Here is a 56,161-nt window from a genome sequence, read left to right as displayed (position 1 = left end):
GTCGCGATGCGCAGCTCGGTGCGCAGCCGCTCCACGAGCTGGAGGGGCACCACGGCGGCGCCCGTGACGACCAGGCGGAGCGCCGACAGGTCGTGGGCGTCGCGTGCCGGGTGGTCCAGGAGCGACTGGTGCAGAGTCGGGGGGCCGGGGAGGACGGAGATGCGTTCGGCGGCGATGTTCGCGAGCACCGTGTCCACGTTGAACACCGGCTGCGGCACCATCGTGGCGCCGCGCATCAGACAGGCGATGATCCCGGCCTTGTAGCCGAAGGTGTGGAAGAACGGGTTCACGATCAAATAGCGGTCGCCCTCACGCAGCCCCGCCAGCTCGCTCCAGATGCCGTAGCAGCGCAGGGTCTGGGCGTGGGTGATCACCGCGCCCTTGGGGCGGCCCGTCGTGCCCGAGGTGAAGACGATGTCCGACGGGGACGACGGGGCCACGGCGTCGGCCCTGGCCCGTACCGTCCGGGCCGGCACCCCGTCCCCGGCCGCGAGGAAGTCCTTCCAGGTGCGGTAGTCCTCCGGTGCGCTGTCCGCCAGCACCACCACCTGTTCCAGGTGCGGGAGCGGGACATCCGCGCGGCGCAGGGAGGCCACATACGAGGTGCCGAGGAACGTACCCGTGATGAACAGCAGCTTCGCGCGGGTGCGCTCCAGGATGTACGCGGCCTCGGTGCCCTTGAAGCGGGTGTTGAGTGGCACCAGCACCGCCCCTGCCGATACGGCGCCGAGCGCGCTGACGATCCAGTCGAGTGTGTTCGGCGCCCATATCGCCACCCGGTCGCCCGGTTCCACACCCGCCGCGATACACCCCGCCGCGGCCCGCTCGACCCGTTCGCCCAGCTCGGCGTACGAGACGCGGGTGCGGCCCTCGGCGACGGCCTCCCGCTCCCCGTACCGTTCGGCGGCCCCGTGTACCAGCCTCGGGACGGACATCCACTCCAGGTCGCCGCGCATCGCCGCTCCTCCCGCGTTCCCACCACGTTCCCGGTAGCTGACTGTCCGTCAGATTAGCTGTACCCTCGCCCGCATGGCGACCCTCAAGGACGCGACAGCGATAGCCGGAATAGGTCAGACCCCCTTCGCGAAGCACCTGCCCGAATCCGAGAAGACCCTCGCCTGCCGGGCCATCCTCGCGGCGCTGGACGACGCGGGCATCCCACCCGGCGAGGTCGACGCCTTCGCCTCGTACACGATGGAGGAGACCGACGAGGTCGAGATCGCCAAGGCGATCGGCGCCGGGGACGTCACCTTCTTCAGCAAGGTGGGATACGGCGGCGGCGGCTCCTGCGCCACCGTGGGCCATCTCGCCGCCGCCATCGCGACCGGGCAGGCGAGCGTCGGGGTCGCCTGGCGGTCACGCAAACGCGGCTCGGGCCCCAGGCCCTGGAAGAACACCAGCGTGCAACTGCCCACGCCCGGGCAGTGGACCCGCCCCTTCGGGCTGCTGCGGCCCGCCGACGAGATCGGAATGCTGGCCCGGCGCTATATGCACGAGTACGGCGCCACCCGCGACCACCTCTTCAACGTGGCACTCGCCTGCCGCAACCGCGCCAACCAGAACCCGGCCGCGATCATGTACGAGCGCCCGCTGACCCGCGATATGTACATGACCGCGCGCTGGATCAGCGAACCCCTCTGCCTCTTCGACAACTGCCTGGAGACGGACGGGGCCCTGGCCTGCGTCGTGGTCTCCGCCGAACGCGCCCGCGACTGCCGCCGGAAGCCCGCCTACATCCACTCCGCGGCCCAGGGCCTGCCCGCCCAGCACCATGGCATGGTCAACTACTGGAACGACGACCCGCTCACCGGACCCGCCTGGACCGCGGCCCGGCAGCTCTGGAAGACCGCGGACTTCGGGCCGCAGGACGTCGACGTCGCCCAGATCTACGACGCGTTCACGCCGCTGATCCCGCTGTCCCTGGAGGGCTACGGCTTCTGTGGACGCGGCGAAGGCGCCGCCTACACCGAGGGCGGCGCCCTGGAGATCGGCGGGCGGCTGCCGGTCAACACCGGGGGCGGCGGGCTCAGCGAGGCATATGTCCACGGCTTCAACCTCATCAACGAAGGCGTGAAACAGCTCCGGGGCATCTCCACCGCCCAGGTGCCCGACGCCGCGACCTGTCTGGTGACCGCGGGCGAGGGCGTACCGACCTCGGCACTGCTGCTGCGAGCCTGACCAGGCCCTGTCCGGGCGATCTCCGCGGCCCCGGACGGGGTGGACCCGACCAGGGAGTTGGACTGAGTGATGGCACATCCCGACCATGACCGCGACTACCTCGCACCCGTCATCGACGAGGACGGCGCACCCTTCTGGGAATACACCGCGCTCGGCGAACTGCGCGTGCAGTGCTGCTCCTCCTGCGGCCGGCTGCGCTTCCCACCGCGCCCCTGCTGCCCGCACTGCCAGTCGTTCGACAGCCACTGGCAGCCGATGAGCGGGCGGGGCAGGATCTGGTCGTACGTACTCCCCCACCCGCCACTGCTGTCCCCCTACGCCGAACAGGCCCCGTACAACGCGGTGATCGTGGAACTCGCCGACGCCCCGCACATACGGCTCGTCGGCAATGTGGTGGCCGACGCCGACGCCGGCCTCGACTCGGTCGACCCGGGGCGGCTGCGCATCGGAGCCCCGGTCCGCGTGGCGTTCACCAGGCTCGCGGACGGAACGACCGTGCCTCGCTGGATGCTGGAGCGTTCATGAGCGCTGAAGTCGCCGTGCGGGTCGATACGGACAAGGACACCGGAGTGGCCGTCGTCACCCTCGACCGGCCGGCCAGACACAATGCGGTCGATCTGGCGATGGCGGCCGAACTCGCCCGTGTCTGGCGGGGGTTCCGCTACGACGACACGGTACGGGCCGCGGTGGTGACGGGCGCGGGGACCCGGGCGTTCTGCACCGGGATCGACCGTGCCGCCGAGGTGCCGCAGCCGTCGTCGCCGTACTCGATCGACGATCCCCTTCTCACCATCGGCCCCAAGGCGAACGACCTGTGGAAGCCGGTGATCGCGGCGGTGCGCGGACTGGCCTGCGGCGGAGCGTTCTACCTGCTGGGCGAGGCGGAGTTCGTGGTCGCGGCGGAGGACGCGCAGTTCTTCGATCCGCACACCAGCTACGGAATGGTGAGCGCCTACGAGTCGGTCCACATGGCGATGCGGATGCCGTTCGGCGAGGCCGCCCGGATGGCGCTGATGGGCACCGCCGAGCGGGTCTCGGCGCGGCGGGCTTACGAGACGGGTCTGGTGAGTGAACTGACGGCGCCCGGTGCAGAGTTGGCCGCCGCGGTGCGCTGCGCCGCCGTCATCGCCTCGTACCCGACGGAGGCGGTGCAGGGGACCGTACGGGCGGTGTGGGCGGCGAAGGAGGCCGTGCGGCAGCAGGCGCTCGCCCATGCCCCGCAGCTGATCGCGCTGGGGAACCTGCCGCCCGAGCGACAGGCCGGGTTGTTCGCGAACAGGCGCGGTGGGGTCGGGGGCGGGTACCGGGTGCGGTAGTCCCTCCCGGCCTGCCTCAGGAAGGGACCACCGTGCTGGTGGCGAAGACGACGGCGCACTCCCTCAGCTCGTTCGCCTTGCCGGGGCCGGTGTAGTCGAGGGTGATCGTGTCATGGAAGTTCTGGCCGGCGCCCACGACCACGTCCTTCCTGCTCACCACCAGCGGATCCCCGCCCGGATCCGGCTCGAACCGCACCGTGATGTCGTAACTCAGGTTGTGGCTGTAGTCGTTCGAGATGTAGAGGTGGCCCCTGAGGTTCGTCCGGTCGCGGGCGACGGAGCAGTACTTGACCTCCACCTGCTTCGTGGCATCGGTCGGGGCTGTGTCGGTCGGCGTGGGGTCGGCCGTCGCCTCGTCCCCGCCGGATGTCGAGCCCGTGCTGCCCTCGTAGTCATCGTCGTAGTCGTGGTGCTGGGATCCGCCGCCGCCGGAACTGCTCGAACTGCCCGAACCGGAGCTGTGGTCGTTGTCGCAGCCGCCGCCGCGTGAACCGCGAGCGCCGGTGAGAGTGACCAGGACGATGCCGAAGACGGCGAGAGCACGGACATGGCGAGACTTCACGTTCAACCCCCCGTTGAAACGGACTGACCCAACTTGACGGGCGCACGTCACCCTACAGGCCCTTAGTGGACCGCCGAAGTACCCCGTCCCGCTCCCGTCGCCGTGCCCTTCACCGCGTCCAGCGCGTACACACAACGGTCCTTGGAGCAGGCGTACACCACACCGCCCCGCACCACCGGCGACCCCGTGATCTCGCCCCCGGTCGCCAGCTTCCAGCGCAGCTGGCCGCCGCTCGCGTCCAGGGTGTAGAGCACATGGTCGGCGGAGCCGAAGTGCACCCGCCCGTCCGCGACCACCGGTGCGCCGATGACCTCCCCGGCCGCCGCGAAGCGCCACTTGGGGGTGCCGGTGACCGCGTCCAGGGTGTAGAGCGCGCTGCCGCTGCCCACATGCACGTTGCCGTCGGCGACCAGCACCGGGTCGATCGAGGTACGGGACTCGGTGGCGATACGCCAGCGGTCCTTGCCGGTCGCGGCGTCGATCGCGTACACCGTGCCGAGATAGTCGGCGAGATACACACCGCCGCCGGTCACCGCCGGCCCCGGTACGAAGGTGGGCGGCGAGAGGAACACGGCGGGTGCCTCGAAGTGCCAGCGGACCTGGCCGTTCGCGGTGTCCACGCACAGCACCCTGGTGCCGGCGGCGATGTACGTACACCCGTCCGGCGCCTGGTGCACCCGAACCGGTACGCCACCGCAGGAGGCCGCGTCCCCGACGGGATACGACCAGCGTTCCGTGCCGCTGCGTGCGTCCAGGGCCTGAAGGCGGGCGTCGCGCCAGACGTAGACCGTGCCGTCGGCGAGGAACGGACCGGACTCGGGAGTCTCGAAGTCGGTCTGCGCCCCGGTGATCTCCCACAGCTTCTCGCCGGTGGACGCCTCCCAGCCCTGGACGCCACCGCCACGGGTGCCGGTGACGACGGTGCCGCGGGCGGCCTCGAGCGAATACACCCAGGCGTCCGCGGCCAGCCGCCATCGCTCGCTGCCGTCCGCCGCGTCGAGCGCGTAGAGCGTGGGTCCGTCGGAGGCATGGATACGCCCGCTGTCGAGCGCCATCGACCAGGCCACGTCACGCGTCTTGAACTGGCGCCGGCCGCTGGCCACGTCCAGCGCGTGGACCTCGAAGGAGGTGACGTAGAGCAGCTCGCCGTTGACGACCGGGGTGCCCCAGACGTCGTTCGACATCCGGAACCGCCAGGGCCGCCAGCGGGCCGGTTCACCCGAAGGGGGTGCCATGGCCGGGGCGGGCGGGGCGGTGGCGGCCTCTCCGGTGGCGCCGCCCGGGCCGCGGACCCAGCCGGTCGCGGGGCCCGTGTCGGCGACGAGCGCCGCGCGGGTGTCGGCCACCCGGAGGCCCGGGCCGATCGGCACCCTGGCCCCGGCGAGGCGCACGGGGTCGTCGGGCGCGTGCCTCGGGTGCGGGGTGGTACCGGCACCGGGGTGCGCCGGTCCGGGACGGGCGTGCCCCGGGCCCGGACGGCCGTGGCCGGGGCGCGCCTGCCCAGTGCGGGGGTCGCTGCCGCCGCGCCGGGTGGCGTCCCAGTCGGCGCTGCCCGCGTCGGGGGCGCGGTCCGGCCTGGGGGGTGCGAGGTGCGGGTCGGGGCGCCAGCCACTGCTGGCCGCTCCTGCGGCTGCTGCTCCTGCGGCTGCGGCGCCCTGACCATGCTGCGGTGTACGCCCGCCGCCCCGGCGCTGCTCGATCAGCGAGGTGGCCCTGGCGGGCAGCCACGCCGACGCCGTACCGCTGTCGTCGTCACCACCCGACGAGAACAGATGGGGTGCGAGCTGCGCCTGGAGGTCCTCGGGGCTCGGGCGCCTGCCCGCGTCCATCCCCATGCACGACTCGATCAGGGGCCGCAGCTCGTCCGGCAGCCCGGCGAGATCGGGCCCCTCGCGAAGCAGCATGAACACGGTTTCGACCGGGTTCGCACCATGGAAGGGAGCATGCCCGGTGGCGGCGAACACCAGTGTCGAGCCGAGCGAGAACACATCGCTGGCGCCGGTCACACTGCGCGAGTCGCGCGCCTGCTCCGGGGACATGTAGGCGGGGGTGCCGACGGCGACGTTCGTCATGGTCAGCCGGGTGTTGGAGACACCCGACGCGATGCCGAAGTCGATCACCCGGGGGCCGTCCTCGACCACGAGGACGTTCGAGGGCTTCATATCGCGGTGGACGAGACCGGCGCCGTGGATCGACTGGAGGGCCTCGGCGATACCCGCCGCCAGCCAGCGCACCGCCTGGGCCGGGAGCGGACCGCACTCATTCACTATTTCCTCGAGCGAGGGCGCGGGTACGTAGGCGGTGGCGAGCCACGGCACGGCGGCGCGCGGGTCGGCGTCGACCACGGCCGCGGTGTAGAAGCCCGAGACCGCGCGTGCGGCCTCCACCTCGCGGGTGAAGCGGACGCGGAACAACTGGTCCTCGGCGAGTTCCGTACGCACCGTCTTGATCGCCACGCGCCGGCCGGAAGCCGAGCGTGCCAGATAGACCAGCCCCATGCCGCCGGCCCCGAGCCGTCCCAGCACCTCGAAAGGGCCGATTCGCCTCGGGTCGTGCTGCGTCAGCTGCTCCACTTCGCTGCCACCTCCCCGTACGGGCCAGTCAGATACGGCCCCGTCGCCCCCTGATTGTTCCTGCCTGACGGCACGGTTGCGAACCCGGGGGCGTTCCGGGGTGTCTCAGGCTATTTTGGCGCCTTGCCGGTCGGGTTTGTGCCGTCTGAGCCGTCTGTTACCTCGGCGATACTTGAGCCCTTTACGACTTCTCCGGCTTCTCCGGCTCTTCCGGCTCTTCCGGCTCTACGGGCTCTACGGGCTCTACGGGCTGCTCGGGCTCAGCGGGCCTCTTGGCTTCAGCCGGCTGCTCGGACTCAGCGGGACCCTCGGTTTCAGCGGGACTCGTGGCTTCAGCCGGCCGCTCGGGCTCAGCGGGACCCTCGGCCTGAGCGGGACTCGTGGCTTCAGCCGGCCGCTCGGGCTCAGCGGGACCCTCGGCCTGAGCGGGCTCTTCGGGCCGTGCGGGCTGCTCGGTCTTGCGGGCCTGAGCAGGCTCCGACCGCCGCCCCGGTTCCCCCGGCTCCGCGAGCACCGCGAAGGAAGCGCCCTGGTTGTCGGTGAGCACCGCCATCCGCCCGTACGGGATATCGAACGGGGGCGCGGTGATGCGCCCACCGAGACCGGTCGCCGTCTCCACCGCCCGGTCGCAGTCCGCCACGGCGAAGTAGACGAGGAAATGGCTCGGCAGCTCGGCCGGGAACGCCTCCGTGATCACACTGCGCGCACCGATCGCGGTGTCCTCGCCCGGCTCCGCACCGGCCGGCGACCACATCAGGTAGTCGATCGTGTCGTCGGGCAGCTCGGTGCCCTGGAAGCCGAAGACCTCCGCGTAGAAGCGGTCGACGGCCTCCTTCTCCCTCGTGTAGACCTCGGTCCAGCAGTACGCACCCGGCCTTCCCTGGACCTCGAAGCCGGAGTGACGCTCACCCTGCTGCCACAGGCCGAACACCGCGCCGCCCGGGTCGGCGGCCAGCGCGGCGGTGCCGAAGGGGCCCACCGGCATCGGGGTCATGATCACCTGGCCGCCCGCGTCCTGGACCGCCACGGCGGTCCTGGCAGCGTCATCGGTGGCGAAGTAGACGCCCCAGGTGGTGGGCATCCGGCCGTCCCGTTTGCGCACGAGGGCGGCGACCCGCCTCCCGTCGAGGTACGCCTCGGCGTAGTGGCCGTACCGCTCGACCTCGTCCTCGCTCCCGTAGCGGCTGTAGGTCCAGCCGAAGAGCTCGCCATAGAAGCGCTTGCCCGCCTCGAGATCGGGCAGCTGGGCGTCCACCCAGCAGGGCATGCCCTGCGTGAATCCAGCCATGACCCGGCCCCTTCCTCACCGCGGAGTGTGACTTCAGCCACAGGCACGCAAACGGTCACAAACAGTCAAGCGGAGGGCGTCGCACACCGCACGCAGGAGTGGGCTGTCCGTTGGGTTTGCGAGTGGACGGCGGTTGGACTGCGGCTTGGGGCCCACGTCGGAACGCGGGCCGGCTCGCACATCGGGTCGCACACCGATCACGGGCCGGGTCGGGCGCGGACTCACTGGTTGCGTTGTCCACTGAAGTTATCCACAGGCTGTTGATAACACCATTACTCCACCCGAGGGACGCACCCCATTTGCAGTCGGCCGAATCGCGCGCCGATCACCCCTCGGTAAGCTGACGGCATGACAGGACAAGTACGCACCGTCGACGGCCGCGTGGCCGGACGACGCGGCCAGGCGACGCGGCAGAAGCTGCTCGACTGCCTCAGCGAGATGCTCAGCTCCTCGCCGTACCGGGACGTCAAGGTCATCGACGTGGCCCGCAAGGCGGGTACTTCACCCGCCACCTTCTACCAGTACTTCCCCGACGTGGAGGGCGCCGTCCTCGAGATCGCGGACGAAATGGCAAGCGAGGGCGCCGCGTTGACCGGCCTCGTGGCGGACCGCTCCTGGGTCGGCAAGGCCGCGTGGGCCACCGCCGAGGAACTGGTCGAGGGTTTCCTCGACTTCTGGCGCAAGCACGACGCGATCCTGCGCGTGGTGGACCTCGGTGCCGCCGAGGGGGACAAACGGTTCTACAAGATCCGGATGAAGATCCTGACCTCGGTCACCAACTCCCTTGCGGACGCGGTGAAGGAGCTCCAGTCCAAGGGCAAGGTCGACAAGGACGTGAGCCCGGCGGCCGTCGCCGGTTCACTCGTCGCAATGCTCGCGTCGGTCGCCTCGCACCAGAAGGGCTTCCAGACCTGGGGCGTCAAGCAGGCCGAACTCAAGCCCAATCTCGCACTGTTGGTCCATCTGGGCATCACCGGCCGCAAGCCCACCAAGTAGCGGACGGGACGCGATCCGGCGCGCCGCGCCACGTCCTGTCACAGCGGCGCGCCCGCACGTCATGCCCAGCGCTCAGCGCTGTCCTTGCCGTCGCACCAGGCGGAAGAGGCGGATCTCGCGGTCCACTCTCGCCTGATACGTCGCGTACGGCGGCCAGAACACGAGCGCGGCCCGCCACGCTTCGGCGCGCTCACGCCCGGCGAGCAGCACGGCGCGCACGGGGATGTCCTCGCCCTTCCAGTTGATCTCGGCGTCGGGATGGACGAGCAGATTGGCCGTCCAGGCCGGGTGGGCGTCCCGGCCGAAGTTGGAGCCGACCAGGATCCAGCTTCCGCTTGCCTCTTCAGGCATACAGGCGAGCGGAGTACGCCGCGGCAGCCCGCTCCTGGCGCCTTGGGCGGTGAGAATCACGCCGGGCAGCACCTGCGCGCTGAGCAGGACCTTTCCCCGGGTGATCCGGTGGACGGCACGGTCCATGGCCGGGATGACATGCGGGGCGGTCCTGGCGAACGCGCGGCTCGACGACACCTTCTGCACCAGTTTCCGCATCATCGGACACCCACCGCCTCCCGGGCGAACAGTCCAGCCGAGCGCGCCGCCCGTTCCCGCAGCCGGTGCACCGGGCCGAAGAGCAGTTCGTCGGATGCGGCGCGCTTGAAGAAATGGTGCGCCTCGTGCTCCCAGGTGAAACCGATACCGCCGTGCAGCTGGATCGCCTCGGCGGCGACGGTACGCAGGGTTTCCAGGCACTGGGCGAGGGCGAGCCCCCCGGCGTCCGGGTCCCAGGCGGCGTAGTAGGCCGCGGAGCGGGCCGCCTGGACGCTCGCGTACAGATCCGCCAGCCGGTGCTTGACCGCCTGGAACGAACCTATGGGCCTGCCGAACTGCTCGCGTTCCTTGACGTAGCCGACGGTGCGTTCCAGCGCGGAGGTCGCGGCGCCGACCGCTTCTGCGGCGAGCAGGGCGGCGGCGGTGCGCCCGGTGGCGGCGAGCGCCGCGGACACCTCCGCGGGACTGTCGGTGCCGAGCAACTCGGCTTGCGTGTCGCGGAGTTCGATACGGGCATGGGGCCGGGTCTCGTCCAGTGCGGTCCAGCGGGTGCGGGTCACCGTCCGTGCGCCGTCGCCTCGCCACGGCCCGTCCTCGCCGTCCGCCCCGGCAGCCCCGATCCCGTCCGCCCGGACGAGGAAGAGCAGGGTGCGGGCCCGCGGGAAGCCTCCGGTGTGCGCGGCGACGAGGAGCAGCGGGGCGCTGTGGCCGTCAAGCACCTGGTGGACCTCGCCGTACAACAGCCAGCCCCCGACGCCTCCGGGCACCGGCCTTGCCTGGACGCCCCCGGCCCTGCCGCCACCCGCCCACAGCCCGTCATCGACGTACCCGGGGGCGCCGGTGAGCCCGAGTGCCGGCGCGAGACTCCGGCCGGGTACGGCAAGAGCGGCGGTGAGTGTGCCGTCGGCGAGCGCGGGCAGCAGTTCGGCGCGCTGCCGCTCGTCCCCGAGCGCGGCGATCAGGGGCGCCGCCAGGGCGGCCGTGGCGAGCAGCGGCGACGGTACCAGCGCCCGGCCGAGCTCCTCGAAGGCGAGCGCGAGCTCCACGGTGCCACCGCCGACGCCGCCGTACGCCTCGGGCAACGCGAGCCCCGGCAGCCCGAGTTCGGCGGACAACCGGGCCCACAGCACGGGGTCGTGGCCGAGTGGGTGCACATTCGGCCCGGGGGGCACCCCTTTCGACAGTGCGGTGCGCAGGGTGCGCCGGATGGCGGACTGCTCCGGGGTGAAGGCGGCGTCCATGGGCTCGGCTCCCGTCCGTACCTGACGGTATGTCATATCGGCCGCACGATGTTAGGCCGACGACCGCCAAAAGCACAGATCTGATGTACCGTCAGATTCATGTCGGTCAGTCAGCGCACTGCTCGCACCCCCCGCAAGGTCGCCGTCGTCGGCATAGCCCTCTCCGACTGCGGCCGGGTCGAAGGACCCACCCCCTACGCCCTGCACGCCCAGGCCGCCCGCCGCGCCCTTGCCGACTCCGGCCTCGACCGCGGTGTCATCGACGGCTTCGCGTCGGCCGGTCTCGGCGCTCTCGCCCCCGTCGATGTCGCCGGGTACCTGGGGCTCCGGCCGACCTGGGTCGACTCGACCTCGGTGGGCGGCGCCACCTGGGAGGTCATGGCCGCGCATGCCGCGGACGCCATCGCCGCCGGCCGTGCCGACGCCGTGCTCCTCGTCTACGGCTCCACGGCCCGCGCCGACATCCGCGCCGGGCGCCGCACCGCCAACCTGTCCTTCGGCGCGGGCGGCCCCTTGCAGTTCGAGGTGCCCTACGGCCACACCCTGATCGCCAAGTACGCGATGGCCGCCCGCCGCCATATGCACGAGTACGGCACCACCCTGGAGCAGCTCGCCGAGGTCGCGGTCCAGGCGCGCGCCAACGCCTCGCGCAATCCGAGCGCCATGTTCCGCGAACCCATCAGCGTGGACGAGGTGCTCTCGGGCCCGGTGATCGCCGACCCGTTCACCAAGCTGCACTGCTGCATCCGCAGCGACGGCGGCTGCGCGGTGCTGCTCGCCGCCGAGGACCACGTACCCGACACGGCGAAGGCCCCGGTGTGGATCCTCGGCACGGGCGAGCACGTCTCGCACACCGCCATGTCGGACTGGGAGGACTTCACGGTCTCCCCCGCCGCGCTGAGCGGACGGCTGGCGTTCGAGCGGGCCGGGGTACGGCCGGGGGACATCGACATCGCCGAGATCTACGACGCGTTCACGTACATGACGCTCGTGACGCTGGAGGACCTCGGCTTCTGCGCGAAGGGCGAGGGCGGCGCGTTCGCGGAGAAGGGGCGGCTGCGCTGGGACGGCGAGCTCCCGGTGAACACCGACGGCGGCGGCCTGTCCGCCTGCCATCCCGGGATGCGCGGCCTCTTCCTGCTGGTCGAGGCCGTACGCCAGCTCCGCGGCGAGGCGGGCGCCCACCAGGTGCGGCGGGCGGACGGCAGCCTCCCGGAGCTGGCGGTGGCGTCGGGGACGGGAGGCTGGTTCTGCTCGTCGGGGACGGTGGTGCTGGGGCGCTGAGGGCTGGGTGTCCGCGTGTGTCACGGGCGTGGCACCCCGCACGGCTGCCACAGTGGAGGCAAACCACCGCATCTCCGTGCAGCAGAGGAGCCCCCAGTGCCCCTGTCCCGTGAAGAACGCGAGCAGTTCCTGGCCGAACCCCATGTCGCGGCCCTGTCCGTGGCCGGTGAGGAGGGACGGGGACCGCTCTCGGTGCCCGTCTGGTACCAGTACGAACCGGGCGGCGACATCTGGGTCCTCACCGGACTCGGTTCCCGCAAGCACCGGCTGATCGACGCCGCAGGACGCTTCACCCTGATGGTCGACCGGCTCGACCCCACCATCCGCTACGTCTCCGTCGAGGGCCCGGTGACCCGCACCTCCCCCGGCACCCGCGAGATCCTCCGGGAGATCTCGGCCCGCTACCTCCCGGCGGAGAAGGTCGACGAGTACATCGAGTTCGCCGAGAAGAACCACGGCGACTCGATCGTGATCCATATGCACCCGGAGCACTGGGTGTCGTCGGACCTGGGGTCACTGTAGGGAGCGCTCGCAAGGCCCTGCGAGGATCTCCGCATGAAGCACGACGCGTTCCACGAGGTGCTGAGGTCCCTGCGGGTCTGGGACACCGAACTGCCCGCCTTCGCCCCCGACACCGCACCCGCCGAACCGCTGCCGCTCTTCCACCAGTGGTTCACCGAGGCGGCGTCGGCCGGGCAGCCCGAGCCGCACACGATGACCCTCGCCACCGTGGACGAGCACGGGCACCCGGACCTGCGGACGCTGATGCTGCACGACGCCGACGAGCGCGGCTGGCACTTCGCCTCCCACTCCACCAGCACCAAGGGCCGCCAGCTCGCGGCCATCCCCGAGGCGGCTCTGGGCTTCTACTGGCCCGCCCAGGGCCGCCAGATCCGCATCCGCGGCCGGGTGGTGACCGGCACCCCCGAGGATGCGTACGCCGACCTGCACGCCCGCTCCACCGGCGCCCTGGCCGCCGCACTCGTCGGCCACCAGAGCGAGGTGCTGGGCTCCTGCGAGGAGTTGCTGCTGGCGAGCGACGCCGCCTGGGAGCGGGCGAGCGCCGAACCGGAGGCGATGGCGGGGACATGGACGGTGTACGTACTGGACCCGTCCGAGGTGGAGTTCTTCCAGGGCGACGCACGACGCAGGCATGTACGGCTGCGCTATCGGCGCGAAGGGGACTCGTGGGTGAAGGAGCTGCTCTGGCCCTGAGCCCGGATTCCCAGAGGGCCCGAATTCCAGCCCTTACGCCAGGCCTGACAGGCACGTCGCATGTGTCCGGGGTAAGCGCGCCCGAAAACGCGGCGACACCGGGTCGCCTGAGGTGATCCGATGCCGCCGCGCCGTCCGGTCGGATGTGCCGACCTAGGCTAGGCGGTGTCTCCTGAGTGGACGCCGGAGCCAACCGTTGTTCCGTTGGTCAGTTCGGCGGGTGCTGTCACGTTGACTCACAGGTGAGGCCCAGCAGTTCCTGTTTATCCGACGGCCCCGGTTGGGGTGCCGTTGACGAACGACACAACCGATGTGTAGTTGAGCATGATGCTTTGGGGCGTTGAAATCGAGGTCATCGGCTGGCAGCGCCGCAGTCGGTGTCTCTGCGTCATATCCCGCGAGTTCGCCTCTCGGCACAACATGCCTTGTCGAGGGCTATACCGTTGACGGATCCGTTCGAGCTCACATCGTTGCTGACGAGGAGGGTTCTTCCGAAGCATACCGACCAGGACTTCGCCCCAACCCCCGAACTCTGGCACGCCCAATCGCCCAGTTCCTTGTCGATGCCCTCGGCATACAGGTCCATGGCTGCTCTCGCACTGAAGAGGCTGGATCGGTTGTTGCGCACGAGTACTGCCGCCTGCGCCCCGTCTCCGTCTGACGACCTGATCGCACAGACCTGCGCGGCCACGTTGGTGGCGACCGTCTTTGTGCTGGCGCAATGCCACCTGCTGGAGCTGGAGGTGATCGGATTTGTGTTGCCGTAAGCACGCCAGGTACCGGTTTCCGAAGCTGCGGCGGGGCTGGCGGTTGCCAGACCCAGCCCGAGAACGGTAGTGATGGCGGCTGTTGCCCCTGCGACCATTCGTGCAACTCGCATGCTGATCCTTCCCACCCCGACCCCCTGGTCGGGAAAAGTCGATCATGACAGAAAGTGGTCATGCCAGGCAGGTCAAGTTTCGGCGAACGTCATGAGATGCACCGCCCCGCCTTTCGCGGCCAGCGCCGCAGATCGGAATGCGGATGGCTGCTCCATCCCAACCAGGATGACAGCACGTCACGAAGATGGAAGTCCTCCCCGCACAGGAACAGTCTCCGGATCTCCGTTCTCGGGGTGCAGGCAGCCAGTTCCTCGCCCGCCTCCTCGTCGACGCCGCCGGTCCCCCGGGCTCGATGACGAACGGCCTGTCGTCAGTGTCGCCGCCTGGCCGCTGCTGCCATTCAAACTCGTGGGCACGGACGAACACCTCGCCGAAGTACTAGTAAGCCGCCTGCAACTGCACCGCAAGCCACCGCAGCAGATGCGGGTTCGCGGTGTGTGGACGCCGAAATGCCGGTCGAGGGTGTACGACTCGGGGACCATCTCTGCCGCCACCCCGTCCACCCACGGTCGGAGCACACATCACACCCGCCGACGGATCCGTCCCAACTGACGCGTAAGGAAGGGTAGGTGCGGTCACACCCGCACTAGATCCCTAAGGACCTTCCCCACGTGCGCAGCAGACGACGAATAGCAGTGCCCTTCCTGGCGGCGAGCGCCGTCGCCACCCTGGTTCCCGCGCTGGCCCCGGCCTCCACCGCCACCGCCGCCGAGAACCCCCTGGCGCGGTACCTCCAGCAGAAGCCCTCGTGGCACCGCTGCGACAAGTCGGGGCCGGCCTCGTACCAGTGCGCCACGATCAAGGTGCCGCTCGACTACAGCCGCCCGGACGGCAAGAAGCTCGACCTCGCGATATCGAGGATGAAGACGAGCACCAAGAAGGAGCGCCGCGGTGTGCTCCTCATCAACCCGGGCGGCCCCGGCGGTACGGGCGTCGAGATGCCCTTCGTGCTGTCGGGCGAGCTGCCCAAGTCCGTGCAGGCCAAGTACGACCTCATCGGCTTCGACCCGCGCGGTGTCGGCCAGAGCTCGCCCGTCAGCTGCGGACTGAAGACCGCGGAGATGGACTGGCAGCGCCCCTACAAGGCCGGCACGTTCGCCAAGGACGTGAAGTGGGCCAAGACCGTCGCCGACAAGTGCGACGCTAAGCAGGGCGACAGGCTGCGTCACATCACCACGCGCAACACCGCCCGGGACATGGACGTCATCCGTGCCGTGCTCGGCGAGAAGAAGATCTCGTACCTCGGCTACTCGTACGGCACCTACCTCGGCGCCGTCTACACCCAGATGTTCCCGAAGCGGTCGGACCGCTTCGTGCTGGACAGCTCCGTCGACCCGGCCCGGGTCTGGCGCGGGATGATCCAGGTCTGGGCGGAGGGCGCGGAGCCGGCGTTCGCCAACTGGACGAAGTGGACCGCCAAGCGTGACTCCACCTTCAAGCTGGGCAAGACCCCGGCCGCCGTGAGCAAGACCTTCTGGGACCTGGTGGCCCGGGCCGACCGCAAGCCGATCGACGACGGCAGCGGTGTCCCGATGAACGGCGATGACATCCGCATGTCCATGCGCCAAATCGTCTTCAACGCGGAGAACGCCGCCAACACGGTCAAGGATCTGAAGGCGGCCGCCGAGGGCAAGAAGACCACCCCGGCGCCCACCCGTGAGTCCAGGACCCCCGAGCGCCCGGCCCCGCCCGCCTTCGGCACCGCCGCCGCCAAGGTGAAGGTGCCGTCGGACAACGCGGACGCCAGCTTCTGGTCCGTGGTCTGCGCCGACACCCGCGCCTGGCCGACCGACCCCGAGCAGTACCGCCGCGACGCGGTCGCGGACAGGAAGAAGTACCCGCTGTACGGGGACTTCGCGTCCAACATCAAGCCGTGCGCGTTCTGGAAGCAGCAGGGCGCCGAGCCCGCCACCAAGATCGACAACAAGGTCGGCGCGCTGCTCCTCCAGAACGAGTGGGACTCCCAGACCCCGCTGACCAGCGGCCAGGGTCTGCACCGGGTCATGAAGGGCTCGAAGATGGTCACCGTCGCCGGCGGTATCGGCCACGGCATCTACGGCACCAAGTCGTGCGCCGACAAGACGGCCACGGCCTACCTGGCCACGGGCAAGCTCCCGGCGAAGGACATCACCTGCAAGGCGACGCCCCCGGCCGAGGGTGAGCGCAGCGGCGAGAGCCCGCTGCCGATCCCCGCTCCTCGGGGTGTCCCGGGCATGGTGAGCCGTTTCTGAACCCCTCCGGGTGAGCTGAGTCGACGTGGGGCTTCCGCCTGCCGGGAGCCCCACGTTCGTGCTTCACCGGAAGATCACGGGGTGTTCGGAGAGTCGAGCCACGCCCGCCGGTAGCCCTGGGGTGTGATGCCCAGCCGTCGGACGAAGTGGCGGCGCAGGCTGTCGGCGGTGCCGAAACCGGAACGCCTGGCGACGGCGGCGATCGGGTCGTCGGTGGTTTCCAGATGGTGCTGGGCGAGCAGGACGCGCTGTGCTGTCAGCCATTGCACGGGGGTGGTTCCGGTTTCCTGCTGGAAGCGGCGGGCGAAGGTGCGCGGGGACAGGTGGGCGTGGCGGGCCATCGCCTCGACCGTCATGTTCTGGTCGAGGTGGGCTTCGACCCAGTTCAGGACGGGAGTGAGGGAGCTGGTTCCTTCCCGCGGCTGGGGGCGTTCGCGGTACTGGCGCTGGCCGCCTTCCCGGTGCGGCGGCGCGACCATGCGGCGGGCGATGGCGTTGGCCACAGCACTGCCGTGCTCCTTGCGGACCAGGTGGAGACAGGTGTCCACACCGGCGGCGGTGCCGGCGCCCGTGATGACCGGGTCCTCGTCGACGTACAGCACGTCGGACTCGACCCGGGCGTGTGGATGGCGGCGGGCGAGCTCGTCGGTGTACCGCCAGTGAGTGGTGCAGCGCCGTCCGTCCAGCAGGCCTGCCTGGCCCAGGAGGAAGGCGCCGGTGCAGATGCTCAGGACACGGGCGCCTCGCTCGACGGCGGCACACAGCTCGTCGACCAGGCGGTCCGGTTGCCGCACCCGGAGATCGTAGGCCGGGACGCAGATGAGATCCGCGGTGGAAAGCCGCTCGGGGCCGTGAGGGGCCCGCACGTCGAAGCCGTGCCGCGTGGGCACGCTGCCGCCCGCGGCCGAGACGAGGGCGAAGTCGTAGACGGGCAGGGCGTCCTCGCTCCGGTCGATGCCGAAGACTTCGCAGAACACGCCCAGCTCGAAGGCATGGCTGCCTTCGAGGGCCAGGACGGCGACATTGTGGATCATCGGACCCTGTTTCCGGGGAGTGGCAGGAATGTGAGCCTACCTGTCATTGCTGCCACTCCCGGTGCGCGCCCCGCCCTGGAAGGCTCACAGGACATTCCCCGCATGACATGACAGGTGGGCTTCCGATGATCAAAGAACTTCCCGCCGCAGCCACCGCGGCCGTTTCCTCGAAGGCCGCGGAGGTGCTGCGGAGGCTCGCACTCGACGAGGATCTGAAGTGGCGCGTCCCGGGGGACCCGGCCCTGGGCCCCCTGGTCCGCAAGGCCGCCCGGCGCTACGTGGCCGGCGAGAGCCTGGCGGACGCGGTGGACCGCGCGCAGCGCGTCCGCACCGAGGGCCACCGCGTGAGCGTCGAGTACATGGGCGAGAGCTGCCGCGACCCGCAACGGGCCACGGCCGAGACCGACGTGTTCGTCGACGCTGCCCGTCTCCTGCCGCACGGCTGCTCGATCTCCCTCGACCTTTCCCACATCGGTCTCGCCATCGACGAGGAACTCGCCCTGGCCAACGCCTCCCGCATCGCGCAGGCCACCGCCGCGACCGGCCGGGAGATGATGATCTCAGCCGAGGGCTCCGACCGCACCGACGCCGTGCTGGCCCTGCACCGCACTCTGTGCGAGCGGTTTGACCACGTGGGCGTCACCGTCCAGGCGCGACTGCACCGGACGGCCGAGGACCTGCGGGAACTACTGCCGCTTCCTGGGCGCATACGCCTGGTCAAGGGCGCCTTTCTCGAGCCCCGGACCGTCGCTCACCCGCGCGAGGACCCCGCCCTGGCCACCGCTTACCTCGGCTACGCCGAACAACTGGCGGACTCGGGCCACTTGTGCTCCTTCGCCACCCATGACTGGGACCTGATCCACCGCATCGACCACCATCTCGGCGGGAAGGGCCACGAGACCGCACCCTGGGAGTTCGAAACCCTCCTCGGACTCGGGCCCGACCGCCTCGACGCCATGGCCGGGCAGGGCCACCCCACCCGCGAGTACATCGTCTTCGGCACCGAGTGGTGGCTCTACGTCTGCAACCGGCTCGCCGAGGACCCCCAGCGCCTGCTCCAGGCCCTCGTCGACGCGGCCACCTGAAATCGGGGCCCGACGAGGCGGGGGCCGGGTGGGGTCGGCACGGCCGCGGCGGGCATGGCCGGTCGCCTCCGAACCCCTCCGGGCGAGGTGAGTTGACGTGGGGCTTCCGCCGGGCGGGAGCCCCACGTGCGCACGTGCCGCTTCGGTTACGCGGAGGCCGCCGTGACGAAGGCGGTCCAGGCGGTGGGCGGGACGGCCAGGGTGGGGCCGTCGCTGACCTTGGAGTCGCGGATGTGGACGGTGTGGGGGCAGACGGCGATCTCGACGCACTCGCCGCCCTCGTTCGTGCTGTAGCTGGACTTGCGCCAGTCGTAGGCGACCTCGACGCAGGCTCCGCCCTCGTTCGTGCTGTGACTGCTCTTGAACCAGACCAGGCCGGAATTCACGTTCCTGCCGCCATCCTCTCCATCAGTGCCACGGACTCCCAGGGGTTGAGCGCCTGGGCCCGCAAGGCGCCGAAGACGTCAATCAGCCGGTTGACCTCTTCGGGTTTGGAGATCAAGGTATCCCCGCCCTGTCCCTCCGTGTACCCCAGATTCCGTCCTTCCCGGGTGCTCAGCAGTTGCATGGAGCCGTGCAGCCCCGCGTGCGTCTCTCGATCCGTGGGCATCACCTGCACCGTCAGATTGCCTCTGGTGCGGACCAACTCCAGCAGATGCAGCAGCTGCTCCTTGAGCACAGCCTGGCCGCCGACCGGCCGCCGCAGCACCGACTCCTCGATGACATAGCTGACGATCGGCCTCGGCCTGCGATCGAGCACTGCCTGCCGTTCCAGCCTGGCTTCCACGTGCCGGTCAATGTCCTCCGGCTCGTACGCGGGCACCCGCACCTCGTACACCGCCCGGGCGTAGGCGAGGGTCTGGAGCAGCCCGGGGATGACGGTCGTCTCGTAGGCGCTGATGCTCACCGCCTCGGCCTCGGTGAGCTTCCAGTCGAGGAACCTCGGCGAGTACTTCTCCGCGTCCATCAACGGCGCGCAGGATGCCAGCGCTCCGTTGGCCTCCAGTGCCTTGTCCGCGTCCACCAGGAACGCCGTCGTCGGGATGCGCTCCCCCCGTTCGTACGCCCCGAGCAGCGACTCCGACATCACCAGCCGGTCGGCCAGCTCCTTCTGGGTCATGCCCGCGAGGCCCCGGAACAGCTTGATCAGCGCGCCCACGTGCCTGCGCGCGGGCGAGGGTTCCTTGCCCGACCCCACCGCGACCACCGTCCTTCCCACACCTCACGGATGTGGACCGTGTCCTCCTGGTCACGGTACGCAACCGGCGCGATGCTCGGAGGCATGACCAGCGAGAAACTCCCCGACTGGGTGCCGGCGTCCGGCGTGCAACTGCGGCTCACCGGGATCCACTTCGACGCCGTGCGGGTACGCGGCGTGCGCGGCGAGGCCGTGCTCCACCACCTCGTCCGCGCCACGGGCGGGCACCCCGGCCCCGTGGTGCGGGAGATGTGGCGCGGCCGGTGGACGTACTTCCTGATCCCGCCCGGCACCAGCAAGGCGCACCCCTGGCCACCCGGTGCCGCCCACTTCGGCCAGTGCGCCCGGGACCAGTACATCGGCGTCCCCGCCGCCCACGGCAACACCTACCCGCTGTCCTGGCCCGCAGGACCGCCGGCGGCCGGGGAGTTCGTGGACCCGGAGCTGCTGTTCGCCGTGGTCACCGCGCAGTTGTGCGTGGCCCCCGGGGGCTGAGCAGTCGCGGCGAACCCGCCGTCGCCGCCGGTGGTGCGGTCGTCGACCAGCCCGAACCGCCGGGGGCGCATCGGCTTCCCGGTGCCGCCCTCAGCGCCTCGCGGTCGTCTCCCCGGGCGCAGACACGACAGTGGCCAGATAGGCGTCCAGGAGCTCGACCTGCCGCCGCGGCGGGAACGCCTCCGGAGCGAACAGGGCCTGGACCACCAGGCCGAGTACGAAGGACTGGGCGCGGGCGGCGATGTCCGCGGGGTCGCCGGGGGGCAGTTCGCCGAGCTCCTGGGCCTCGGCCACCCGCCGGCTCAGCCGGTCGCGGCCCTTCTCGTACTTGCGGGCGTAGTCGGCGCTCAGCCCGGGGTCGGAGAGTGCGGTGTCCCAGGAGGAGACCCAGATCCGGTTGCTGTCGGTGGCCTCCGCGGTCAGCGGCAGGATGTCCAGCAGTGCGCCCCGGACGGCGGCGAGTCCTGCGCCACCTTCGCCCGCGTGGCGGCGGGGGCGTGACAGCGTGCGCTGTTCGAGGAGGTCGAGGGCGTACTCCACCAGGGCGCTTTTGGTGGGGAAGTAGTGCGTGAGCAGGCCGGTGGTCGCGCCGAGTTCGGCGGCGACGGCGCGCAGGGTCAGGCCGGCGAAGCCGCGGGCGGCCAGGACCTGCCAGACGGCCGCGGAGACATCACGCCGCCGGGCCTCATGATCTCCCTTGGTGCGTGGCATGCGGCCACGGTACATTGCCGTAACACTTGTTATGTGAATGGGAGGCCCGCATTGTTCTCGCTGCCGCTGGGCGACGACGCCCACCTCGGCCCGCTGGAGGTCTGGCACGCCGAGGAGTTCGCCGCCCATCTGGACCGGGCCCGGGAGCACATCCGGCCCTGGGTCGGGGCCGGGTTCGTGACCACCGATGTGGACGGGGCGCGGGCCACGCTCCAGCGGTACGCCGAACGGCAGGCCGCCGACGGTGGCCGTCTCTACGGCATCCGGCGGGAGGGAGTGCTGGTCGGCGGGGTGATGTTCACGGACTTCCAGGCCGCGGCCGGCTTCTGCGAGGTCGGCTGCTGGCTGGAGCCGTCAGCCGAGGGCCACGGCCTGATCACTCGGGCCTGCGGCGTGCTGCTGGACTGGGCGTTCGCGACCCGCGGGCTGCGCCGGGCCGAGTGGCATTGCCGGGCCGACAACGACCGCAGCTCGGCGGCGGCCAAGCGGCTCGGCATGACGCTGGAGGGCACGCTGCGCGAGGTATGGCCGTACGAGGGCGTGCGCCACGACAAGCAGGTCTGGGCGGTGCTGGCGCGGGAGTGGCTCAGACAGACGGGGTCGTAGGGCAGCGCGGCCGGAACACCGGCACCGCCACACCCCCCTCACCCTCCTCCCGGAAGGCCACCTCCAGCTCCATCCCCACGCGCAGCTCCGCCTCCGGGCACTCCACCACCACGGTCATCATCCGCGGCCCTTCGGCGAGGTCCACGACCGCCGCCGTGTAGGGCGTACGGTCCGCGAACGGCGGCAGGTCGTTGCGGTGGACGACGGACCATGTGTAGAGGGTGGCCCGGCCGGTGGCCCGCTCCCAGGCGACGTCCTCGCTCCAGCAGTGCGGGCAGAACTCGCGCGGATAGTGGTGGGCCTCGCCGCACGCCCCGCAACGCCGGATCAGCAGCCGGCCGGCGGCGGCCGCCGCCCAGTACGTACGCGTGAAGTCGTCGGCCTCGGGGGTCGCGGCGCTCACCGGTTCAGCACCCGCGTCGCGTGGTCATGGATCACCGTGAACCTCCCCTGACATAGCTGACGATGCATCAGTTCAGCGGATCGCACCGTACAGGCGCAAGGGTCCGGATACCGGCGCCCGTGACCGATTCGCAATCGATTCCCGTCTCACCCGAGACCCATCAGGTGATCGGGCCACTACGCTCAGCGTTCATGAACGATGTCATACGCGCCGCTTTCGCCCGTGCGAACGACCTCACGGACGACCGCCCCGTGTACGTCATCGGCGCAGGCCCCGGTGGGCTCGCCGTCGCCGCGGCACTGCGGGAGCGGGGGATACGCGCGGTCGTGCTCGAGAAGTCCGGATCCGTGGGTGCCTCCTGGCGCGGGCACTACGACCGGCTGCGGCTGCACACCACACGCAGACTGTCGTCCCTGCCGGGGCTCGCCATTCCGCGCGCGTTCGGCCGGTGGGTGTCCCGGGACAACGTGGTCCGCTACCTGGAGAAGTACGCGGAGTTCCACGAGCTGGAGCTGGTCACGGGCGTGGAGGTCACGCGCATAGAGCCCGCGGGCCCGGGTCCCGACTGGGTGCTGCACGCGACGGGCGGGCGCCGGCTGACCGGGCGGGCGGTCGTCGTGGCCACCGGCTTCAACCACACGCCCCGCCTGCCGGACTGGCCCGGCGGCGATGCGTACACGGGAGAGCTGCTGCACGCGTCCTCCTACCGCGAGCCCACTCCCTACGCGGGCAAGGACGTACTGGTCGTCGGGTCCGGGAACACCGGCGCCGAGATCGCCGCCGATCTGGCGGCAAGCGATGCCGCACGCATACGCCTGTCCATACGCACCACTCCCCACATCGTGCGCCGCTCCACTCTCGGCTGGCCGTCGCAGCGCGCCGCGGTCCTGTCCCGCAGGCTGCCGGTCCGCCTGGTGGACCTGGCCGCCCGGGTGATCTGCCGGATCTCGGTTCCCGACCTGTCGGCGCACGGACTGCCCCGCCCGGACACCGGGCTCAGCTCCCGGGCACGAGCAGGTGCCGTGCCGGTGCTGGACGCGGGCCTCGTCGACGCCGTACGCAAGGGCAGGGTGGAACCGGTCGCGTCGGTGGAGTCCTTCGACGGGGACAAGGTGGTGCTGACGGACGGCAGCAGGATCGCCCCGGATGCGGTGATCGCGGCGACGGGCTACCGGCGCGGGCTCGAGGACCTGGTCGGACATCTGGGCGTGCTGGACGACCTGGGGCGCCCGGTGGTGGTACGGGGCGGTCGAGCGGCGCACGAGGTACCCGGGCTGTACTTCACGGGCTTCACCAACCCGATCAGCGGGATGCTGCGTGAACTCGCCATCGACGCACGGAAGATCGCGAAGTCGATGGGGCGCCTCGGGGCGGCGAAGGACCGGGCCGGACGCCGGACCTGACCGGCGGGCCGCCCCGCTCCCGACCCTGCACAACTGTTCCTGACGTGCAGTCAGTTCGGTTAATCTGACAGTGCGTCAGACAGCTCTACCGGACGACGACGAGCAGGAGCGGCGTAGCGATGCTTGGATCGACCCACGGCAGCCTCACCACCGACCTCCGCGCCCGCGTCGTGGCCTGCGGAGAGCAGCCCGGCCCCACCGTCCACGGTGTCGCCGCGAGCGAGGGCGACCTGGACGTCAGCGGACGTCCGCTCTACGCGCCCGTCCCCGATCTCGACCGGTTCTTCCGTCCCGAATCGGTCGCCGTCATCGGCGCGTCCGACGCCGAAGGACGGCCCAACACCGGGATCACCCGGCAGCTCATCGCCTGGGCCGAGCGCGTGGGCGCACGGCTGCACCCGGTACATCCGCAGCGCGCCACGGTGTTCGGGCTGCGGTGCGCGGCGTCCGTCGCGGACCTGCCCGAGGCCGTAGACCTCGCCGTACTGCTCGTCGCCGACCCGCTGCCCGTGATCGAGGAACTCGGCCGGGCGAAGGTGCGGTTCGCCGTGGCCTTCGCCTCCGGCTTCGCCGAGACCGGCGAGGAAGGAGCCGCCGCCCAGCGGCGGCTGGCCGCCGCGGCCGAGCGGTCCGGACTGCGGCTGCTCGGCCCCAACACCAACCTCAACGCCTTCGAGAAGTTCCGCGACGACCTCGAAGGGCCCGCCATCGCGCTGATCACCCAGTCCGGCCACCAGGGCCGGCCGGTCTTCACCCTCCAGGAGCTGGGCATCCGCCTCTCCCACTGGGCGCCGACCGGCAACGAGGCCGATCTGGAGACCGCGGACTTCCTCTCGTACTTCGCCGGGCGGCCCGAGGTCGGGGCGATCGCCTGCTACGTGGAGGGACTCAAGGACGGGCGCTCCTTCCTGCTCGCCGCCGACCGTGCGGCGCGGGCCGGGGTGCCGGTGGTGGCGGTGAAGGTGGGCCGCACCGAGACGGGCGCGCGTACGGCGGCCTCGCACACCGGCAAGCTGACCGGCGCGGACCAGGTGGTGGACGCGGCGATGCGGCAGTACGGGGTGATACGCGTCGACGGGCTCGACGAACTCCAGGACACCGCGGCACTGCTGGCCCGGGCACGTACCCCGCGCGCGGACGGTGTCGTCGTCTACTCGATCTCGGGCGGCACCGGCGCCCACTTCGCGGACCTGGCGACGGCGGCCGGGCTGCGGCTGCCGGCACTGTCCACCGCCAAGCGGGACGAACTGCACCAGTGGATACCGGAGTACCTCAACGTCGCCAACCCTGTGGACAACGGCGGCCATCCGGTGGGCGACTGGCGCGGCCGGAAGATCATCGACGCGATACTCGCCGATCCGGCCGTCGGAGTGCTGATCTGCCCGATCACCGGCCCGTTCCCGCCCATGAGCGACAAGTTGGCGCAGGACCTGGTGGACGCGGCCGAATCGACGGACAAGCTCGTGTGCGTGGTGTGGGGTTCCCCGGTGGGGACGGAGGAGGCGTACCGCACCACGCTGCTCGGCTCCTCGCGGGTCGCCACGTTCCGTACGTTCCGCAACTGCGTCACGGCGGTGAAGGCGTATCTCGACCACCACCGGTTCACGGCCTTCTACCGCTCGCCGTTCGACGAAGCCCCCCGCAGCCTCTCCCCCTCCTTCCGCAAGGCGGAGGCGCTGCTGCGGCCCGGCCACCGGCTCAGCGAGCACGCGGCGAAGCAACTGCTGCGGGCCTACGGGATACGGGTGCCCCGCGAACAGCTCGTGACCAGCGCGGCCGCGGCGGTGCGGGCGGCCGGCCTGGTCGGCTACCCGGTGGTGATGAAGGCCTCGGCGCCACAGCTCGCGCACAAGACGGAGCTGGGGCTGGTGAAGATCGGGCTGACTTCGGCCAGCCAGGTCCGCGACGCGTACCGCGAGCTGACCGACATCGCCCGCTACGAGGACGTCGAACTCGACGGCATCCTGGTCTGCCAGATGGTCGAGCGGGGCGTCGAGATGTTCGTCGGCGTCACCCAGGACGAGCTGTTCGGCCCGACGGTGACGGTGGGCCTGGGCGGGATCCTGGTGGAGATGATGCGGGACTCGGTGGTGCGCGTGCCGCCGTTCGGCGAGGACCAGGCCCGCTCGATGCTCGCCGAACTGCGTGGGCGGGCCCTGCTGGACGGGGTGCGGGGCGGGCCGCCGATGGATGTGGACGCGCTGGTGGAGGTGGTGCTGCGGGTCCAGCGGATGGCGCTCGAACTGGGCGGGGAGCTGGCCGAGCTGGACATCAACCCGCTGATGGTGCTGCCGCGCGGGCAGGGCGCGGTGGCACTGGACGCGCTGGCGGTGTGCCGATGACCGCCGGGGACGTGGTGCGCGAGGTGCTGCACCGTACGGAGAACGGGGTCTCCTGGATCACGCTGAACCGCCCCGAGGCGTTGAACGCGGTCACCTGGGACCAGCGTGAGCGGATCATCGCGCTCCTGGCGGACGCCTCCGCCGACCCCGGGGTACGAGCCGTCGTGATCACGGCGACGGGCAAGGGCTTCTGCGCGGGAGCGGATCTGCGCGGAGCGCCCGCGAACGACGGGGAACGCGTGCCGGGCGATGTGGCCCGTACGATCCGGCGCGGCGCGCAGCGCTTCATCGCGGCGGTACTCGACTGCGAGAAGCCGGTGATCGCGGCGGTGAACGGAACAGCGGCCGGGATCGGTGCGCATCTGGCATTCGCGTGCGATCTCGTGCTGGCGGCCGAATCCGCCCGGTTCATCGAGGTGTTCGTCCGCCGTGGCCTGGTTCCGGACGGCGGCGGGGCGTATCTGCTGACACGGCTGGTGGGCCCCCAGCGGGCCAAGGAGCTGATGTTCTTCGGCGACGCCCTGTCCGCGGGGGACGCGGAGCGGCTGGGTCTGGTCAACAGGGTGGTCACGCCGGGCGATCTGGAGAAGACGGCCCGCGAGTGGTCCGAGCGCCTCGCCCAGGGCCCGACAAGGGCGCTGGCCTTCACGAAGGAGCTGGTGAACTCCTCGCTGGACGGCGACCGTGCCGCGGCGTTCGCGGCGGAGGCTGCGGCGCAGGAGATCAACATGGCCACGAGCGACGCCAACGAAGGCGTCGCGAGCTTCGTGGAACGACGAGTGCCGCGGTACCGCGGGCTGTAGGGCGCGCCCCTCCGCAGAGCCTGTGGTCCGGAGGCGCAGCGCCGGTCTTCACACCCGTTTGTGCTCATGAAGTCCGGCGCCGCTACCGCGGCCCGGCCTGGTCAGAGCCAGTCCGGCATCGGTGCTGCTCGGAGAAGTGGGCCCGGTCACGGGCCCGCTTCCGGTGGACCTGTTGCCGAGTGCCTGAATGAGGCGATGCCCAGGTACCGGCGCCCGACAGCCAGTGCGGTTCGGAGCCGCGCCGACGAGGAGGGCGGCGGCTGCCGACAGGGGCGGAGCGCCGGCCATCCGTCTGCCAGTGGAAAGGCATCCTCGAACTCGATGCAGGACTGCCGCGACCAGGCACCCGGCCGCCAAGGCCGCCGGGTGCCTGTCGACCAGCGGGGATCAGCCGAAGCAGTTCGGGACCGGGTTGTCGCTGCCCTCGCAGTTCGTCGGCACGTTGTCGACGATCCGGACCTTGCCGTACGTGAAGATCGTTCCGTTGTTGTGCACCCCGCCGGCGGGCGCATCGGACAGGTTCTTCGTCACCTTCACGTCGGTGAGCCGCAACACCCCTTCGTCGTCGTCGTCCTCGCCCTCATTGAAGATGCCGCCGCCACGGGCACCGTTGCCGGGAGCCTGGTTGTTGACGATCTTCGAACGGCGGATCGAGACCGCCTCGCCTTCCTCTGTTCGCACGTTGACACCGCCGCCTTGGGCATCGGTGCTGATGACGGCGTTGTCGGCGATCTCGGAATCCACGATCGACGACCCCTCGCTGAGCGAGAGAGCGCCACCGTCCAAGTGCGCGACATTGCCCTTGAAGACGCTGTCGCGCACGAAGAGCGCGCCGCCGTCATTGTCGATGGCTCCACCGTCGTCGCCGGCGACGTTGTCGACGATCGCGCTCTTCTCGATCTCCAGCACGCCGTCGTTGTGCAGACCACCACCATCCTCGGCATTGTTGTTGCTGACCAGGCTGTTCCGGAGCTTCATGGACGCGTCGTTGTAGAGGACAGCGTTTCCTTCGTCGTCGCCGATGTTGCTCGTGATCTCGGAGTCGGTGATCTCGGTCTTGCCTTCGCTGTAGATGGCGGCACCGTCCTCGCCGGAGTTCCGGTGGAAGGTGCTGTCGCGTACGGTGGCGATGCCCTCGTTCATGAGACCACCGGCGTCCTGCTGGTCGAGGATGTCGACGGTGTTGTCCAGGACCTTGACGTCGTCGAGCTCAAGCCGCCCCGCACCGCTCACCCGGATGGCACCGCCCTCGTTGTCGTCCCCGGCCTCGGCGGCCTTGCCACGGGTGAGGGTCAGCTTGCGCAGCTTCAGGTCGCCACCGGGACCGACTTCGAAGAGCCGGAACGAGTCGGCGTTGGCGGCGCGGGCGATCGTGGCGCCGTGGCCGAAGATCGAGATCGGCTGAGTGATCCGTGGCAGACCATTGCCGTCCAGGTTGGCCGTGAGCGTGTATGTGCAGTCCTTGGCCAGAACCAGATCGCCACCACGGAGCTCGTTCAGCGAGACCAGCGCGGCGACCAGCGCATCCGGATCGCACTCCACATACCTCTTGCCGTCATCCTCGTGACTGCGACGCTTCTGCTTCGGGTCGCCCTTGTCGCTGCTCTTCTTGTCACCCTTGTCCCCTGGGGCTGGTGACGGCGCGACGGCTTGGGCTGTACCCGCCCCCGCAACAACCGCGACGGTCGAGCTGGCGACCACCGTGGTGAATCCAGCCGCCATCACCAGGGCGGCCCTCCAGCGGCGACCCAATACCGCCGACCTCATCACACGCACAGACATCCGACGCTGCTCGCTTCCTCGCGGGACCAAAGTGCGCCACATCGAAACATACGGAAAGCCGTAAATCCGACAATTAGGCAATCCGTGGGAGTGTCGACTGGAACGGGTAGTGAGCCGAGCGGGAGCGAGGGTCATCGCGGGCCATGGAGGCCCCACGATGCCGGACGAGCCCGAAGGCCCGCCCCGCGCCGTGGGGCCCGCTGCTCAGGCGTAGGGGTCGAACGGGATGCCCGACGGCTTCGCCTCGGCGATGTTGCTCTCGAAGCTGCCGTCCTTGATCCCGAAATGCGCGCTGCCGAAGTCGGCGCTGACGAGCTTGTCACGCAGACCGGCCGGGTAGCCGTTCCAGCCGACCAGCGTGGGGTACTGCCAGGTGCGCTGGTGGTTCTCCGGGGGCTCGTCGTTGGAGTTGGCGGGCCGGAAGCAGTGGGTGGACACACCGTCCTTGTGGTAGACGACCTTCGGGTGCGCGCCCTCCCAGCGGATCTTGTCGCGCGGGTAGATGTCGAAGTCTCCGTGGGCGGAGGTGGCGACGTACTTCGCCTCGTTGTCCTGCACCCAGACCACGACGTGCTCCCAGTCGTGCCGGTGCCCGAAGGGGTCCCAGCCGGGGACGGCCTGGTCCTTCTCGAAGTAGGAGTCGTACATGACGGCGCACCAGCCGTTGTTGCACTTGGAGCGCGAGTAGCTGTTGGTGTTGACGAGGTCCGATGCGTCCCGGCAGCTGCCGCTGAGAGACCCGGTGGTCTTCAGACCACCGTTGATGGAGCCGTCGGGGCCGATGGCGGGCACCGCGTAGCAGCCGTCGGTGTCGTAGTCGTACGCCGGCTGGAACGTCCGGTCCAGCGTGTCCGCGTTGGCCGGCAGAGCGGGCGGCGGCGCGGCGAATGCGATGTTCGGGACGGCGAGCACCAAGGTGAACGCGCCCGCGAGGATGAGCGGAATCCTGCGGATTCGTGCGCTCTTCAGCACCAAGTCCTCCTGGAGGCCACGGTTGGGGATACACGCCGCTTTGACGTGTACACCGCAGCCTCCAGGTGTTTGAGCGCAAGGCCAAGAGGTGGGAGACGAATATTCAGGAATCCTGCCGACGGGTCCGACGGTGCGTCAGGCCCGGAACGGCGGTGCGTCGGACTCGGAACCGCGGTGCGTCAGGCCCGGGACGGGTGGTACGTCAGGCCCGGGACCGCGGACGTCGCGCCAGGAACTGCTCGAAGGTCACCTCGCCCACGGCCCGCTCCGGCGTCAGATGCCCGCCCTCCCTGAACCCCCGGTACGCCGCGCCCGCCAGGGGCACGTTCAGCAGGGGACGACGTCGCCCCTCCGCGCGCAGATAGGCCCGGGCCAGCTCGGGAAGCGCCCGGATCTCGGGCCCGCCCATGTCCGGCACACGCCCCGAGGGCTCCCCGGCCGCGAGCTCGGCCAGCCGGTCGGCGACCTCCCCCACCTCGATCGGCTGGTCCGAGACCCCGGACGGCAGCAGCATGACCGGGAGCTTCACCGAACTCCGAAGGAACCGCAGCACGAAATCGTGGAACTGCGTGGTGCGCAGCACGGTCCAGCCGAGGCCCGACTCCTCGATCAGCTTCTCGACGGCCAGCTTGGTCCGGTAGTAGCCGAGGGGCACCCGGTCGACCCCGACGATCGAGATGTACACCAGATGCCCGGCCCCGGCCTGGCGGGCGGCGTCGATCAGATGGCGTGCCGCCTGCTCGTCACCGCCGCGCGGTGAACTCGCGCAGTGCACGATCGTGTCCACGCCCGCGACGGCCTCCGCCAGCCCCGTGCCCTCGCGCAGGTCCACGGCATACGGCTGCGAGTGCCTGCTCAGCACCCGCACCTCGTACGCTTCCCCGGCAGCACGCAGCCGCTCGGTGACGAGCCGGCCCAGCGTTCCGGTGCCGCCGGTCACCAGGATCGTGTTCATCTCGGTCATCGTCCCTTCGGTGGGCGGGGCGCTCCCCGGTGGAGCGCCCGTCATCCACCGGGACGTCTCCGCGCCCGGAGGTGTGACATCCGTCCGCGCGCTACCGCGGCATCGCACCGCGGGCCGCGCGGATGAACGCCTCGATCAGCCCGGGGCTCTTCACACCCCGGCTGATCTCGATCCCGCTGGAGACATCGACACCCCACGGCCGCGCCGAGCGCACCGCGTCCGCGACATTGTGCGGGTCGAGCCCCCCGGCGAGCAGCCACGCCACACCGGGCCCGGGCAGCTGCCTGCCTGTCCGGTCCCAGGTCTCACCCGCACCGGGCACGGGCGCGTCGAGCAGCAGGATGTCCTCGCCGCGCGCGCCAGGTCGCGGCACGTCCCCGCGTACGGATGCGCCCCGGATCAGGGTGCGTCCGTACGGCCGCAGGGCGTCGTAGTACGCGAGGTCCTCGTCCCCGTGCAGCTGCACGGCGCGCACCCCGGTGGCGTCGAGCAGCCCCCGGACCTCGTCCAGCGGCTGGTCGCGGAAGACACCGACGGTCATGATCCGCTCCGGTACGCGCAGGGCCAGCCGCCGCGCGGTGTCCGGATCGACACGGCGCGCGCTCTCGGCGAAGACGAAGCCGATCGCGTCGGCCCCGGCCTCGACGGCCGTGTCCACGTCCCGCTCGGTCCGCAGACCGCACACCTTGACGAACAACGTGGATCGCCCCGCTTCCACTGCCGACACCGCTTCCACACCTCTCGTCAGACACGGAGCGGGCAGAGCCACTCCGGCCGCCGGACGGAATCACCAAGCCGAGGACGAGGGCCCTGCCTCCGTCACCAACCCGCCTACCGCTCCCATTCTGCCCTGGCAGGCGGGGGCGAGAGGGCTCAGTGGGCGGCCAGGGGCCTCGTGGCACTTCTCGGGGCTGGGCTCGGAGCCCGGCCCGGGTCCGGGTTTCCCGGTGAGCGTGCAGGTGCCGGTGACCGTCGCCTGCCGGGTCCCGTCGGCGACGACGGTGACGGTCCCGGGACCGCGTCAGGGGATTCACATCTGATGGATCGTCAGCTTCAATGGACCTGTGATGGGTCACGCAGCGATGGCGGCCACCGCCGTCCGCTACCTCAGGTCCACCGGCGCCCCCACGACCGCCGCCGAGCCGTATGTCGCCCTGCCCCGCCCCGACCTCAGGGCCGTCGGCGAGGACGAGCGGCTTCCGGTCGACCCGGGCGAGTTCCGGCGCGTGCTCGGGCATTTCGCGAGCGGTGTCACCGTCGTCACGGCGCACGACGCCGAGGGCGGGGGACCCGCGGGGTTCGCCTGCCAGTCCTTCGCGTCGCTGTCGCTCGACCCGCCCCTGGTCGCCTTCATGGTGGCCCGTACATCCACGAGCTGGCCGCGCATCGCCCGCGCCGGGGCATTCTGCGTCAACGTACTCGGCGCGCATCAGGGCGGGCTGTGCCGGGCGTTCGCGGTGAGCGGCGCCGACAAGTTCGCCGGGGTCGGCCACCGTCCGGCGCCGGTGACGGGGTCACCACGGCTGGACCACGTACCGGCCTGGATCGACTGCACGATCCGGGCCGTGCACACGGGCGGCGACCATCTGATCGTGGTGGGACGGGTGGAGGCGCTGGGCGCCGAGCCGGACGGGGAGCCGCTGCTGTTCCACCAGGGGCGGTTCGGACGGTTCCTGGCCTAAGGGCTTGCCGGATCCCCGGACCCGGCGCGCGAGCGCTCCGGGTCCGGGCCCTCACACCGCCGTCACCAGCGGCGACGGAGCGGGGCGCCTCCTGATCACCAGGGACATCAGCGCCGCCGCCGCGCACAGCGCGCCCGAAGCGAACCAGACCACGTCGTACGAACCGAACACATCCCGGGCCACCCCGCCCGCGAAGGCGACGACCGCCGCACCGACCTGGTGGGAGGCCAGCACCCAGCCGAAGACGATCGCCGAGTCGTCCCCGTAGTGCTCGCGGCACAGGGCGAGCGTCGGCGGAACCGTCGCCACCCAGTCGAGGCCGTAGAAGACGATGAAGAACACCATCGGCGGGTGCACCGACGGAGCCAGCAGCATCGGCAGGAACAGCAGGGACAGGCCGCGCAGGGCGTAGTAGACCGCCAGCAGCCGGCGGGCGTCATAGCGGTCCGTGAACCAGCCCGAGGCGATCGTGCCGAGGACGTCGAAGACCCCGATCACCGCGAGCAGCGACGCCGCCGCCGTGATGGGCATGCCGTGGTCGTGGGACGCGGGCACGAAGTGGGTCTGGACGAGCCCGCTCGTCGAAGCCCCGCAGATCGCGAACGTCCCGGCCAGCAACCAGAAGGGGCCGGTGCGGACGGCTGTGAACAGCACACCCAGCGTGCGGCGGGCGGCACCCGGGACCGGGGCGGGCTTGGGGACGAACTCCTCGGCACCGTACGGCGGAAGGCCGATGTCGGCGGGGTGGTCCCGCAGCAGCAGCCAGACGAACGGGACCACGGCGAGGGCGGACACGGCGACCGTGACGGCGGCCGGGCGCCAGTGGTGTTCCTGCACGATCCAGGAGAGCAGCGGCAGGAAGAGGAGCTGTCCGGAGGCCGCGGCCGCCGTCAGGATGCCGGTGACCAGACCGCGCCGCTCGGTGAACCAGCGGTTGGTGACCGTCGCGGCGAAGGCCAGCGCCATCGAGCCGGTGCCGAGCCCCACCAGCAGACCCCAGCACAGCAGCAGCTGCCAGGCCGCCGTCATCCACACCGTGAGGCCCGAACCGACGGCGATGACGGTGAGCGCGGCGGCGACGACCTTGCGGATGCCGTACCGGTCCATCAGCGCGGCGGCGAACGGCGCGGTCAGCCCGTACAGCGCGAGGTTGATGGAGACCGCGAGCCCGATCGTGCCGCGTGACCAGCCGAACTCCTGGTGAAGCGGATCCATCAGCAGGCCCGGCAGGGAACGGAAGGCCGCCGCTCCGATGATCGTCACAAACGCCACGGCGGCGACGAACCAGGCACGGTGGATTCGCGGGGCCCGGGGCGCCGGGGGCCGGCCGGAGGCGTCCGGGGCTGCGGGGAGATGGCTTGTCTGGGTCACGACACCAAGCATCGGGGCAGCGGAGACCTCCATCGAGTGGCCCGAAGGACAGCATTCGATGGGATCGGGCCAGCCGCCCGGGTACCATCGGGCCCATGACCTCCGCCCGGCAGCCACGACGAGAAGGACAACCGCGACAACACCGCGTGGTCGTCCTCGCGCTCGACGGCTGCATCCCCTTCGAGCTGGGCATCCCCCAGCGCATCTTCGGCCGTGCCGCCGACCCCGGCGGGCGGAAGCTGTACGAGGTCGTCACCTGCTCGATCCGGCCGCCGGGGCCGGTACAGACCGACGCGGACTTCGCCATCCTCGTCGCCCAGGGCCCCGAGGCCCTCGCCACCGCGGACACGGTCGTCGTACCCGCGTCGTACGAGTTGGGCCCGGTGTTCGACGAAGGGAGGCTCACTCCCGGGCTGGCCGCGGCCCTCGGCCACCTGCGACCCGGCACCCGGCTGGTCTCGATCTGCACCGGCGGCTACGTCCTCGCCGCAGCGGGCTTCCTGGACGGCCGCCGCGCCACCACGCACTGGTCGCACGCCGAGCACTTCCAGCGCATGTTCCCCGCCATCGAGGTCGACGCGGACGTGCTCTTCATCGACGACGGCGATGTCCTCACCTCCGCCGGTGTGGCGGCGGGCATCGACCTGTGCCTGCACATCGTGCGCCGCGACCACGGGACGGCGGTCGCCAACGACGTGGCCCGCCGTACGGTCGTACCGCCCCACCGCGACGGCGGCCAGGCGCAGTACATCCAGCGCCCGGTGCCCGAGCCCCCGCTCGCCACCACCTCGGCCGCGCGCGCCTGGGCGCTCGACCGGCTCCACGAGCCGATCCAGTTGCGCGATCTGGCCGGGCAGGAGTCGATGTCGGTGCGCACCTTCACCCGCCGCTTCCGCGAGGAGGTCGGCGTCAGCCCCGGGCAGTGGCTCACCCAGCAGCGCGTGCAGCGTGCCCGGCAGTTGCTGGAGAGCACGGACCTGCCGATGGACCAGGTGGCGCGGGAGGCGGGCTTCGGTACGGCCCAGTCGATGCGCCAGCACCTGCTGGGTGTGCTCGGGGTGACGCCGACGGTCTACCGGCGTACGTTCCGGGCCACCGCCATGCGGTAGGCAGGCCCACGTCCCGCCGGGCGGGCGCACATCCTCACGCCACCCGCCGTGCCACGACCCGGGAGGGCATCCCGCATGGCGACTCCGTCGACGGGCGCTGGCCCGCGACGGCCCGGAGGCCCGCCTACGCGGCGGACACTCCGGGCCACGGTCACGGTCACGCCCTACGAGACGACCGCAAGCTTGCCGCGGATCTTCGTACCCGCCCTGTAGTACTGCTGGTACTGGGCAGCCAGTGCCTTGATGTCGGCCGGGTTGAGCTTGATGCAGCCCTGGGACAGATAGTCGTTGGGGTTGCTGTTGGTCCAGCGCTGCGACTCGGTGCTGCCCTGACCGCCCGTGCGGGTCATCTCGCTGTGGATGAACAGCTCGGTGCGGGTCGCGCTGCCGCCCGCGCACTTCTTGTCGCTGAGCTGGAAGGCGACACCCTTGATGAGGCTGCCGTTGTACTGCGTGTGCAGGGTGACGTCGTAGTAGCCGTTGGGCAGCCAGCCCCTGTTCCTGGTGCACTCGTTCGTGACGCCGAGCCCCGAACCGGCGCGCCAGGAGACCTCGCGGACCTTGACCTGGCGGCCGGACTCATAGGTGCGGTAGACCCGCCAGTAGAGACGGGAGTCGGAGGGCGCGGAAGGGTTCTTGTCGAAGGTCAGCGTGGTGGTGTAGGCGTACGGTTCGGCGGCGTGCGCGGTCGCGGTGGCGCCGACGCCGCCGAGTGCCAGGGCAGCCGCGGCCGTGGTCGCGGCGGCAAGACGGGTGGTGCGGATGTGTGTTCGTCGCATGTGGAGATCCCCCCCAGATGTCCGTAGCGAAGGCCGACTCATGCGGCTTCGCAGGCCTGATGTGGCGAGCTTGGTCATGTACACGCACCAAATCGGCCCGTGGTTCCGGGACTTGGGAGTCTTCCGTGAAGGAGCTCCGGAACTTGTGAGCCCGGCGCTCAGAACGTGAGCACGCCGCGCGCCACCCGCCCCTGCTCCGCGTCCTCCACCGCCAGAGCGAAGTCCTCCACCGGATAGGTACGCGTCACCAGCTCGTCGAGCAGCAGCCGCCCCTCCTCGTACAGCGCGGCGTACAGCGCGACGTCGTGCTGCGGCCGGGAGGACCCGTAACGGCAGCCCAGGATCGCCTTGTCCAGGAACATCGACGCGGGCAGGAACGTCGCCTCCGCCGTCGCTGCGGGCATCCCGAGCAGCACCGCCTGGCCGCCGCGGTCGAGCAGGTCGATCGCCTGGCGGACCAGGGCCGTGCGGCCGACGCACTCGAACACGTGCCGGGCGCCGTCGGGGAGGATCTCCCGCACCCCGTCCACCGAGGTGAGGAAGTGGGTCGCGCCGAAGAGACGGGCCGTCTTCTCCTTCGCGGGGTTGGCGTCGACGGCGACCACCGTGAGCGCACCCGCGATCCGGGCGCCCTGGAGCACGTTGAGGCCGATGCCCCCGGCGCCGATGACGACGACGGTGTCACCGATGCCGACCTTCGCCCGGTTGAGTACGGCTCCGACACCGGTGAGCACACCGCAGCCGATGACCGCGGCCGAGGTGAGCGGGATACCCGCGGGGATCTTCACGGCCTGGACGGCCCGCACGACGGTGCGCTCCGCGAAGGCCGAGTTGGACGCGAACTGGTGGAGCGGCCGGCCGCCGCGGCTGAAGGGACGCCCGGGCCTGCCGATGGAGCTGCGGCACATCGTCGGCCGTCCCTGGTCGCAGGCCGCGCAGGCCCCGCAGTTGGCCAGCGTGGACAGGGCCACATGGTCGCCGGGCACGACATGGGTGACGCCGGCACCGACCGCCTCCACGGTGCCCGCGCCCTCATGCCCGAGGACGACGGGCGCGGGGAACGGGATCGTGCCGTCGATCACGGACAGATCGCTGTGGCACAGCCCGGCCGCGGCGATGGCCACCAGCACCTCGCCGGGGCCGGGCTCCCGTACCTCCAAGTCGTCGGCCACCTCTGCCTGCAGGCCGTCGAAGACGACACCTCTCACCGCTGCTCCCTGGGTAGGCCGAGCACCCGCTCGGCGATGATGTTGCGCTGGATCTCGTCCGAGCCGCCGTAGATGGTGTCGGCCCGGGTGAAGAGGAACAGCCGCTGCTGTTCGTCGAGTTCGTACGAGGAGGTCCAGGCACCGGGGCCGGAGGCGGCCGCGGCACCGCGCACCTGGACCGCGAGTTCGCCGAGTCGCTGATGCCAGCCACCCCACAGCAGTTTGGCGACGCTCGGGGCGCCGGGGTCGTCCCCGGTGCCCAAGGTGCGCAGGGCGTTCCAGCGCATGGTGCGCAGCTCGGCCCACTGCCGTACGAGACCTTCGCGCAGCGCCGGGTCCTCGTCCTGGCCGTCCACCGCGCCGCTGTCCACGGCCAGGGCGATCACCCGGCGCAGCTGCTCCTCGAATCCGATCTGCTGGACGAGGGTGGACACTCCGCGTTCGAGGGCGAGGAGTCCCATCGCGACCTGCCAGCCGTTGCCCTCGCCGCCGACCACGTCCACGGCGAGGGCGCCGTCGAAGAAGACCTCGTTGAACTCGCTGGTGCCGGACATCTGCCGAATGGGCCGTACGTCGACACGGCCCGGCTGGTCCATCGGCACCAGCAGGAACGAGAGGCCGTGGTGGCGGGCGGAGCCGGCTTCGGTTCGGGCCAGGACGAAGCACCAGTGGGCGTCCTTGGCGAGTGAGGTCCAGATCTTCTGGCCGCTGACGCGATGGCCATCGCCGTCCCGGACGGCGGTGGTGCGCACCGAGGCCAGGTCCGAGCCCGCGCCCGGTTCGCTGTAGCCCTGGCACCACAGCGCTTCACCGCGTGCGATGCCGGGCAGATGGCGGGCCTGCTGTTCCTTGTCGCCGTACGCGATCAGGGTGGGTGCGAGCAGGTTCTCGCCGATGTGCCCGAGGCGGCCGGGCGCCCGGGCGCGGGCGTACTCCTCGGCCCAGACGACCTGCTGGGTCAGTGTGGCGCGCCGGTTGCCGTGGTCGGCCGTCTCCCAGCCGAGACCGATCCAGCCGTGGCGTCCCAGCTCGCGCTCCCAGGCGAGCCGCGCCGCCGTGTCCTCGTGCTCCCGTCCGGGCCCTCCCCCGGCTGCGCGGTACTGACCGGTGAGATGGTCGGCCAGCCACAGGCGGGCCTCGTCCCGGAATGCCTCGTCATCCGCTCCGAACGCGAAGTCCACGACCACTCCCTAGGTGTTGGGGCGGTCGCCGGAGGCCGCCGCCTTCGCCATGGCCTCCAGCCGCGCCAGCATCGGCATCGGGTCGGTGCCGACGGTCCCCGGCAGGAAGTCCGCGATCTTCTCGGGGGTCCAGGAGCCTTCGGCGTATCCGGCCCGCAGCTCACGCGGCTGCGCCCATACGGCGATCTTGGGGCCGGCGATCGTGTAGACCTGCCCGGTGATGTCCCGGGCCCGGTCGGAGAGCAGATACACGACGAGCGCCGCGACGTCCTCGGGCTCGCCGATCTCCTTCAGCTCCATGGGGACGTTGGCCGACATGCGGGTGCGGGCGACGGGCGCGACCGCGTTCGCCGTGACCCCGTACTTGTGCAGGCCGAGGGCCGCGCTGCGTACGAGGGAGATGATGCCGCCCTTGGCGGCCGAGTAGTTGGCCTGGGCCACCGAGCCCTGGTGGTTGCCGCTGGTGAAGCCGATGAGTGTGCCGCCGCCCTGCTTGCGCATCACGGCGGACGCGGCGCGGAAGACGGTGAAGGTGCCTTTGAGGTGGGTGGCGACGACCGGGTCCCATTCCTCCTCGGACATGTTGAACAGCATCCGTTCACGCAGGATCCCGGCGACGCAGACCACCCCGTCGATACGCCCGAACTCCGCCAGTGCCGTATCGACGAGGCGCTGTCCGCCCGCCATGGTGGCGATGTCGTCGGCGACCGCCACGGCGCGGCCTCCCGCCGCCTCGATCTCCTTGACCACGGCTTCGGCGACCTCGGACGTGGGGGCGCCGCCCTCGATCGAGACCCCGTAGTCGTTGACGACGACCCGTGCCCCCTCGGCGGCGCAGGCGAGGGCGACGGCGCGCCCGATACCGCGCCCGGCGCCGGTCACGGCGATCGTCCTGCCTGCCAAGAAGTTCCCCATGTCCGGCCCCTTCCCGCGATTTCTGACGGACCGTTAGATTTTATGGGCCGCCGGACGCCCGAACACAAGACCCGGGAGCCCTGGACCTCAGGAGGACCGCCCATGCCCGAGCCAGCCCTGCCTCAGGAGTTCCACGACATCGCCAAACGGATCAGCAACTGGGGGCGCTGGGGCGCCGACGACGAGATCGGGACGCTGAACCTGATCACGGACGAGGTGGTACGCGCGGCCGTCGCCGAAGTCCGCAGCGGCCACCGGGTACCCCTGGCCCTGCCCCTCCAGCAGGACGGGGTGCAGACGGGGATGATCCCGGGCCGGGTGAACCCGCTGCACACCATGGTCCAGATCAACCAGGAGCTGTTCGGCCCGGGCACGGTCGCCACCAGCGACGACGCCGTGACCATGGGGCTCCAGGCGGCGACCCACTGGGACGCCCTCACCCATGTCTCGCACTCGGGGCGGATCTACAACGGCCGTCCCGCCGGCACCATCACCGCCCACACCGGGGCCCGCTTCAGCGGTATCGACAAGGTGCGGACCCTGGTCACCCGTGGGGTGCTGCTCGACGTGGCCCGCGCCAAGGGCCTCGACCGGCTGCCCGGCGACCACGCCGTCACCCCCGAAGACCTCGCCGAGGCGGAGGACTTCGGCCGGGCGCGGGTGCGGTCCGGCGATGTGGTGCTCGTACGGACCGGGCAGATACAGGTGTTCCTGGCCGGGGACAGGCACGCCTACGCCTATCCGTCACCGGGCCTCTCGGTGCGTACGCCCGAGTGGTTCCACGCCCGCGATGTCGCCGCCGTCGCGAACGACACGCTGACCTTCGAGATCTTCCCGCCCGAGATCGAGGACCTGTGGCTACCCGTGCACGCCCTGGACCTGGTGGAGATGGGCATGCTCCAGGGCCAGAACTGGAACCTGGAGGAACTGTCGGCGTCCTGCGCGCAGGAAGGGCGTTACACCTTCCTGCTGTCGGCGACCCCTGAGCCGTTCGTCGGGGGCACGGGTACGCCGGTGGCGCCGGTGGCGGTGCTCTGACCTGTGGCGGTGCCTCGCTTCAGCCCGCCCGGTGAGCGAAAGGCGTCGCATGCCTCAGGCCGGGACCACGGGTGCGTTCGCCGCCGGAGCGACCGGCGCGGCGGACGCCGCAGGCACGGCGGCCCCGGCGAGGGGCCCCGGTGCGGCGGGCTGCGCGGGCGGCACCACACACCGGTCGACCTCGCACCAGATGCTCTTTCCCGCGCCCTCCGGCTGCCAGCCCCAGCGGTCGGCGAGCCCGTCGACGAGTTCGAGGCCGCGGCCGTTGGTGTCCTCGCGCTCCGCGCGCCGCGGGCTCGGCGGGCAGGCGCTCGTGTCGGCGACCTCCACCCGCACCGTGCCCGCCGCCGTCTCGCCCGCCCCGAAGAGCATGCGCAGCACGGCGGGACAGCCCGTGTGCACCACGGCGTTGGTGACCAGCTCGGAGATCAGCAGCACCAGCGTCTCCGCGACCGGCTCATCGTCTCTTATCCCGGATCCGGCGAGGCGCGACCTCGCCCATCTGCGGGCCCGCCCGACCTCCGCGGGATCGGGGCCGACCTCCATCTGAACCAGAAGCACCTGCACCGCTCACACCATCCGAACCGGCGGACACAACGCCTCGCGCCTGAAAGCTGTCACGGAACGTGATTTCCTTGCGTGACAGCATGGTTGACGTACAGTCACCGCAACAAGCGCTTCGGGCATATTCCAGCGCGAAGGAGTATGCGTAGTGCATACTGTGCGACGCACGCTGCGGATAGTCGAACACCCTGTGCGAGCGGCGCGTTCGAGCCCGGCGGCCACGCGGGTGTCCGGCCGGAGGTTCGGGGCCCCTGCCCCGTGGCAGCACGCATCTCGCACCCCACGGAGCGTACCGGAGGGTGAGGCGACTGCGGCCCGTGACGAGTCCGCCGAAGGACACAACCCGATATCGGCGCCCCCGACAGCCACGCTCAGTGACGCTTTGCGCTGCGTTGGAGCCAGGCCGTACGCGTGTGGCGCGTTACAGCGCCGACGCCAGCAACTCCTCCGCGCGGTCAGCCGTCCGCCAGAGCCGCGCGCGCACCCAGGCGCGCTTGAGATGCAGATGGACATCGGCTTCCCAGGTGAAGCCCATGCCGCCGTGCACCTGGAGGCATTCGCGGGCTCCGCGCACCGCGGCATCGTCGGCGAGCAGCTTGGCACCGGCGATCTCGGCAGGGTCGGCGGTGACCGCGGCGGCGTAGACGGCGGCGCGGGCGAGCTCGGCGCGCACGAACATCTGCGCGCAGAGGTGCTTGACCGCCTGGAAGCTACCGATGGGCCTGCCGAACTGCTCCCGCTCCGCGGCATGGCGCGTCGCGAGCTCGGTGGTACGGAGGGCCGAGCCGAGCTGCTCGGCCGCGGTGAGCAGGACCGCGCTCTCGATCCGCGCCTCGTCATGTGCGGCGCGCACGCCGCTGCCGGGCAGCCGGTGCAGGGGCGTCAGCGGATCGACGGACCGTACGCCTACGGCGCCTGCCACGTCCCCCAGCACCGCGTCCGCCTCGTCCAGCCAGCTCACCAGCGCGCCGTCCGCCATGGTCACCACGGACTCGCCGGCGGCCGCTCCGGGCACCGCACCTGCCGCGAGATGGGTCGCGACCAGCGGGCCCGGCAGAAGCACCCGTCCGGCCTCCTCGAAGACGAGCACCGCCTCCGGGAGCCCGAGCCCCACCCCGCCGTCGGCCTCGGGCAGCCGCAGCGCGAAGAAACCCGCATCTCCGAGCTCCCGCCACAGCGCCCGGTCAAGGCCGGGTTCGTCCACGGCGGCTCGGAGGGCTGCCCGGTCGAAGCGGGCCTCCAGGAGCTCCCGTACCCCTCTGCGCAAGGCTCTCTGGTCATCGGTGAGTTGGAAGCGCACGCCGCTCAGGCCCCCTTCGGCAGGCCGAGTATCCGCTCGGCGACGATGTTCCGCTGGATCTGCGAGGTGCCGGCGGCGATGGTGTACGACAGCGAGGACAGCCGGTCGAGGGTCCACTCGCGGGAAGCGTCGAGCGCGTCGGGCCCGAGTACCTCGGCGGCCGCGTCGTACAGCTCCTGGCGGGCGTGCGAATAGTGGAGCTTGAAGACGGAGCCGCCCGGTCCAGGTACGCCTCCGCCGCGCTCCGCCTCGCTGACGTTCCACTGGATCAGCCGCCACAGCGCGGCGAACTCCGCCGCCAGCCGCCCCAGTCTGCGCCGCAGCACGGGGTCGTCCCAGCGGCCGTTCTCGCGGGCGGTGCGTGCCAGTTCGCCGAGGGTGCGGCGGCAGGCGACGACCTCGCCGACGAATGCGGTCCCGCGCTCGAAGGACAGGGTGACCATGGTGACCCGCCAACCGTCGTTCTCCTCGCCGATCCGGTTGGCCACCGGCACCCGTACGTCGTCCAGGAAGACCTCGGCGAACTCCGTGGATCCGGCGAGGGTACGCAGCGGGCGCACGGTGATGCCGGGTGCGTCCATCGGCATGGCCAGCCAGCTGATCCCCCGGTGCTTCGGAGCCTCGGGGTCGGTGCGGACGAGCAGTTCGCACCAGTCGGCGACCTCGGCGTGCGAGGTCCAGATCTTGGCCCCGGTCACCACATAGCAGTCGCCGTCCTTTACCGCCCGGGTGCGCAGCGCGGCGAGGTCGGAGCCCGCGCCCGGTTCGCTGAAGCCCTGGCACCAGACCTCGTCGCCGCGCAGGACCGGCGGCAGCCAGCGCTCCCGCTGTGCTGGCGTGCCCTCGGCGGCGATGGTCGGTCCGGCGTGCAGCAGCCCGACGAAGTTGGCGCCGACATAGGGCGCTCCGGCCTTCTCCGTCTCCTCGAGGAAGATCAGCCGCCGGGTCGGCGACGCGCCCCAGTGGACGTCACCGTAGCCGGCGTCGTGGAGCGCGCGCTGCCAGCCGGTGTCGTAGGCCCGCCGCGCGGGCCAGTCACCGGGCGAGGGCTTCGGCGGCAGCTTCGGCAGCGCCACGGAAAGCCACTCGCGCAGCCCTGCTCTGAACGCCTCTTCCTCCTCCGTGTACGCCAGGTCCACCGCGGGCCTCCCTATTTGACGCATCGTCAGATAGTTGAAACAGCAGGCTAGCCGCGCACCTCCGGGGCCGGCAAGGCTGGACCGGCAGGACGAGCGGCCCTACTCTCTGCACATCATCTGACTAACCGTCAGCTGCCTGGGCTCGGAGGGGACGCACATGAACGAGACCGCACACGCCCTGAGCGCCTCCCGCACCCTCTGGGAGCTGATCGACCGCCGTGCCGCGCTCACCCCGGACCGCCCGGCGCTGATCCAGGACGACCGGAGGATGGGCTTCGGTGAACTGCGGGACGGCTGCGAGCGGGTGGCCGCCGGACTGCACGCCCTCGGCATACGTCCGGGCACGGTCGTCGCCTGGCAACTGCCCACCCGGATCGAGACCGTGCTGCTGGCCGGGGCGCTCGCCCGCATCGGCGCCGTGCAGTCCCCCGTCATCCCCTTCTACCGGGACCGGGAGGTGGGCTTCGCGCTCACCGCCTCGAAGGCCGACTTCTTCGCCGTGCCGGGCGAGTGGCGCGGATTCGACCACACGGAGATGGCCCGGCGGCTCGGCGCGCGCGGAGTCCTCGAGGTGTACGACCCGGGCTCACTCCCTGACGGCGACCCCTCAGCGCTGCCCCCGCCGCCCGCCGACGGCACTGATGTGCGCTGGATCTACTGGACCTCCGGGACCACGTCGGACCCCAAGGGCGTGCTGCACACCGACCGCTCACTGATCGCCGGTGGCTCGTGCCTGGCCCACGCACTGCGGCTGACGGCACAGGACGTCGGCTCGATCGCCTTCCCCTTCGCGCACATCGGCGGGGCCGACTACCTGGTGATGCTGCTGCTGTACGGCTTCCCCGCCGTCCTCTTCGAGCAGTTCGCGCTGCCGGACGCCCTGGAGACCTATCGCAAGCACGGGGTCACGACGGCCGGCGGCTCCACCGCGTTCTACTCGATGTTCCTGACCGAGCAGCGCAAGCAGCCGGACGAGCCGCTCATCCCGACCCTCCGTCTGCTGGCGGGCGGCGGCGCACCCAAGCCCCCCGAGCTGTACCGCTCCGTGGTCCGCGAGATGGGAGCCCAGCTGACCCACGGCTACGGGATGACCGAGGTACCGATGATCACCATGGGAGCCCCGGACGACAGCGCCGAGCAACTGGCCACCACGGAGGGCAGGCCCCCCGAGGGCATGGAGATACGGATCGTCGACGGGGAGGTACGGCTGCGCGGGGAGGCTGTCTGCCAGGGCTATCTGGACCCGGCGCAGACCGCGGCGGTGTTCGACGCGGACGGCTTCCTGCGGACCGGTGACCTGGGCCACCTCACCGAGTCGGGTCACCTTGTGCTCACCGGCCGCCTCAAGGACGTGATCATCCGCAAGGGCGAGAACATCTCCGCCAAGGAGATCGAGGACCTGCTCCACGAACACCCGGGCGTCGGAGACACCGCGGTGATCGGCCTCCCCGACCCCGAACGCGGCGAGCGGGTCTGCGCGGTGATCGAACAGCCCGAGGGAGCGGCGCCGCTGACCCTCGCCGAGGTCACGGCGTATCTGCGCGGCGCGGGGCTGTCCGTGCACAAGCTGCCGGAGCAACTTGAGGTGGTGGCCGCGCTGCCGCGCAACGAGACGCTGCGGAAGGTGCTGAAGTACCGGCTCCGCGAACGCTTCGGCGGGACCCGGGCCTGACCCCGTCCCCTGCTCCGCCGGGTGGGCCGTCCCGCGTCCGGCGGCGGTCACCCGCCCGAAGCCCCGTCGCGGGACGGCGGGGCCTCGCCGGCTGCTCGGTCCGGGACCGGTCAGAGCCGGTCATTCGTCAGGGCGCTGTCCCGCCCCGCGACCGCCTACGGCTCGGGAGTGACGTAATACGCGGCGAACGCCTCCAGGATCTGCTCCTCCCCGATCCTGCCGTCGCCGTCCGCGTCCAGGGCGGTGGCCACCAGGGCGCACCGCTCCTGCTCCACGCCCAGTACGCGGAGCACCCGCTCGGCGCCGGCCGGGGTGACACCCGCGCCGTCCTCGTCGGCGATCGCGATCAGGGCATGGAGGAAGGGCCGGGCGATCTCGGCGAAGCGGTGCGGGTTGTCGCGGAGCCGCTTCACCGCGCCGGTGATGAACTCCTCACGGGTGACCCGCTGGTCGCCGTCGACATCGGCGATGCCCGCCATGCCCTGCCAGAACGCCTCCGCGCCCGAATAGAGGGCCTGTCCCTTGTCCGAGCGTGCCGTCGTGCCGAACTCGGCGAGGATCGCCTTGGCCGCCTGGTTGAAGTCCGCCCGGTCGATGTAGCCGTTGCCGTCCTGGTCGAACTCGGCGAACCGGTGGGCGACCTTCCGCTCGTACTCTGCGCTGTCCATGCGGCGAGACTACGACGTTCCGGGCCGGTCCCGCTCCCGTTCCGTCGACCTGCGGCGATGCTGGGACAATACGGAGACAGTGCTGACCGACGCCGTGGCCCGGCCTAGGCGGAGAGCGGTTCCGCCTCGTCGTCGACCGCCGCCACGGCGCTTTCGTACACATCGAAGAGCCGGCGCACGCCGAGTGCCGCGAGCACTCTGTTCACATGCGCTCCTTCGGCCGCTGTGACACCGGCCACGCCTCCGGCCGGGAGGATCAGCCGCAGTCTGCCGCGGCAGGAGCGGATCAGCCGGCGGGCCGCGATCAGCACACCGACCCCGCTGGAGTCACAGAACACCACCCCGGACAGGTCCAGCACCACATCGCGGCGGCCCCTGGCGACAGCGTCGTGCACATGGCGGCGGACCACCGGTGAACTGACCAGGTCGAGCTCACCTTCTATCCGCAGCACGGTCCACGGGCCCGGTGATGCGCTTGTGGCGCCTCCTGCGCCTACCGCGCTTCCTTCAACTTCCTCGACCTCGACCTCGACCATCACACATCCCGCGATCCGGAGGTTCGTCTTCCAGGCGCCGCTTCCCAGTCACCGCAAGGTCAAACCCGCACGGGCGGACTTGCCGCAAAGACGCGTGGTCCTCAGGTGCGGCCCACTACATTCGAAGCAGCGGAGACGACTCACGAGTAGCAAACCGGGGAATGCCAGGAACTGCGGAGGTTTGGGGGCGCCGGATGGCAAAGGACACACCACCGCGCTGGGATCGCAAGATGCAGCAGCGGTTGGCGCGGGGCGAGGCAGCCGCGCTCGGTGAGCTGTACGACCGGTTCGCCTCACTCGTGCACAACCTGGCCCACCGGGTGCTGGACGACACCGAGGCCGCGGACCAGATCACCCGCGAGGTCTTCGGCTACGTGTGGGAGAACCCCGACGCCTACGACCCCAAGCAGGGCTCCATGCGCTCCTGGGTGGCCAGACTCACCCACCGGCAGGCCGTGCACCGGCTGCGGCAGCACGAGGCCGCGGCCCAGGCCGCGAACGGCGGCGGCTCCGCCCAGGAGTTGGAGGAGCTCGAGGAGAAGGTGCGCCGCGCGTCGGTCGCCGCCCGTGCCGACTACATCGTGACGTCGATGCCCGCCTCCCTGCGGGCTGCACTGGATCTGGCGTACACCAAGCGCAGGGACTACCGGCAGACGGCGTCCGACCTCGACATCACGGCGGACGAGGCCCGGCGCCGGCTGCGGCTGGGACTGCAACTGCTGTCCACGGCGCACACCCGCCCGCTCGTCGGAGGCTCGTCACCGCCCGGTCCACCGCGCGGTTACGGACGTACGCGGTGACCGGCCCGCTCGGCGGAGGCCGGGGCCCTGGCGGGCCCGATGACGGCCCGGGCGCGGCACGGCGCATTCCGGGACCGCGGGCGGCGGGTGACGACCTCGATCCGCCGCCGGTCCTGCCGGAGCCGGTGAGCCGGGTGAGTGCGCCCCGGCTGCCCCACGGCGTCCTGAAGTCGCTGCTCGGCGCCTGGGCGCTGGCGGCCTGCTCAGCGGAGGAGACCGCGGCGGTCGAGGAGCACCTCACCGAATGCGCGCCCTGCGCGGAGGAGGCACTGCGGCTGCGCGACGCGGTCGGGCTGCTGCACAGCGACGGGGAGCTGGACCTGGATCCGCTGCTGCGCTCCCGGGTGCTGGAGAACTGCCTGGGCCGCCGCCCCGCACGGATCCCGGTGCCCGTCTGGGCGTCCCCGTACGACGCGGAGACCGCGCGCCTCGACGCGCTGCTGCGCGACTTCGGGGACGCGGACTGGCACACCCCGCTGCGGCTGCGCTGGTTCGACGGCCGGGAGCCGGTGAGCCGCAGGACCACGGTCGCCGGGGTGATCGGCCATCTGATGTCCGTGGACGGTCTGGTGGCTTCGGCGCTGGGTCTCGACGACCCGCTGGCCCCGCTCCCGGCGGACGCGGCACCGCCGCCGTACTCCCCGGCCGAACGCACCGAGCGCTTCTGGCGCTCCGCGCGGATCCCGGTCACCCGGACGATCCGCGCGCCCTGGCGTGACCAGGCCCACACCCTGGTGCGGACGGTGTCGTTCGCCGGCCGCGGGGTCGCCGAGCTGTCCGTCCCGTACGGGGACTTCGCGCTGCCGCTGCGCGACGCGCTGCTCGACCGGGCCTTCGAGTGCTGGGTGCACGCGGACGACATCGCGCACGCCGTCGACTACCCGTACGACCCGCCCAGCGGGGCGCATCTGCACCACATGATCGAGCTCGCGGTACGCCAGCTCCCGGCCGCGCTCGCCGCCCGCCGCCGCGCGGGACTCGCCGGGCCCGCCCGCCGCCTGGTCACGGCGGGCTCCCCCGGCCGTTCCCTGCACCTGGAGGTCGAGGGTGCGGGTGGCGGCCACTGGCACATCCCGCTGGACTCCCCGGCCGCCATCGGCGACCCGGACCAGTCAGTGGCCCAGATCGCCCTGGACGCGGTCGAGTTCTGCCAGCTGGTCGCGGGGCATGTGCCGCCCGCGGAGGCCGCGGTGGGCCAGGACGGGGACCGCGAGGCGATCCAGGACGTCCTGTTCGCGGCGGCGTCGCTGTCCCGGCTCTGAGCAGCCCGGGATGTCGGGCCCGTCGGGTCCTGCCCGGACAGGGCCTAGGGCGTGTTTCGAAAGTCCCGCCTGCCCCGCGACGGCTGGCACGCACGCTCGCAGCGTTGTCGGAATCGCCCAAGTACGCCCAGTACGAGGGCGACCCTCCGCCTTGCGATCGCACGCACCAGACGCCGCGGTGCCCGCCCTCCGGGCGGACGGCGCTACTTTCGAAACACGCCCTAGGCGAACACCACCGTGCGGCGGCCGTTGAGCAGGATGCGGTGCTCTCCGTGCCACTTGACCGCGCGCGCCAGTGCCTGGCACTCCACATCGCGCCCGATGGCCACCAGCTGCTCCGGTGTCACCTCGTGGCCGACCCGTTCGACCTCCTGCTCGATGATCGGGCCCTCGTCCAGGTCGGCGGTCACGTAGTGGGCGGTCGCCCCGATCAGCTTGACGCCTCGCTCGTGCGCCTGGTGGTAGGGCTTGGCGCCCTTGAAGCTCGGCAGGAAGGAGTGGTGGATGTTGATGATCCGGCCGCTCAGCTGCTTGCACAGGTCGTCGGACAGCACCTGCATATAGCGGGCCAGCACGACCAGCTCCACTCCCTCGGACCGCACCAGCTCGAGCAGCTCCGCCTCCGCCGCCGCCTTGGTGTCCCTGGTCACCGGGATGTGGCGGAAGGGGATGTCGTACGAGGCCACGAGCTCGGCGAAGTCGGTGTGGTTGGAGACGACGGCCGCGATGTCGACCGGCAGCGCGCCGATCCTGGACCGGAAGAGCAGATCGTTCAGGCAGTGGCCGAACTTGCTGACCATCAGCACCACCCGCATGCGCTCGTCCGCGCGGTGGATCTGCCAGTCCATCTGGAACGAGTCCCCCACGGCGGCGAAGCTGGCCCGCAGCTTCTCCACCGTCACCGGCGCCTCCGCCTCGAAGTGGACCCGCATGAAGAACAGACCCGTGTCCCGGTCTCCGAACTGCTGGCTGTCCTCGATGTTGCAGCCGGTGATGAAGAGATAGCTGGAGACGGCGTGCACGATGCCCTTTTTATCCGGGCAGGAGAGCGTCAGGACGTACTGGTCGGTCATCTTCGTAGGGTGCCACACCGCACGGGCTCCGACGGTGCCGTGTCCGTCAGACGGACCGCGTCACACGGACCTTTCAGGCCTGTACGCCGGGCGGACCGCCTCAGGCGGACCGTGTCATGATCCGCAGCACTTCCAGGGTGTGCGGGGGCGTGTCCGGGTCCTCCCCGTCGTTGGTCGCGAGCCGTATGTGCGCCTCGCGCGCGGCCCGCACCGCCTCCGGCCAGCCGTGGTGCTCCACGTACACGGACACCGCGGCGTCCGCGCCGACCTGGTGCATGATCCTCAGCACCCGCAGCACGGCCACGTCGACGAGGGCCGCCTCCCCGGAGTCCCGGAAGATCGTCCCGACGTACTTCTCGGCGGACCAGTTGTCCAGCCAGGTGTCCTCGACCAGCCGGTAGACGGCGTCGGTGACGTCTCCGTAGCCCTCGTGGCCGGCCAGCCAGACGTCCTGATGGAAGGCGGGATCGGAAAGCATGTGCAGCGCCGAGCGCACATTGCTGCGCCAGCGCCACCAGGGCATGTCATTGAGCGGCATGTCGCCCATGGTGGAGGAGCGACGGCCGCGACGGGAAGAGTTCATTGACGTTCACCTCGGGAGCCCGGTCCTTAGCCCGGTCCTTGCGAGCCTCCCCGATGGTACGACCCACGCATTCCGGCGCCCCCGGCCCCCTGGAATTCACCCCGCGGTCACTCACCGTTGAAGTCCGCACACTTCGGCGTTACCCACGAGGCGGAAGTGTGAGGCGGCATGACCGGATGGCGCCGTACCTTCACACCCCGTCACCGCAGGACCTCCATGGCACTCGCCCTGTCCATGGCGGTGGCCGGGGCATCACTCGTACTCACCGGGTGCGGTGTGCTCCCTGGCACCTCGGACGGCTCCAGAGAGCCCCTGACCGTGATGACCTTCGCGCCCGAGGAGACGAAGGCCACAAACATGCCGGGGATGCCCGCGATGGCACAGGCATACGCCAAGTACGTCAACGCACGGGGCGGGATCGACGGCCACGAGCTGCGGGTGCTCACCTGCAACGAGCGCAACACGGCGGCGGGCGCCGCCACCTGCGCCCGCCGCGCCGCACAGGAGGGCGCGGTCGCGGTGGTCGGCTCCTACAGCCAGAACGGCCGCGCGTTCATGGGGCCGCTCGAAGCCGCGGGCATCCCGTACATCGGCGGCTTCGGGATCTCCGACGAGGAGTTCACCAGCTACCTCTCGTACCCCGTCAACGGCGGCGTGGCCGCGCTGCTCGCCGGCAACGGGCGGCAGCTCGCCGCCAGCTGCCGGAAGGTCTCGCTGGTGCGGCCCGACACCATCCTCGGCGACGGGCTGCCCGCGCTGCTCAACGCGGGCCTGTCCCAGGGCAAGCAGCAGCCGTCGTCCGACATCAAGGCCGCCGAGGACTCATCCGAGTACGAGCGGCAGGCCGAGGAGGCGCTCGACGGCGCGGGCGGCGAGCGAGGTTGTGTGACCGCCGTCCTCGGCGCGCGCACGGAGACCTTCTTCGACTCGTTCCGGCGCGTGCGCGACGAGAGCGGCGAAGGCAGGGCGGGCGAAGAGGGCGACGGGGACGGCTCCGGGGTCCGGATCTCCTCCGTGCTCAGCTCCGTCGACCAGCCCCTGATCGACCGCACCGGCGGCGCGAACGGGCCCTTCGAGGGGGCGCTCATGACCGGCTGGTACCCGGACTCCGGGGACGAGCGCTGGGGGACGATGCGTGACGTGATCCGCGAACACGCCTTCGGGGACGACCGGATCGACGCGGCGGACGCCGGGGTGCAGACGACGTGGATCGCCTACACGGTGCTGCGGAAGGTCATCGAGTCCCTCGCCCGGCCCGAGATCACCCCGGGCGCCATCGCCCACGCCCTCGACACCGGCGTGACCACCGACACCGGGGGCCTCACCCCCGACCTCCGCTGGCGCTTCGAGGACATGCTCGGGGTGCAGGGGCTCCCCCGGGTGGTGAACCGGAGCGTCACGTTTCAGGTGGTGCGGGAGGGACGTCTGATCGCCCAGAAACCAGGGTTCGTGGACGTCACCTCGACGATGCGGAACGCGCCTACGGTGTAGGGGCGGGCCGGTTTCGCGGTGTACCGCGCCCGCCCACGCAGCCTCAGAGCTGCGTGGCCTCGCGCTGCGTGAGGCCGTACTTCGTGGCGATCGCGTTCCACAGGCCCGACGCCTCGCGCTTCGCCTTGCTCGCCTCGCCGCTCGCCCGGTTCCCCTGCGCCGCGTCCTTCGTCTGACGGGCCTGTCCGCCGCGGCAGCCCTTCTTGCCGTCGACCTGGCCCGCCCACTCCGCGTAGTGGTCGTCCGCCGAGGCGGAGGCCTCCCAGGCCGTGGTGAGGGACTTGGTGAGCTGCTCGTGGTTGCGGAGCTTGTCGACCTCCACGGCCTTCAGGCGGGTCACCAGGCTGCGGCGCTGATCGGCGGCGGCACGAAGGTCCCTGGCCGCCTGGTCGAGGTTGTCACATCCCTTGATGGCCTCGACCGAGCGGATCACCGAGGCCCGGCTGTCGTTGCTGTCCGCGAGCAGCTTGTCCAGCTCCTCGGCCTGGGCCTTCGCCGGGTCGTCAGCGGGCGCGGCCGCGCCCTTGGTCGGGGCCGCCGGTGTGCTCGCGGCGGCGACCGGCGCCGAGTCGGCGTCCTTGTCGTCCCCACCGAACATCACGGCGCTGACGCCGAGGCCGACCACGGCACACCCCACGACGACCGCGGCGATCAGCGGAAGTCGGGAGGGGCGGCGGCCCGGCGGCTCGTCGTAGTCGGAGGGACCAGCAGGACCGGAGGGACCTGCCGGGTACGGATGCTGCGGGGCGGCGGCGTACAGGGGGTGCCGCTGCGGATCCGTCGTGGGGCGCGGCATCTGCTGCTGGGGCGAGTCGCTCCGGAAGAGGTTCTCGAAGCCCGCGGGCGGCTGCGGATCGGCTGGGGCACCGGGGCGCACCCCGTAGGGGGCACCGGCGTCCTGGGGCGGGGTCTGCTGCTGGGGTACGGGCGGCAGGTACTGCGTGGCCTCGGCGTCGCCGCCGCCCGCCGCGGGCCGCAGCCCGAGGAACTGCGTCGACTCGGCGGGGGCCTCAGGGGGGAGCGGCCCCGCGGTCCGCGGGGCCGAAGGCGTGGCCTGGACGGGCGGGAGGTACTGGGTGGCCGCGGCGTCCTCGCCGCCCGGGACGTACTGGGTCGCGGCGGCATCAGCACCGCCAGGTACGGGCGGGATGTACTGGGTCGCGGCGGCATCGCCACCGGCCGGTACGGGCGGGATGTACTGCGTCGCTGCGGCATCAGCGCCGTACCGCGGCGACTGGGACTGGGGCTGGGACTGTCCTTGCGCGGGGCCCCACGGCGCACCCCAGGGCGCGCCTCCGGCCGGGGCGACCTGCTCCCCGCTGACCCCCGGTATCCAGGGCTCGTTGCTGTCTGCGGGCAGCACGACACCTTCGTGCGCCGGCCGCGCAGCGCCAGGGGCGCCGGGAGCGCCGGGGTGCTGCGTCTCGTCACCCTGTCCGCTTCGCGTCACCAGGACTCCTACACGTGGACCTACGGAACCGTCGGCCCACGCTACCGGGTGTACGAAGGCGTCCGCACATACGTGTGGTCCCCGTAACAAGAACACGCCGCGAGGCGCTGGTTACGGCGCTGATGCCGTTACGACGCGGTCTGGAGCTGCATCCTCGCTCCGAATTCCCGTACCGCCGGTTCGTCGGCGAACGGTTCGAGCCGGCGGGTGAGGTCCTCCAGATACTCCACGCCCCGGCTGGACCGCAGGGTGCCGAGCAGCTCCACCGCCCGCGTGCCGGTGTGGCAGGCGGCCTCCACCTCGCGCTGCTGGACCTGGGCCGTCGCGAGCAGCACCAGACCGATGGCCCGGCGCCGGGCGCGGGACTCGGGGTGCCCGTCGAGGGAGTCGGCGGCGCGGCGGGCCGCCGCGTCCGCCTGACCCAGGTCGCGGTGGCAGTGGGCCAGCTCGTCCGCCAGATAGGCATGGTCGAAATGCATGATCCACGCAGGATCGTCGCCGGATGCCGGATCCGCCAGGTCGAGCGCCGTCAGCGCCTTGCCCGCGACCTCGTCGCAGGCGCGGGCGTCGCCGAGTAGTGCGTGTCCGCGCGCCTCGGCCGCGTAGAACATGGCCTCGGCCCGTGGTGTCACCTGTCCTCGCGAGCCTTCCTGAGCGGCCCTGGCCAGCTGGGCGATCTCCCGCGGGTTCCCGAGCTGGGCCGCGAGATGGCTCATCGAAGCAGCCAGCACATACCCGCCGTAGGCCCGGTCTCCGGCCGCCTGGGCCAGCCGCAGTGCCTGGATGTAGTAGCGCTGGGCGAGCCCGGGCTGGCCGGTGTCCACGGCCATGTACCCGGCCAGTTCGGTGAGCCGGGCCGCGGCCGCGAACAGCCTCCGGCCGACCGGCTCGCGGTACGAGCCCGAAAGCAGCCCGGACACCACGCTGTTGAGGTAGTGGACCAGGACGGGGCGCACATGCCCGGCCCCGAAGCGGTGGTCCAGCGTCTTGAGTGCCTCCGTCATGGCCTCCACGGCCTCGACGTCCGAGGTGCCCACCCGGGAACCCGCCGTCCGCTCCACCAGGGTGTCCGCGCCCGTGATCAGCCAGTCGCGGCTGGGCTCCACGAGCGCCGATGCGGCGACCGTGGAGCCGGACAGGAAGTCCCGGCGGCCCACGTCGCTGCGCCACAGCTCACAGACCTGCTCGATGGCGCCGAGCACGGTCGGGGCGAACTGGAGCCCCACACCCGACGCGAGGTTCTTGCCGTTGGCCATGCCGATCTCGTCGATCGTGACCGTGCGGCCCAGCTTGCGCCCCAGCGCCTCCGCGATGATCCCGGGTGCCCGGCCGCGCGGCTGCTGCCCGCGCAGCCAGCGCGCCACGGATGTCTTGTCGTACCGCAGATCCAGTCCGCGCTCCGTCCCCACCATGTTGACCCTGCGGGCGAGTCCGGCGTTGGAGCACCCGGCCTCCTGGATGAGCGCTTGCAGCCGTTCGTTGGGCTGGCGGGCGACAAGTGGCCTCGCTGCCATGACAACAACCCCCTGTACCGGACGTACCGGACCGCCCAGTGAGCGATCTCCCATTGATCGCTTCCCGGTGCCAATCCGGAGAATGCCGATGAGCTCGGACGATTACGGGTGAATGCCGCTACAGCACAAGGGGCTACCCCTCCACCGGGCCTCGCCCGCACGCGCGCCCCCGTCCATGCTTCCGTGCGCCCCAATCGCAGGATCGATGCGCCGTGCTCCCGGCTGCGCGCGCCCGTAACCCGTACTGGCAGCGGGAGTTGAGCGGATCGTGAACAAGACCGAAGAGACCGACGAGATCATCGAAGAGCCGGCCGGCCGATCCCCCGGTGGCCCGGTCCGCACGCCGGGGGCCGGGCTGATCCCCCAGCAGCGTGGTGAGCAGCTGCTGGACAGCGCCGTGCGGTACGCGGACGAGCGGCACTGGGACGTGTTCCCCGGCACCTGGCTCCAGGTCGTCGGCGGCGTGGAGCGCTGCTCCTGCGGAGCGGCCTTGTGCGTCGCGCCGGGGGCGCACGCGGCCCGGCCCGACTGGGTGGACCAGGCGACCGGCAGCGCCGCATCCGTGCGCCTGGCATGGGGGCGGCAGCCCAGGGCATCGATCCTGCTTCCCACCGGGCGGACCTTCGACGCCCTGGACGTCCCGGAGTCGGCCGGTTTCCTCGCGCTGGCCCGGATGGAGCGGATGGATCTCACGCTCGGCCCGGTGACCTGCACCCCTGACCGGCGGATGGTGTTCTTCGTGCTGCCCGGTACGGCGGCCAGGGTCCCCGAGCGGGTACGGACGCTGGGCTGGGCACCGGACGCCATCGATCTGGTGGCGCACGGCGAGGGCCACTACATCGCCGCCCCGCCGACCAGGATCGGTGGCCGGGGCGCGGTGCAGTGGGTGCGCCGCCCGACGGTCGCCAACCGCTGGCTGCCGGATGCCGATGACCTGCTCAGTCCGCTCGTGTACGCCTGCGGGCGGGAGGCCGCGGCGGGGAGGACGCGCCGCTCATAGCGCACTCTTAAGGTGGTCCTTGCAGTGACACGGGGACTACGAAGGGGGATGCGATGCCGGACCAGGCGTCAGCACACACCGCATCGGCGACCGGGGGTGCGCCGGACACGGCGCCGCCGCCCGCGGTGCGGGTCGAGGGACTGTGGAAGCGGTTCGGCGAGCAGACCGCGGTCGCGGGGATCGATCTGGTCCTGCCCGCCGGCAGGTTCATCGGCCTGGTCGGGCCGAACGGCGCGGGCAAGACCACGACGCTGTCGATGGTGACCGGGCTGCTCCGCCCCGATCAGGGGCGTATCGAGGTCGCGGGCCATGACGTCTGGCGCGATCCGGTCGAGGTCAAGGCCAGGATCGGGGTGCTCCCCGAGGGGCTGCGGCTCTTCGAGCGGCTGTCGGGACGCGAGCTGCTCGCCTACACCGGGCGGTTGCGCGGACTGCCGGGCGACGAGGTGGACAAGCGCGCGGGGCAGCTCCTCGACGTACTCGACCTGTCGGACTCGCAGCACAAGCTGGTGGTCGACTACTCGACCGGTATGCGCAAGAAGATCGGTCTGGCCGCGGCCCTGCTGCACAACCCGCAGGTGCTGTTCCTGGACGAGCCCTTCGAGGGCGTGGACCCGGTGTCGGCGCAGACGATCCGCGGTGTGCTGGAGCGGTACACGGCGTCCGGGGCGACCGTGATCTTCTCCAGCCATGTGATGGAGCTCGTGGAGTCGCTCTGCGACTGGGTCGCGGTGATGGCGGCCGGCCGCATCCGGGCCCAGGGCACGTTGGAGGAGGTACGGGGCTCGGCGCCGTCGCTCCAGAGCGCTTTCCTCGAACTGGTGGGCGCGAACGGTCGCGACTCCGGGCAGACGCTGGACTGGCTGGGCGGCGGCGAGAAGCGATGACGGCTGCGGTGTTCGATGCCCCGACCCCGGCCCCGACCGGTGCGGCGGCTCCCGCGTCAGGCTCGCTGACCTCGATCTTCGTACGGCTGAAACTGACGCTGCTCGCCAATGGGCTGCGGCAGTCGTCGGGCCGCAGGGCGGCCTTCATCTCGTCGGCCGTGCTGACGCTGCTGTTCGCCGCCGGCCAGCTCGTCGGGCTGGTCCTGCTGCGCGGCCACGCGCACGCGGGCTCGCTGGTGGTGCTGCTGATCGGCGTGCTCGCGCTGGGCTGGACGTTCATGCCGCTGTTCTTCCCGAGCGGCGACGAGACGCTGGACCCGACCCGGCTGGTGATGCTGCCGCTGCGCCCGGCTCCGCTGGTGCGGGCGCTGCTGGTCGCCTCCCTGGTGGGGATCGGGCCTCTGTTCACGCTGTGCCTGGTGCTGGGCGGCGCGCTGGCGCTGGCTCACGGTGCGGTGGCGGTACTGGTGGCGGTGGTCGCCGTACCGCTGACGCTGCTGGTGTGCGTGGCCCTGGCGCGGGCCGTCGCTGCGGCGAACACCCGGCTGCTCACCTCCCGCAAGGGCCGGGACCTCGCGGTGCTGAGCGGGCTGGTGATCGCGGTCGGCATCCAGGTCGTCAACTTCGGTGCCCAGCGGCTCGGCGCGTCGGGCGGGCTCGCGGCGCTCGATCCGGTCGCCGACGTGGTGCGCTGGGTTCCGCCCGCGTCCGCGATCGGCGCGGTCGACTCGGCGAGCACCGGGGCGTACGGCACGGCGTTCGGGCAGCTCGCACTGACCGCCGCCGCGCTCTTCGCGCTCCTCCACGCCTGGCAGCACAGCCTCACC

At 71.2% G+C, this 56,161-nt stretch carries 53 protein-coding genes and 1 pseudogene (2 of these 54 running past the window's edge); 25 read left to right on the top strand and 29 right to left on the bottom strand.

The window, feature by feature from the left end:
- On the bottom strand, window positions 1-956 hold the 5' portion of the coding sequence (locus ABZ532_RS06485; RefSeq protein WP_361279994.1) for a FadD3 family acyl-CoA ligase. 604 nt of this gene lie to the left of the window's left edge; 956 of the gene's 1,560 nt are visible here — the first part of the coding sequence; its start codon is at window positions 954-956; its stop codon lies beyond the left edge, outside the window.
- Window positions 957-1,029: 73 nt separating this feature from the next.
- Here ABZ532_RS06485 and ABZ532_RS06480 point away from each other — a divergent pair, with 73 nt between their 5' ends.
- From ABZ532_RS06480 to ABZ532_RS06470, 3 genes are all read left to right on the top strand, one after another.
- The gene (locus ABZ532_RS06480; protein ID WP_361279993.1) at window positions 1,030-2,178 is read left to right on the top strand and encodes a lipid-transfer protein; all 1,149 of its coding nucleotides are present in this window, start codon (window positions 1,030-1,032) and stop codon (window positions 2,176-2,178) included.
- A gap of 69 nt (window positions 2,179-2,247) precedes the next feature.
- Window positions 2,248-2,703 carry an OB-fold domain-containing protein gene (locus ABZ532_RS06475; protein WP_361279992.1) on the top strand — a complete coding sequence of 152 codons (456 nt, stop codon included), beginning with the start codon at window positions 2,248-2,250 and terminating at the stop codon, window positions 2,701-2,703.
- Window positions 2,700-3,494, top strand: coding sequence for an enoyl-CoA hydratase/isomerase family protein (locus ABZ532_RS06470; protein ID WP_361279990.1), 795 nt, complete (start codon window positions 2,700-2,702; stop codon window positions 3,492-3,494). Before ABZ532_RS06475 ends, ABZ532_RS06470 begins: the two co-directional genes overlap by 4 nt.
- Before the next feature lie 16 nt (window positions 3,495-3,510).
- Here ABZ532_RS06470 and ABZ532_RS06465 read toward each other — a convergent pair whose 3' ends face one another.
- The 3 genes and pseudogenes from ABZ532_RS06465 to ABZ532_RS06455 form a co-directional block, all read right to left on the bottom strand.
- Window positions 3,511-4,056, bottom strand: coding sequence for a hypothetical protein (locus ABZ532_RS06465; RefSeq protein ID WP_361279989.1), 546 nt, complete (start codon window positions 4,054-4,056; stop codon window positions 3,511-3,513).
- 62 nt (window positions 4,057-4,118) lie between these two features.
- Complete coding sequence (locus ABZ532_RS06460; protein ID WP_361279987.1) at window positions 4,119-6,629, bottom strand: PQQ-binding-like beta-propeller repeat protein; 2,511 nt, start codon at window positions 6,627-6,629, stop codon at window positions 4,119-4,121.
- A gap of 499 nt (window positions 6,630-7,128) precedes the next feature.
- Window positions 7,129-7,917 (bottom strand): annotated as a pseudogene (locus tag ABZ532_RS06455) (VOC family protein); the annotation flags it as partial.
- 348 nt (window positions 7,918-8,265) lie between these two features.
- On the opposite strand from ABZ532_RS06455, the gene ABZ532_RS06450 reads away from it, so the two are divergent.
- A complete protein-coding gene (locus ABZ532_RS06450) occupies window positions 8,266-8,913 on the top strand; it encodes a TetR family transcriptional regulator (RefSeq protein WP_361279986.1) in 648 nt (215 codons plus the stop codon).
- Between the two features lie 72 nt (window positions 8,914-8,985).
- Here the strand turns inward: ABZ532_RS06450 and ABZ532_RS06445 are convergent, their stop codons facing one another.
- Together ABZ532_RS06445 and ABZ532_RS06440 are read right to left on the bottom strand one after the other, a co-directional pair.
- A complete protein-coding gene (locus ABZ532_RS06445) occupies window positions 8,986-9,462 on the bottom strand; it encodes a nitroreductase family deazaflavin-dependent oxidoreductase (protein ID WP_361280122.1) in 477 nt (158 codons plus the stop codon).
- Window positions 9,462-10,703: an acyl-CoA dehydrogenase family protein gene (locus ABZ532_RS06440; RefSeq protein ID WP_361280121.1), complete on the bottom strand. Its 1,242-nt coding sequence runs from the start codon at window positions 10,701-10,703 to the stop codon at window positions 9,462-9,464. The genes ABZ532_RS06445 and ABZ532_RS06440 overlap by 1 nt, the downstream gene beginning before the upstream one ends.
- Before the next feature lie 99 nt (window positions 10,704-10,802).
- Between ABZ532_RS06440 and ABZ532_RS06435 the strand changes: the two genes are divergently transcribed.
- The 5 genes from ABZ532_RS06435 to ABZ532_RS06415 all read left to right on the top strand — a co-directional run bounded on the left by ABZ532_RS06435 (window position 10,803) and on the right by ABZ532_RS06415 (window position 16,314).
- A complete protein-coding gene (locus ABZ532_RS06435; protein ID WP_361279984.1) occupies window positions 10,803-11,987 on the top strand; it encodes an acetyl-CoA acetyltransferase in 1,185 nt (394 codons plus the stop codon).
- 96 nt (window positions 11,988-12,083) lie between these two features.
- Entirely contained in the window at window positions 12,084-12,509 is a 426-nt protein-coding gene (locus ABZ532_RS06430; protein WP_361279982.1) for a pyridoxamine 5'-phosphate oxidase family protein, read from the top strand.
- 33 nt (window positions 12,510-12,542) lie between these two features.
- Window positions 12,543-13,202 (top strand): pyridoxal 5'-phosphate synthase, encoded by a 660-nt coding sequence (locus ABZ532_RS06425; protein WP_361279980.1) that lies wholly within the window; start codon window positions 12,543-12,545, stop codon window positions 13,200-13,202.
- Window positions 13,203-13,786: 584 nt separating this feature from the next.
- Entirely contained in the window at window positions 13,787-13,969 is a 183-nt protein-coding gene (locus tag ABZ532_RS06420; protein WP_361279979.1) for a hypothetical protein, read from the top strand.
- Window positions 13,970-14,694: 725 nt separating this feature from the next.
- On the top strand, window positions 14,695-16,314 hold the full coding sequence (locus tag ABZ532_RS06415) for an alpha/beta hydrolase (RefSeq protein WP_361279977.1): 1,620 nt from the start codon (window positions 14,695-14,697) through the stop codon (window positions 16,312-16,314).
- Between the two features lie 74 nt (window positions 16,315-16,388).
- Here the strand turns inward: ABZ532_RS06415 and ABZ532_RS06410 are convergent, their stop codons facing one another.
- Window positions 16,389-17,348, bottom strand: coding sequence for a helix-turn-helix domain-containing protein (locus ABZ532_RS06410; RefSeq protein WP_361279976.1), 960 nt, complete (start codon window positions 17,346-17,348; stop codon window positions 16,389-16,391).
- A 125-nt stretch (window positions 17,349-17,473) separates the two neighbouring features.
- Here ABZ532_RS06410 and ABZ532_RS06405 point away from each other — a divergent pair, with 125 nt between their 5' ends.
- Entirely contained in the window at window positions 17,474-18,433 is a 960-nt protein-coding gene (locus tag ABZ532_RS06405) for a proline dehydrogenase family protein (RefSeq protein ID WP_361279975.1), read from the top strand.
- A gap of 146 nt (window positions 18,434-18,579) precedes the next feature.
- Here the strand turns inward: ABZ532_RS06405 and ABZ532_RS06400 are convergent, their stop codons facing one another.
- A complete protein-coding gene (locus ABZ532_RS06400; RefSeq protein WP_361279974.1) occupies window positions 18,580-18,819 on the bottom strand; it encodes a DUF397 domain-containing protein in 240 nt (79 codons plus the stop codon).
- Window positions 18,816-19,652, bottom strand: coding sequence for a helix-turn-helix transcriptional regulator (locus tag ABZ532_RS06395; RefSeq protein WP_361279973.1), 837 nt, complete (start codon window positions 19,650-19,652; stop codon window positions 18,816-18,818). The genes ABZ532_RS06400 and ABZ532_RS06395 overlap by 4 nt, the downstream gene beginning before the upstream one ends.
- Window positions 19,653-19,715: 63 nt before the next feature.
- Between ABZ532_RS06395 and ABZ532_RS06390 the strand changes: the two genes are divergently transcribed.
- Window positions 19,716-20,126: a hypothetical protein gene (locus ABZ532_RS06390; protein ID WP_361279972.1), complete on the top strand. Its 411-nt coding sequence runs from the start codon at window positions 19,716-19,718 to the stop codon at window positions 20,124-20,126.
- A gap of 90 nt (window positions 20,127-20,216) precedes the next feature.
- Here ABZ532_RS06390 and ABZ532_RS06385 read toward each other — a convergent pair whose 3' ends face one another.
- On the bottom strand, window positions 20,217-20,837 hold the full coding sequence (locus tag ABZ532_RS06385; RefSeq protein WP_361279970.1) for a TetR/AcrR family transcriptional regulator: 621 nt from the start codon (window positions 20,835-20,837) through the stop codon (window positions 20,217-20,219).
- Window positions 20,838-20,888: 51 nt separating this feature from the next.
- Here ABZ532_RS06385 and ABZ532_RS06380 point away from each other — a divergent pair, with 51 nt between their 5' ends.
- Complete coding sequence (locus ABZ532_RS06380) at window positions 20,889-21,443, top strand: GNAT family protein (RefSeq protein WP_361280119.1); 555 nt, start codon at window positions 20,889-20,891, stop codon at window positions 21,441-21,443.
- Here ABZ532_RS06380 and ABZ532_RS06375 read toward each other — a convergent pair.
- The gene (locus ABZ532_RS06375) at window positions 21,424-21,846 is read right to left on the bottom strand and encodes a Zn-ribbon domain-containing OB-fold protein (RefSeq protein WP_361279968.1); all 423 of its coding nucleotides are present in this window, start codon (window positions 21,844-21,846) and stop codon (window positions 21,424-21,426) included. The two genes, ABZ532_RS06380 and ABZ532_RS06375, sit on opposite strands and share 20 nt — an antisense overlap.
- Before the next feature lie 191 nt (window positions 21,847-22,037).
- Here ABZ532_RS06375 and ABZ532_RS06370 point away from each other — a divergent pair, with 191 nt between their 5' ends.
- The 3 genes from ABZ532_RS06370 (at window position 22,038) to ABZ532_RS06360 (ending at window position 26,394) form a co-directional block, all read left to right on the top strand.
- Complete coding sequence (locus ABZ532_RS06370) at window positions 22,038-23,249, top strand: NAD(P)/FAD-dependent oxidoreductase (protein ID WP_361279967.1); 1,212 nt, start codon at window positions 22,038-22,040, stop codon at window positions 23,247-23,249.
- A 119-nt stretch (window positions 23,250-23,368) separates the two neighbouring features.
- A complete protein-coding gene (locus ABZ532_RS06365) occupies window positions 23,369-25,591 on the top strand; it encodes an acetate--CoA ligase family protein (protein WP_361279965.1) in 2,223 nt (740 codons plus the stop codon).
- Window positions 25,588-26,394 carry an enoyl-CoA hydratase-related protein gene (locus ABZ532_RS06360; protein WP_361279964.1) on the top strand — a complete coding sequence of 269 codons (807 nt, stop codon included), beginning with the start codon at window positions 25,588-25,590 and terminating at the stop codon, window positions 26,392-26,394. The genes ABZ532_RS06365 and ABZ532_RS06360 overlap by 4 nt, the downstream gene beginning before the upstream one ends.
- 387 nt (window positions 26,395-26,781) lie before the next feature.
- On the opposite strand, the gene ABZ532_RS06355 is transcribed toward ABZ532_RS06360, so the two are convergent.
- The 4 genes from ABZ532_RS06355 to ABZ532_RS06340 all read right to left on the bottom strand — a co-directional run bounded on the left by ABZ532_RS06355 (window position 26,782) and on the right by ABZ532_RS06340 (window position 30,830).
- Entirely contained in the window at window positions 26,782-28,176 is a 1,395-nt protein-coding gene (locus tag ABZ532_RS06355; protein ID WP_361279963.1) for a right-handed parallel beta-helix repeat-containing protein, read from the bottom strand.
- 204 nt (window positions 28,177-28,380) lie between these two features.
- Window positions 28,381-29,148, bottom strand: a complete 768-nt coding sequence (locus tag ABZ532_RS06350) for an NPP1 family protein (RefSeq protein WP_361279961.1) — start codon at window positions 29,146-29,148, stop codon at window positions 28,381-28,383.
- A 202-nt stretch (window positions 29,149-29,350) separates the two neighbouring features.
- The gene (locus ABZ532_RS06345; RefSeq protein ID WP_361280117.1) at window positions 29,351-30,103 is read right to left on the bottom strand and encodes an NAD(P)H-binding protein; all 753 of its coding nucleotides are present in this window, start codon (window positions 30,101-30,103) and stop codon (window positions 29,351-29,353) included.
- Between the two features lie 100 nt (window positions 30,104-30,203).
- A complete protein-coding gene (locus ABZ532_RS06340) occupies window positions 30,204-30,830 on the bottom strand; it encodes a phosphoribosylanthranilate isomerase (RefSeq protein ID WP_361280115.1) in 627 nt (208 codons plus the stop codon).
- A 364-nt stretch (window positions 30,831-31,194) separates the two neighbouring features.
- Here ABZ532_RS06340 and ABZ532_RS06335 point away from each other — a divergent pair, with 364 nt between their 5' ends.
- The gene (locus tag ABZ532_RS06335; protein ID WP_361280114.1) at window positions 31,195-31,794 is read left to right on the top strand and encodes a flavin reductase family protein; all 600 of its coding nucleotides are present in this window, start codon (window positions 31,195-31,197) and stop codon (window positions 31,792-31,794) included.
- Window positions 31,795-31,845: 51 nt separating this feature from the next.
- Here the strand turns inward: ABZ532_RS06335 and ABZ532_RS06330 are convergent, their stop codons facing one another.
- Window positions 31,846-33,177 (bottom strand): MFS transporter, encoded by a 1,332-nt coding sequence (locus ABZ532_RS06330; protein WP_361279960.1) that lies wholly within the window; start codon window positions 33,175-33,177, stop codon window positions 31,846-31,848.
- 83 nt (window positions 33,178-33,260) lie between these two features.
- Here ABZ532_RS06330 and ABZ532_RS06325 point away from each other — a divergent pair, with 83 nt between their 5' ends.
- Window positions 33,261-34,274: a helix-turn-helix domain-containing protein gene (locus ABZ532_RS06325; protein WP_361279959.1), complete on the top strand. Its 1,014-nt coding sequence runs from the start codon at window positions 33,261-33,263 to the stop codon at window positions 34,272-34,274.
- A gap of 164 nt (window positions 34,275-34,438) precedes the next feature.
- Here ABZ532_RS06325 and ABZ532_RS06320 read toward each other — a convergent pair whose 3' ends face one another.
- From ABZ532_RS06320 to ABZ532_RS06305, 4 genes are all read right to left on the bottom strand, one after another.
- Complete coding sequence (locus tag ABZ532_RS06320; RefSeq protein WP_361279958.1) at window positions 34,439-35,053, bottom strand: hypothetical protein; 615 nt, start codon at window positions 35,051-35,053, stop codon at window positions 34,439-34,441.
- Window positions 35,054-35,211: 158 nt separating this feature from the next.
- Window positions 35,212-36,261, bottom strand: coding sequence for a Zn-dependent alcohol dehydrogenase (locus ABZ532_RS06315; protein ID WP_361279956.1), 1,050 nt, complete (start codon window positions 36,259-36,261; stop codon window positions 35,212-35,214).
- Window positions 36,258-37,442 carry an acyl-CoA dehydrogenase family protein gene (locus tag ABZ532_RS06310; RefSeq protein ID WP_361279955.1) on the bottom strand — a complete coding sequence of 395 codons (1,185 nt, stop codon included), beginning with the start codon at window positions 37,440-37,442 and terminating at the stop codon, window positions 36,258-36,260. The genes ABZ532_RS06315 and ABZ532_RS06310 overlap by 4 nt, the downstream gene beginning before the upstream one ends.
- Window positions 37,443-37,451: 9 nt before the next feature.
- Window positions 37,452-38,357 (bottom strand): SDR family oxidoreductase, encoded by a 906-nt coding sequence (locus tag ABZ532_RS06305; protein ID WP_361279954.1) that lies wholly within the window; start codon window positions 38,355-38,357, stop codon window positions 37,452-37,454.
- Between the two features lie 102 nt (window positions 38,358-38,459).
- On the opposite strand from ABZ532_RS06305, the gene ABZ532_RS06300 reads away from it, so the two are divergent.
- Window positions 38,460-39,395 carry a cyclase family protein gene (locus ABZ532_RS06300; RefSeq protein WP_361279953.1) on the top strand — a complete coding sequence of 312 codons (936 nt, stop codon included), beginning with the start codon at window positions 38,460-38,462 and terminating at the stop codon, window positions 39,393-39,395.
- A 54-nt stretch (window positions 39,396-39,449) separates the two neighbouring features.
- Here ABZ532_RS06300 and ABZ532_RS06295 read toward each other — a convergent pair whose 3' ends face one another.
- The 3 genes from ABZ532_RS06295 to ABZ532_RS06285 form a co-directional block, all read right to left on the bottom strand.
- Window positions 39,450-39,962, bottom strand: coding sequence for an ATP-binding protein (locus tag ABZ532_RS06295; protein ID WP_361279952.1), 513 nt, complete (start codon window positions 39,960-39,962; stop codon window positions 39,450-39,452).
- A 418-nt stretch (window positions 39,963-40,380) separates the two neighbouring features.
- Entirely contained in the window at window positions 40,381-41,259 is an 879-nt protein-coding gene (locus ABZ532_RS06290; RefSeq protein ID WP_361279951.1) for an acyl-CoA dehydrogenase family protein, read from the bottom strand.
- 5 nt (window positions 41,260-41,264) lie between these two features.
- On the bottom strand, window positions 41,265-42,398 hold the full coding sequence (locus ABZ532_RS06285) for an acyl-CoA dehydrogenase family protein (RefSeq protein WP_361279950.1): 1,134 nt from the start codon (window positions 42,396-42,398) through the stop codon (window positions 41,265-41,267).
- A 157-nt stretch (window positions 42,399-42,555) separates the two neighbouring features.
- On the opposite strand from ABZ532_RS06285, the gene ABZ532_RS06280 reads away from it, so the two are divergent.
- Window positions 42,556-44,070: an AMP-binding protein gene (locus tag ABZ532_RS06280; RefSeq protein WP_361279949.1), complete on the top strand. Its 1,515-nt coding sequence runs from the start codon at window positions 42,556-42,558 to the stop codon at window positions 44,068-44,070.
- A gap of 155 nt (window positions 44,071-44,225) precedes the next feature.
- On the opposite strand, the gene ABZ532_RS06275 is transcribed toward ABZ532_RS06280, so the two are convergent.
- Window positions 44,226-44,738: an EF-hand domain-containing protein gene (locus ABZ532_RS06275; protein WP_361279947.1), complete on the bottom strand. Its 513-nt coding sequence runs from the start codon at window positions 44,736-44,738 to the stop codon at window positions 44,226-44,228.
- Between the two features lie 104 nt (window positions 44,739-44,842).
- On the bottom strand, window positions 44,843-45,190 hold the full coding sequence (locus ABZ532_RS06270) for an STAS domain-containing protein (protein WP_361279946.1): 348 nt from the start codon (window positions 45,188-45,190) through the stop codon (window positions 44,843-44,845).
- 278 nt (window positions 45,191-45,468) lie between these two features.
- Here ABZ532_RS06270 and ABZ532_RS06265 point away from each other — a divergent pair, with 278 nt between their 5' ends.
- Together ABZ532_RS06265 and ABZ532_RS06260 are read left to right on the top strand one after the other, a co-directional pair.
- Window positions 45,469-46,074 carry a sigma-70 family RNA polymerase sigma factor gene (locus ABZ532_RS06265; RefSeq protein ID WP_361279945.1) on the top strand — a complete coding sequence of 202 codons (606 nt, stop codon included), beginning with the start codon at window positions 45,469-45,471 and terminating at the stop codon, window positions 46,072-46,074.
- Complete coding sequence (locus tag ABZ532_RS06260; RefSeq protein ID WP_361279943.1) at window positions 46,071-47,336, top strand: zf-HC2 domain-containing protein; 1,266 nt, start codon at window positions 46,071-46,073, stop codon at window positions 47,334-47,336. Before ABZ532_RS06265 ends, ABZ532_RS06260 begins: the two co-directional genes overlap by 4 nt.
- A gap of 221 nt (window positions 47,337-47,557) precedes the next feature.
- Here the strand turns inward: ABZ532_RS06260 and purU are convergent, their stop codons facing one another.
- The gene (purU, locus tag ABZ532_RS06255; protein WP_361279942.1) at window positions 47,558-48,409 is read right to left on the bottom strand and encodes a formyltetrahydrofolate deformylase; all 852 of its coding nucleotides are present in this window, start codon (window positions 48,407-48,409) and stop codon (window positions 47,558-47,560) included.
- 100 nt (window positions 48,410-48,509) lie between these two features.
- Window positions 48,510-48,956 carry a hypothetical protein gene (locus ABZ532_RS06250; RefSeq protein WP_361280113.1) on the bottom strand — a complete coding sequence of 149 codons (447 nt, stop codon included), beginning with the start codon at window positions 48,954-48,956 and terminating at the stop codon, window positions 48,510-48,512.
- A 204-nt stretch (window positions 48,957-49,160) separates the two neighbouring features.
- On the opposite strand from ABZ532_RS06250, the gene ABZ532_RS06245 reads away from it, so the two are divergent.
- Window positions 49,161-50,483 (top strand): ABC transporter substrate-binding protein, encoded by a 1,323-nt coding sequence (locus ABZ532_RS06245; RefSeq protein ID WP_361279941.1) that lies wholly within the window; start codon window positions 49,161-49,163, stop codon window positions 50,481-50,483.
- 43 nt (window positions 50,484-50,526) lie between these two features.
- Here the strand turns inward: ABZ532_RS06245 and ABZ532_RS06240 are convergent, their stop codons facing one another.
- Together ABZ532_RS06240 and ABZ532_RS06235 are read right to left on the bottom strand one after the other, a co-directional pair.
- On the bottom strand, window positions 50,527-51,933 hold the full coding sequence (locus ABZ532_RS06240; protein ID WP_361279940.1) for a hypothetical protein: 1,407 nt from the start codon (window positions 51,931-51,933) through the stop codon (window positions 50,527-50,529).
- Between the two features lie 128 nt (window positions 51,934-52,061).
- Window positions 52,062-53,447: a transcriptional regulator gene (locus tag ABZ532_RS06235; RefSeq protein ID WP_361279939.1), complete on the bottom strand. Its 1,386-nt coding sequence runs from the start codon at window positions 53,445-53,447 to the stop codon at window positions 52,062-52,064.
- 355 nt (window positions 53,448-53,802) lie between these two features.
- Here ABZ532_RS06235 and ABZ532_RS06230 point away from each other — a divergent pair, with 355 nt between their 5' ends.
- The 3 genes in view from ABZ532_RS06230 to ABZ532_RS06220 are tightly spaced (at most 53 nt apart) and all read left to right on the top strand, a layout consistent with a single transcriptional unit that may run on beyond the window.
- Complete coding sequence (locus ABZ532_RS06230) at window positions 53,803-54,447, top strand: bifunctional DNA primase/polymerase (protein ID WP_361280112.1); 645 nt, start codon at window positions 53,803-53,805, stop codon at window positions 54,445-54,447.
- Window positions 54,448-54,500: 53 nt separating this feature from the next.
- Window positions 54,501-55,334: an ABC transporter ATP-binding protein gene (locus ABZ532_RS06225; protein WP_361279938.1), complete on the top strand. Its 834-nt coding sequence runs from the start codon at window positions 54,501-54,503 to the stop codon at window positions 55,332-55,334.
- Window positions 55,331-56,161 carry the 5' portion of a transporter gene (locus tag ABZ532_RS06220; protein ID WP_361279937.1) on the top strand. It continues 825 nt past the right edge of the window, so the window shows 831 of its 1,656 coding nt (coding positions 1-831); the start codon lies at window positions 55,331-55,333; its stop codon lies off the right edge, out of view. The genes ABZ532_RS06225 and ABZ532_RS06220 overlap by 4 nt, the downstream gene beginning before the upstream one ends.

It is taken from the genome of Streptomyces sp. NPDC019396, assembly GCF_040632375.1.
Lineage (GTDB): Bacteria > Actinomycetota > Actinomycetes > Streptomycetales > Streptomycetaceae > Streptomyces.
Note: the sequence above shows the minus strand (reverse complement) of the source record. Positions and strands in the feature narration are given on the sequence as shown.

Coding starts and splice junctions, on each gene's coding strand:
- ABZ532_RS06450 (WP_361279986.1), top strand. CDS start 8,266: ATGACAGGACAAGTACGCACCGTCGACGGCCGCGTGGCCGGACGACGC.
- ABZ532_RS06385 (WP_361279970.1), bottom strand. CDS start 20,837: ATGCCACGCACCAAGGGAGATCATGAGGCCCGGCGGCGTGATGTCTCC.
- ABZ532_RS06355 (WP_361279963.1), bottom strand. CDS start 28,176: ATGTCTGTGCGTGTGATGAGGTCGGCGGTATTGGGTCGCCGCTGGAGG.
- ABZ532_RS06250 (WP_361280113.1), bottom strand. CDS start 48,956: ATGGGCGACATGCCGCTCAATGACATGCCCTGGTGGCGCTGGCGCAGC.
- ABZ532_RS06335 (WP_361280114.1), top strand. CDS start 31,195: ATGGCGGCCACCGCCGTCCGCTACCTCAGGTCCACCGGCGCCCCCACG.
- ABZ532_RS06360 (WP_361279964.1), top strand. CDS start 25,588: ATGACCGCCGGGGACGTGGTGCGCGAGGTGCTGCACCGTACGGAGAAC.
- ABZ532_RS06440 (WP_361280121.1), bottom strand. CDS start 10,703: ATGGACGCCGCCTTCACCCCGGAGCAGTCCGCCATCCGGCGCACCCTG.
- ABZ532_RS06365 (WP_361279965.1), top strand. CDS start 23,369: ATGCTTGGATCGACCCACGGCAGCCTCACCACCGACCTCCGCGCCCGC.
- ABZ532_RS06330 (WP_361279960.1), bottom strand. CDS start 33,177: ATGCTTGGTGTCGTGACCCAGACAAGCCATCTCCCCGCAGCCCCGGAC.
- ABZ532_RS06470 (WP_361279990.1), top strand. CDS start 2,700: ATGAGCGCTGAAGTCGCCGTGCGGGTCGATACGGACAAGGACACCGGA.
- ABZ532_RS06325 (WP_361279959.1), top strand. CDS start 33,261: ATGACCTCCGCCCGGCAGCCACGACGAGAAGGACAACCGCGACAACAC.
- ABZ532_RS06405 (WP_361279975.1), top strand. CDS start 17,474: ATGATCAAAGAACTTCCCGCCGCAGCCACCGCGGCCGTTTCCTCGAAG.
- ABZ532_RS06320 (WP_361279958.1), bottom strand. CDS start 35,053: ATGCGACGAACACACATCCGCACCACCCGTCTTGCCGCCGCGACCACG.
- ABZ532_RS06475 (WP_361279992.1), top strand. CDS start 2,248: ATGGCACATCCCGACCATGACCGCGACTACCTCGCACCCGTCATCGAC.
- ABZ532_RS06445 (WP_361280122.1), bottom strand. CDS start 9,462: ATGCGGAAACTGGTGCAGAAGGTGTCGTCGAGCCGCGCGTTCGCCAGG.
- ABZ532_RS06280 (WP_361279949.1), top strand. CDS start 42,556: ATGAACGAGACCGCACACGCCCTGAGCGCCTCCCGCACCCTCTGGGAG.
- ABZ532_RS06425 (WP_361279980.1), top strand. CDS start 12,543: ATGAAGCACGACGCGTTCCACGAGGTGCTGAGGTCCCTGCGGGTCTGG.
- ABZ532_RS06300 (WP_361279953.1), top strand. CDS start 38,460: ATGCCCGAGCCAGCCCTGCCTCAGGAGTTCCACGACATCGCCAAACGG.
- ABZ532_RS06345 (WP_361280117.1), bottom strand. CDS start 30,103: ATGAACACGATCCTGGTGACCGGCGGCACCGGAACGCTGGGCCGGCTC.
- ABZ532_RS06410 (WP_361279976.1), bottom strand. CDS start 17,348: ATGATCCACAATGTCGCCGTCCTGGCCCTCGAAGGCAGCCATGCCTTC.
- ABZ532_RS06435 (WP_361279984.1), top strand. CDS start 10,803: ATGTCGGTCAGTCAGCGCACTGCTCGCACCCCCCGCAAGGTCGCCGTC.
- ABZ532_RS06305 (WP_361279954.1), bottom strand. CDS start 38,357: ATGGGGAACTTCTTGGCAGGCAGGACGATCGCCGTGACCGGCGCCGGG.
- ABZ532_RS06390 (WP_361279972.1), top strand. CDS start 19,716: ATGACCAGCGAGAAACTCCCCGACTGGGTGCCGGCGTCCGGCGTGCAA.
- purU (WP_361279942.1), bottom strand. CDS start 48,409: ATGACCGACCAGTACGTCCTGACGCTCTCCTGCCCGGATAAAAAGGGC.
- ABZ532_RS06235 (WP_361279939.1), bottom strand. CDS start 53,447: ATGGCAGCGAGGCCACTTGTCGCCCGCCAGCCCAACGAACGGCTGCAA.
- ABZ532_RS06480 (WP_361279993.1), top strand. CDS start 1,030: ATGGCGACCCTCAAGGACGCGACAGCGATAGCCGGAATAGGTCAGACC.
- ABZ532_RS06275 (WP_361279947.1), bottom strand. CDS start 44,738: ATGGACAGCGCAGAGTACGAGCGGAAGGTCGCCCACCGGTTCGCCGAG.
- ABZ532_RS06245 (WP_361279941.1), top strand. CDS start 49,161: ATGACCGGATGGCGCCGTACCTTCACACCCCGTCACCGCAGGACCTCC.
- ABZ532_RS06370 (WP_361279967.1), top strand. CDS start 22,038: ATGAACGATGTCATACGCGCCGCTTTCGCCCGTGCGAACGACCTCACG.
- ABZ532_RS06420 (WP_361279979.1), top strand. CDS start 13,787: ATGGCTGCTCTCGCACTGAAGAGGCTGGATCGGTTGTTGCGCACGAGT.
- ABZ532_RS06225 (WP_361279938.1), top strand. CDS start 54,501: ATGCCGGACCAGGCGTCAGCACACACCGCATCGGCGACCGGGGGTGCG.
- ABZ532_RS06265 (WP_361279945.1), top strand. CDS start 45,469: ATGGCAAAGGACACACCACCGCGCTGGGATCGCAAGATGCAGCAGCGG.